Annotated in this window: 51 protein-coding genes, 1 pseudogene and 1 riboswitch (1 of these 53 cut by a window edge); of the genes and pseudogenes, 20 read left to right on the top strand and 32 right to left on the bottom strand. The window is 66.1% G+C overall.

From position 1 onward, the window contains the following. The 3 genes from BMW72_RS12940 to BMW72_RS12930 all read right to left on the bottom strand — a co-directional run. A protein-coding gene (locus tag BMW72_RS12940; RefSeq protein WP_092111201.1) for a thioredoxin domain-containing protein crosses the window boundary here: on the bottom strand, positions 1 to 1,431 show its 5' portion. The gene continues 558 nt to the left of window position 1, outside the view; the window shows 1,431 of its 1,989 coding nt (coding positions 1-1,431); it begins with the start codon at positions 1,429 to 1,431; its stop codon lies off the left edge, out of view. Between the two features lie 45 nt (positions 1,432 to 1,476). Further along, complete coding sequence (gene pnuC / locus BMW72_RS12935) at positions 1,477 to 2,142, bottom strand: nicotinamide riboside transporter PnuC (RefSeq protein ID WP_092111199.1); 666 nt, start codon at positions 2,140 to 2,142, stop codon at positions 1,477 to 1,479. A 136-nt stretch (positions 2,143 to 2,278) separates the two neighbouring features. Continuing rightward, complete coding sequence (locus BMW72_RS12930; RefSeq protein WP_092111197.1) at positions 2,279 to 3,112, bottom strand: aldo/keto reductase; 834 nt, start codon at positions 3,110 to 3,112, stop codon at positions 2,279 to 2,281. A gap of 100 nt (positions 3,113 to 3,212) precedes the next feature. On the opposite strand from BMW72_RS12930, the gene hrpA reads away from it, so the two are divergent. Beyond that, positions 3,213 to 7,313: an ATP-dependent RNA helicase HrpA gene (gene hrpA / locus BMW72_RS19315; RefSeq protein ID WP_092111195.1), complete on the top strand. Its 4,101-nt coding sequence runs from the start codon at positions 3,213 to 3,215 to the stop codon at positions 7,311 to 7,313. A 91-nt stretch (positions 7,314 to 7,404) separates the two neighbouring features. On the opposite strand, the gene BMW72_RS12920 is transcribed toward hrpA, so the two are convergent. From BMW72_RS12920 to BMW72_RS12885, 8 genes are all read right to left on the bottom strand, one after another. Next, the gene (locus tag BMW72_RS12920; RefSeq protein WP_092111193.1) at positions 7,405 to 8,172 is read right to left on the bottom strand and encodes an amino acid ABC transporter ATP-binding protein; all 768 of its coding nucleotides are present in this window, start codon (positions 8,170 to 8,172) and stop codon (positions 7,405 to 7,407) included. Continuing rightward, positions 8,172 to 9,179, bottom strand: a complete 1,008-nt coding sequence (locus BMW72_RS12915) for an amino acid ABC transporter permease (protein ID WP_092111191.1) — start codon at positions 9,177 to 9,179, stop codon at positions 8,172 to 8,174. The genes BMW72_RS12920 and BMW72_RS12915 overlap by 1 nt, the downstream gene beginning before the upstream one ends. 19 nt (positions 9,180 to 9,198) lie before the next feature. Continuing rightward, entirely contained in the window at positions 9,199 to 10,092 is an 894-nt protein-coding gene (locus BMW72_RS12910) for an ABC transporter substrate-binding protein (protein ID WP_092111189.1), read from the bottom strand. A gap of 157 nt (positions 10,093 to 10,249) precedes the next feature. Further along, on the bottom strand, positions 10,250 to 11,257 hold the full coding sequence (locus BMW72_RS12905) for an iron-siderophore ABC transporter substrate-binding protein (RefSeq protein WP_092111187.1): 1,008 nt from the start codon (positions 11,255 to 11,257) through the stop codon (positions 10,250 to 10,252). A gap of 64 nt (positions 11,258 to 11,321) precedes the next feature. Continuing rightward, entirely contained in the window at positions 11,322 to 12,167 is an 846-nt protein-coding gene (locus BMW72_RS12900) for an ABC transporter ATP-binding protein (protein WP_092111185.1), read from the bottom strand. Continuing rightward, positions 12,167 to 13,222 carry a FecCD family ABC transporter permease gene (locus tag BMW72_RS12895; RefSeq protein WP_092111183.1) on the bottom strand — a complete coding sequence of 352 codons (1,056 nt, stop codon included), beginning with the start codon at positions 13,220 to 13,222 and terminating at the stop codon, positions 12,167 to 12,169. The genes BMW72_RS12900 and BMW72_RS12895 overlap by 1 nt, the downstream gene beginning before the upstream one ends. Continuing rightward, complete coding sequence (locus tag BMW72_RS12890) at positions 13,222 to 14,268, bottom strand: FecCD family ABC transporter permease (protein WP_092111182.1); 1,047 nt, start codon at positions 14,266 to 14,268, stop codon at positions 13,222 to 13,224. The genes BMW72_RS12895 and BMW72_RS12890 overlap by 1 nt, the downstream gene beginning before the upstream one ends. Continuing rightward, a complete protein-coding gene (locus BMW72_RS12885) occupies positions 14,265 to 15,242 on the bottom strand; it encodes a siderophore-interacting protein (RefSeq protein ID WP_092111180.1) in 978 nt (325 codons plus the stop codon). Before BMW72_RS12885 ends, BMW72_RS12890 begins: the two co-directional genes overlap by 4 nt. A gap of 117 nt (positions 15,243 to 15,359) precedes the next feature. Here BMW72_RS12885 and BMW72_RS12880 point away from each other — a divergent pair, with 117 nt between their 5' ends. Together BMW72_RS12880 and BMW72_RS12875 are read left to right on the top strand one after the other, a co-directional pair. Then, positions 15,360 to 16,568: an MFS transporter gene (locus BMW72_RS12880; protein WP_092111178.1), complete on the top strand. Its 1,209-nt coding sequence runs from the start codon at positions 15,360 to 15,362 to the stop codon at positions 16,566 to 16,568. Positions 16,569 to 16,617: 49 nt separating this feature from the next. Beyond that, positions 16,618 to 17,433: an aldo/keto reductase gene (locus tag BMW72_RS12875; RefSeq protein ID WP_092111176.1), complete on the top strand. Its 816-nt coding sequence runs from the start codon at positions 16,618 to 16,620 to the stop codon at positions 17,431 to 17,433. A gap of 23 nt (positions 17,434 to 17,456) precedes the next feature. On the opposite strand, the gene BMW72_RS12870 is transcribed toward BMW72_RS12875, so the two are convergent. From BMW72_RS12870 to BMW72_RS12825, 10 genes are all read right to left on the bottom strand, one after another. Continuing rightward, positions 17,457 to 18,443 carry an aldo/keto reductase gene (locus tag BMW72_RS12870; RefSeq protein WP_092111174.1) on the bottom strand — a complete coding sequence of 329 codons (987 nt, stop codon included), beginning with the start codon at positions 18,441 to 18,443 and terminating at the stop codon, positions 17,457 to 17,459. A 48-nt stretch (positions 18,444 to 18,491) separates the two neighbouring features. After that, positions 18,492 to 19,394: a PDDEXK family nuclease gene (locus BMW72_RS12865; RefSeq protein ID WP_134360701.1), complete on the bottom strand. Its 903-nt coding sequence runs from the start codon at positions 19,392 to 19,394 to the stop codon at positions 18,492 to 18,494. 283 nt (positions 19,395 to 19,677) lie between these two features. Next, complete coding sequence (locus tag BMW72_RS12860) at positions 19,678 to 20,982, bottom strand: thymidine phosphorylase (RefSeq protein ID WP_092111169.1); 1,305 nt, start codon at positions 20,980 to 20,982, stop codon at positions 19,678 to 19,680. Beyond that, positions 20,979 to 21,404, bottom strand: a complete 426-nt coding sequence (locus BMW72_RS12855; protein ID WP_092111167.1) for a cytidine deaminase — start codon at positions 21,402 to 21,404, stop codon at positions 20,979 to 20,981. The genes BMW72_RS12860 and BMW72_RS12855 overlap by 4 nt, the downstream gene beginning before the upstream one ends. After that, the gene (locus BMW72_RS12850; protein WP_092111165.1) at positions 21,401 to 22,699 is read right to left on the bottom strand and encodes an ABC transporter permease; all 1,299 of its coding nucleotides are present in this window, start codon (positions 22,697 to 22,699) and stop codon (positions 21,401 to 21,403) included. The genes BMW72_RS12855 and BMW72_RS12850 overlap by 4 nt, the downstream gene beginning before the upstream one ends. After that, on the bottom strand, positions 22,696 to 23,967 hold the full coding sequence (locus tag BMW72_RS12845; protein WP_241983807.1) for an ABC transporter permease: 1,272 nt from the start codon (positions 23,965 to 23,967) through the stop codon (positions 22,696 to 22,698). The genes BMW72_RS12850 and BMW72_RS12845 overlap by 4 nt, the downstream gene beginning before the upstream one ends. Further along, on the bottom strand, positions 23,964 to 25,484 hold the full coding sequence (locus BMW72_RS12840; protein WP_092111163.1) for an ABC transporter ATP-binding protein: 1,521 nt from the start codon (positions 25,482 to 25,484) through the stop codon (positions 23,964 to 23,966). The genes BMW72_RS12845 and BMW72_RS12840 overlap by 4 nt, the downstream gene beginning before the upstream one ends. A 97-nt stretch (positions 25,485 to 25,581) precedes the next feature. Next, positions 25,582 to 26,688 carry a BMP family lipoprotein gene (locus tag BMW72_RS12835; protein ID WP_092111161.1) on the bottom strand — a complete coding sequence of 369 codons (1,107 nt, stop codon included), beginning with the start codon at positions 26,686 to 26,688 and terminating at the stop codon, positions 25,582 to 25,584. A gap of 142 nt (positions 26,689 to 26,830) precedes the next feature. Beyond that, on the bottom strand, positions 26,831 to 27,910 hold the full coding sequence (locus BMW72_RS12830; RefSeq protein ID WP_241983806.1) for a BMP family lipoprotein: 1,080 nt from the start codon (positions 27,908 to 27,910) through the stop codon (positions 26,831 to 26,833). A gap of 26 nt (positions 27,911 to 27,936) precedes the next feature. Then, complete coding sequence (locus BMW72_RS12825) at positions 27,937 to 29,058, bottom strand: mannose-1-phosphate guanylyltransferase (RefSeq protein WP_092111157.1); 1,122 nt, start codon at positions 29,056 to 29,058, stop codon at positions 27,937 to 27,939. An 83-nt stretch (positions 29,059 to 29,141) separates the two neighbouring features. On the opposite strand from BMW72_RS12825, the gene BMW72_RS12820 reads away from it, so the two are divergent. The 9 genes from BMW72_RS12820 to BMW72_RS12780 all read left to right on the top strand — a co-directional run bounded on the left by BMW72_RS12820 (position 29,142) and on the right by BMW72_RS12780 (position 37,862). Beyond that, positions 29,142 to 30,314, top strand: a complete 1,173-nt coding sequence (locus tag BMW72_RS12820; RefSeq protein ID WP_092111155.1) for a glycosyltransferase family 4 protein — start codon at positions 29,142 to 29,144, stop codon at positions 30,312 to 30,314. A gap of 110 nt (positions 30,315 to 30,424) precedes the next feature. Then, positions 30,425 to 30,838: a succinate dehydrogenase, cytochrome b556 subunit gene (gene sdhC, locus BMW72_RS12815; RefSeq protein WP_092111153.1), complete on the top strand. Its 414-nt coding sequence runs from the start codon at positions 30,425 to 30,427 to the stop codon at positions 30,836 to 30,838. 12 nt (positions 30,839 to 30,850) lie between these two features. Then, complete coding sequence (locus tag BMW72_RS12810) at positions 30,851 to 31,303, top strand: succinate dehydrogenase hydrophobic membrane anchor subunit (RefSeq protein ID WP_092111151.1); 453 nt, start codon at positions 30,851 to 30,853, stop codon at positions 31,301 to 31,303. Positions 31,304 to 31,321: 18 nt separating this feature from the next. Beyond that, positions 31,322 to 33,130: a succinate dehydrogenase flavoprotein subunit gene (gene sdhA / locus BMW72_RS12805; protein WP_092111149.1), complete on the top strand. Its 1,809-nt coding sequence runs from the start codon at positions 31,322 to 31,324 to the stop codon at positions 33,128 to 33,130. Between the two features lies 1 nt (position 33,131). After that, positions 33,132 to 33,893: a succinate dehydrogenase iron-sulfur subunit gene (locus tag BMW72_RS12800; protein ID WP_092111147.1), complete on the top strand. Its 762-nt coding sequence runs from the start codon at positions 33,132 to 33,134 to the stop codon at positions 33,891 to 33,893. Positions 33,894 to 34,017: 124 nt separating this feature from the next. Next, positions 34,018 to 35,088, top strand: a complete 1,071-nt coding sequence (locus tag BMW72_RS12795; protein WP_134360698.1) for a YihY/virulence factor BrkB family protein — start codon at positions 34,018 to 34,020, stop codon at positions 35,086 to 35,088. 13 nt (positions 35,089 to 35,101) lie between these two features. Continuing rightward, the gene (locus BMW72_RS12790) at positions 35,102 to 35,959 is read left to right on the top strand and encodes an exodeoxyribonuclease III (RefSeq protein WP_092111143.1); all 858 of its coding nucleotides are present in this window, start codon (positions 35,102 to 35,104) and stop codon (positions 35,957 to 35,959) included. After that, the gene (trpS, locus tag BMW72_RS12785; RefSeq protein ID WP_092111141.1) at positions 35,956 to 36,960 is read left to right on the top strand and encodes a tryptophan--tRNA ligase; all 1,005 of its coding nucleotides are present in this window, start codon (positions 35,956 to 35,958) and stop codon (positions 36,958 to 36,960) included. The genes BMW72_RS12790 and trpS overlap by 4 nt, the downstream gene beginning before the upstream one ends. Before the next feature lie 77 nt (positions 36,961 to 37,037). Then, positions 37,038 to 37,862 carry an HAD family hydrolase gene (locus BMW72_RS12780; protein WP_241983805.1) on the top strand — a complete coding sequence of 275 codons (825 nt, stop codon included), beginning with the start codon at positions 37,038 to 37,040 and terminating at the stop codon, positions 37,860 to 37,862. Positions 37,863 to 38,249: 387 nt separating this feature from the next. Here the strand turns inward: BMW72_RS12780 and BMW72_RS12775 are convergent, their stop codons facing one another. The 4 genes from BMW72_RS12775 to BMW72_RS12760 form a co-directional block, all read right to left on the bottom strand. Beyond that, on the bottom strand, positions 38,250 to 39,140 hold the full coding sequence (locus BMW72_RS12775) for a hypothetical protein (protein ID WP_134450315.1): 891 nt from the start codon (positions 39,138 to 39,140) through the stop codon (positions 38,250 to 38,252). Positions 39,141 to 39,660: 520 nt separating this feature from the next. After that, positions 39,661 to 41,175, bottom strand: coding sequence for a glycerol kinase GlpK (glpK, locus tag BMW72_RS12770; protein ID WP_092111135.1), 1,515 nt, complete (start codon positions 41,173 to 41,175; stop codon positions 39,661 to 39,663). Between the two features lie 70 nt (positions 41,176 to 41,245). Continuing rightward, positions 41,246 to 41,980 carry an MIP/aquaporin family protein gene (locus BMW72_RS12765; protein WP_092111276.1) on the bottom strand — a complete coding sequence of 245 codons (735 nt, stop codon included), beginning with the start codon at positions 41,978 to 41,980 and terminating at the stop codon, positions 41,246 to 41,248. A 175-nt stretch (positions 41,981 to 42,155) separates the two neighbouring features. Beyond that, on the bottom strand, positions 42,156 to 43,898 hold the full coding sequence (locus tag BMW72_RS12760) for a glycerol-3-phosphate dehydrogenase/oxidase (protein WP_092111133.1): 1,743 nt from the start codon (positions 43,896 to 43,898) through the stop codon (positions 42,156 to 42,158). A 122-nt stretch (positions 43,899 to 44,020) separates the two neighbouring features. Between BMW72_RS12760 and BMW72_RS12755 the strand changes: the two genes are divergently transcribed. The 7 genes from BMW72_RS12755 to BMW72_RS12725 all read left to right on the top strand — a co-directional run bounded on the left by BMW72_RS12755 (position 44,021) and on the right by BMW72_RS12725 (position 50,614). Continuing rightward, positions 44,021 to 44,995: a sugar-binding transcriptional regulator gene (locus tag BMW72_RS12755; protein WP_370448731.1), complete on the top strand. Its 975-nt coding sequence runs from the start codon at positions 44,021 to 44,023 to the stop codon at positions 44,993 to 44,995. A gap of 59 nt (positions 44,996 to 45,054) precedes the next feature. Then, a riboswitch (FMN riboswitch) is annotated at positions 45,055 to 45,198 on the top strand. 91 nt (positions 45,199 to 45,289) lie between these two features. After that, entirely contained in the window at positions 45,290 to 46,333 is a 1,044-nt protein-coding gene (gene ribD, locus BMW72_RS12750; RefSeq protein ID WP_241983804.1) for a bifunctional diaminohydroxyphosphoribosylaminopyrimidine deaminase/5-amino-6-(5-phosphoribosylamino)uracil reductase RibD, read from the top strand. 8 nt (positions 46,334 to 46,341) lie between these two features. Continuing rightward, on the top strand, positions 46,342 to 46,986 hold the full coding sequence (locus tag BMW72_RS12745; protein WP_092111131.1) for a riboflavin synthase: 645 nt from the start codon (positions 46,342 to 46,344) through the stop codon (positions 46,984 to 46,986). Next, the gene (gene ribA, locus BMW72_RS12740; protein WP_092111129.1) at positions 46,983 to 48,242 is read left to right on the top strand and encodes a GTP cyclohydrolase II; all 1,260 of its coding nucleotides are present in this window, start codon (positions 46,983 to 46,985) and stop codon (positions 48,240 to 48,242) included. Before BMW72_RS12745 ends, ribA begins: the two co-directional genes overlap by 4 nt. Further along, on the top strand, positions 48,242 to 48,718 hold the full coding sequence (ribH, locus tag BMW72_RS12735; protein WP_092111127.1) for a 6,7-dimethyl-8-ribityllumazine synthase: 477 nt from the start codon (positions 48,242 to 48,244) through the stop codon (positions 48,716 to 48,718). The genes ribA and ribH overlap by 1 nt, the downstream gene beginning before the upstream one ends. Before the next feature lie 33 nt (positions 48,719 to 48,751). Beyond that, positions 48,752 to 49,108 carry a hypothetical protein gene (locus BMW72_RS12730; protein ID WP_092111125.1) on the top strand — a complete coding sequence of 119 codons (357 nt, stop codon included), beginning with the start codon at positions 48,752 to 48,754 and terminating at the stop codon, positions 49,106 to 49,108. Between the two features lie 153 nt (positions 49,109 to 49,261). Further along, positions 49,262 to 50,614, top strand: a complete 1,353-nt coding sequence (locus BMW72_RS12725) for an MFS transporter (protein WP_198410960.1) — start codon at positions 49,262 to 49,264, stop codon at positions 50,612 to 50,614. A 69-nt stretch (positions 50,615 to 50,683) separates the two neighbouring features. Here the strand turns inward: BMW72_RS12725 and BMW72_RS12720 are convergent, their stop codons facing one another. Genes BMW72_RS12720 through BMW72_RS12710 form a run of 3 tightly spaced genes read right to left on the bottom strand, consistent with a single transcriptional unit; the run spans position 50,684 to position 53,309 of the window. Further along, positions 50,684 to 51,538, bottom strand: coding sequence for an ABC transporter permease (locus BMW72_RS12720; RefSeq protein ID WP_092111121.1), 855 nt, complete (start codon positions 51,536 to 51,538; stop codon positions 50,684 to 50,686). Continuing rightward, positions 51,535 to 52,386, bottom strand: a complete 852-nt coding sequence (locus tag BMW72_RS12715; protein ID WP_092111119.1) for an ABC transporter permease — start codon at positions 52,384 to 52,386, stop codon at positions 51,535 to 51,537. The genes BMW72_RS12720 and BMW72_RS12715 overlap by 4 nt, the downstream gene beginning before the upstream one ends. Next, the gene (locus tag BMW72_RS12710; protein WP_092111117.1) at positions 52,383 to 53,309 is read right to left on the bottom strand and encodes an ABC transporter ATP-binding protein; all 927 of its coding nucleotides are present in this window, start codon (positions 53,307 to 53,309) and stop codon (positions 52,383 to 52,385) included. Before BMW72_RS12710 ends, BMW72_RS12715 begins: the two co-directional genes overlap by 4 nt. Before the next feature lie 126 nt (positions 53,310 to 53,435). Here BMW72_RS12710 and BMW72_RS12705 point away from each other — a divergent pair, with 126 nt between their 5' ends. Next, complete coding sequence (locus tag BMW72_RS12705; protein WP_092111115.1) at positions 53,436 to 55,307, top strand: ABC transporter ATP-binding protein; 1,872 nt, start codon at positions 53,436 to 53,438, stop codon at positions 55,305 to 55,307. Between the two features lie 89 nt (positions 55,308 to 55,396). Here BMW72_RS12705 and BMW72_RS19605 read toward each other — a convergent pair whose 3' ends face one another. From BMW72_RS19605 to BMW72_RS12695, 4 genes and pseudogenes are all read right to left on the bottom strand, one after another. Next, complete coding sequence (locus BMW72_RS19605; RefSeq protein ID WP_241988513.1) at positions 55,397 to 55,729, bottom strand: glycosyl hydrolase-related protein; 333 nt, start codon at positions 55,727 to 55,729, stop codon at positions 55,397 to 55,399. Between the two features lie 4 nt (positions 55,730 to 55,733). Then, positions 55,734 to 56,191, bottom strand: a pseudogene (locus BMW72_RS19720) (glycoside hydrolase family 38 C-terminal domain-containing protein); the annotation flags it as partial. Beyond that, positions 56,155 to 56,610 carry a hypothetical protein gene (locus BMW72_RS19590; protein WP_338419435.1) on the bottom strand — a complete coding sequence of 152 codons (456 nt, stop codon included), beginning with the start codon at positions 56,608 to 56,610 and terminating at the stop codon, positions 56,155 to 56,157. The pseudogene BMW72_RS19720 and the gene BMW72_RS19590, both read right to left, overlap by 37 nt. Positions 56,611 to 56,950: 340 nt before the next feature. Beyond that, on the bottom strand, positions 56,951 to 57,259 hold a 309-nt coding region (locus tag BMW72_RS12695), incomplete at its 5' end, for an IS30 family transposase (protein WP_139175914.1).

Below are 57,259 nucleotides of genomic sequence, written 5' to 3'. Positions count from 1 at the left end.
GACCAGTCCCTGCCCGCTCAGCACCGGATCGGCACCGTACGGCGGACGGAAAACGGGAGTGTCTTCGGTGCCCGATAGTGTGCTGTCGAGCAGGTGACGGGCCCGGGTGGCGTAGGTTGCGTCACCGGTGACGAGTGCGAGTTCGAGGAGTCCCCGTGAGTACATGCCGTAGTCCTCCAGGGTGGCTTTAGCCGTGGACGTGCGCCCGTTGACCGAGGCTCGCACCAGAGTGCCGTCGGCACGCTCGTGCTGCTCGCGCAGGGAGTCGGCTGCCCGGCGGGCGGCGGCGATGAGCTCGGGCCGGTCGAAGGCAAAGCCGGCCCGAGCCAGAGCCTGGATGGCGAGACCGTTCCAGCCGGTGAGCACCTTCTCATCGAGGGCCGGCGGGGTCTGTCTCGCTCGCTCGCCTGGTTCGAGGGCGTAGTAGCCGCCCTCGACCCGTTGGCCGTCAACGGTGCTCTCGGAGTCCTGGGCGCTCGCGAACCCACCGCCGGGCAGCTGCAAAACCGTGCAGAGAAAACCGGCGATTTCCTCGGCGACGGTGCGTGCCCACGACTGGCCGGTGAGCATCCAGGCTCGGGTGTAGAGGCTGAGCAGTTGGGCGTTGTCGTAGAGCATGCGCTCATAGTGCGGGTCGCTCCAGTTTCGGTTGACCGCGTAGCGAAAGAAGCCGCCCTCAATCGCATCGCGCAACGGTGACGCCCCCATGACCTTCAGGGTGCGCAGGGCCAGGGCCGGCCCGTCACCGTGCCCCAGCTCACCGTGCCCGAGCAGAAAGGACAGCGCCGGTGCCACCGGAAACTTCGGGCTGCCGCCAAAACCGCCGAACCGGGCGTCTTCGTAGCCGACCAGTTCGGCCACGGCCTGGTCGAGTGCGGCGCTGCCGGGCTGCGCGGTACCCGCCGCACCTCCCCCGGCGGCCAGCTGCCGCGCCGAGTCAGCGAGCAGTTCCGCCACCCGGGAGGCACCGGCCGTGACCTCGGCGCGGCGGGTGAGCCAGGCATCCGTCACTGCGGTCAGCACCTCACGAAATGCCGGATGCCCCGCAACGGCCACCGGCGGAAAGTACGTTCCCGCGTGGAACGCCTGCCCGTCGGGGGTGACGAACACGTTCAGCGGCCAGCCGAGCCCCTCCACGAAGGCGCTCGCGGCGGCGAGGTAGCTCGCGTCGACGTCGGGATGCTCCTCCCGGTCGACCTTGATGCTCACGAAGTGGGCGTTGAGGTACTCGGCGACGGCCGGGTCGCTGAAGCTCTCCCTGGCCATGACGTGACACCAGTGGCAGGTGGAATAGCCGATCGACACGAGAACGGGCACATCTCGCCTGCGGGCTTCGGCGAACGCCTCCTCACCCCAGCCGAACCAGTGCACCGGGTTGTCGGCGTGGCTGCGCAGGTAGGGACTGATGGCGTCGGCGAGGTGGTTGGGCATGCTCCATTCTGCGCTCGCCGGCAACTGAGCGCGAGGGGACGGCAGCTAGACGACGCCGAGCAGGGCGTTCCGGCGGCGCTGCACCCGCACCCACACCACGAACCCCACGAGGGTGAAGGCGCCGTAAAACAGATAGAGCACCGCTGAGGCGTAGTAGCCGGCGCTGATCAGCAGGGGCACCCCGACGACGTCGACGGCCACCCAGATCAGCCAGAACTCGGTCCACCCCTTGGCCATGCCGTAGGTCGCGAGCAGCGAGCCGGTGAAGATCCAGGCATCCGCCCAGACCGGTTCGAACGAACCGAGCGCCCGAAAGATGGGAGTGAGCACGAGGGTGCCTGCGACCAGGCCGAGTCCCAGCACAATCCGGGTGCGATTGCCCGCCCAGTGCGGCGCCACCGCCACATGCACGGCCGAGTTGCGGCTGCGCTGCCACTGCACCCAGCCGAAGATCGACACGACGATGAACATGATCTGACGACCGGCCTGGCCGAGCAGGTTGACCGGGTTGGGCGTGCCGAACACGGCACCGAGAAAGACGGTGAACAGCAGGGCGTTGCCGATGATGCCGACCGGCCAGGCCCAGATTTTGCGACGCATACCGCCGACCGCGCTCGCGATGCCGAAGGCATTGCCGACGACCTCCCGCCAGAGGATGGTCTGGGTGCCGATCTGCAACTGGGCGTCGAACAGCCATTCAATGGGGTTCATGGGATCTTTCTGCCGGGCGGCGCGCTCTCTGAGACGCAGCGCATCCCAATGTACGCCGCTCGCGGAGCTCGCCGATACACCGGTGGCCCCGCCGACGAGGAGTCTGCGGGGCCACGTGACGAACGGATGCTGCGGGCTAGTTCACCTCGTTGGGGTGCGCCGAGACACGCCCGGCACGCTCGAGCGCGGAGATCATGGTGACCTCGGTGCGGGTGAGTTCGAAGTCGAACACGTCGAAGTTCTCGGCCATGCGTTCCACCCGGTTTGATTTCGGGAACAGGATGTTGCCCACCTGCAGGTGCCAGCGGATGACAACCTGCGCGGGCGACTTGCCGTGCGCGTCGGCAGCATCCGCTACTACCTGCTCGTCGAAGAGGGGGTACTTGCCCTGGCCGAGCGGGCCCCACGCCTCGATGTTGATACCGTTCTCGCGGGCGAACGCGGTGACCTCGGGCTGCTGGTGAGCCGGGTGCAGCTCGATCTGGTTGACGGCGGGCACGATGCTCGTCTCGTGAAGCAGGCGGTCGAGGTGCGGCACCAGAAAGTTGGATACGCCGATCGAGCGGGCACGACCCGACTCCTGGATCTTTTCGAGGGCCTTCCAGCTCTCGACGAACTTGTCGTTGGCGGGGGCTGGCCAGTGGATCAGGTAGAGGTCGACGTAGTCGAGGCCGAGCTTCTCCAGGCTCTCCTCGAACGCGTCGAAGGCCGACTGGGTGCCCTGGCGGTCGTTCCAGAGCTTGGTCGTGATGAACAACTCGGAGCGGTCGATCTTCGAGGCGGCGAGCGCCTTGCCGACGCCCTCTTCGTTGCCGTAGATGGCGGCGGTGTCGATGTGGCGGTAGCCGACCGACAGCGCGTCGGCGACGATGCGGGTGGTTTCGTCGGGTTCGACCTTGAATACGCCGAAACCGAGCTGCGGAATCGTGTGGCCGTCGTTGAGGGTGATGGTGGGTACAGATTTCGTCATCCCCCAACCCTATGGGCCGCGGTTCTTCTTCTACCCCCCGAACACCCAATGTTCACTGACCGCGAAAGCAATGACATGACCGAAGTAATATTGAGACTTCATGGAAACGCTGAAGATCACCTTCCCGCCCGAACTGCCGGTCAGCCAGCGTCGGGACGACATCGCCCGCGCAATTAGCGACCACCAGGTCGTGATCGTCGCCGGGTCGACCGGGTCGGGTAAGACCACCCAGCTGCCCAAGATCTGCCTGGAACTGGGCCGAAAGAACATCGGCCACACTCAGCCGCGCCGGCTCGCCGCGCGTACCATCGCCGAACGCATCGCCGAGGAGCTCGGCCAGGAGGTCGGGCAGCTGGTCGGCTATCAGGTGCGGTTCACCGACAAAGTCGGCTCCGACACTCGCATCAAGTTGATGACCGACGGCATCCTCCTGAATGAGATTCACCGCGATCGAATGTTGCAGAAGTACGACACGATCATCATCGACGAGGCGCACGAACGCAGCCTCAACATTGACTTTCTGCTCGGCTACCTGCGGCAGCTGCTGCCCAAGCGCCCCGACCTGAAGCTCATCATCACGTCGGCCACGATCGACCCGGCCAGTTTCGCGAAGCATTTCGCGGCCGCCGACGGCACCCCGGCACCGGTCGTCGAGGTCTCCGGCCGCACCTTCCCGGTGGAGATTCGCTACCGCCCGCTCGTGGTGGAGGCCGCCGATGACGATGACGACACGACGGATGCCGCTCCCCCGGTGGACCGCGACTACATCGAGGGCATCACCGCCGCCCTCGACGAACTCGAACGCGAATCGAACGGTGACGTGCTGGTCTTTCTCTCCGGTGAGACCGAGATTCGCGACGCCGCCGACGCCCTGCAGGGCAAGTACGCCTCCGCGGCCAGCCGCAATCCCACCGAGGTGCTGCCGCTCTACGGCCGGCTGTCGTCGGCCGACCAGCACCGGGTGTTCCAACCGTCCACGGTGGCCGGGGTGAAGCGGCGCATCGTGCTCGCGACGAACGTGGCCGAGACCAGCCTGACGGTGCCGGGCATCCGCTACGTCATCGACGCCGGTACCGCGCGCATCAGCCGGTACAGCGTGCGCTCCAAGGTGCAGCGCCTGCCGATCGAAGCCATCTCGCAGGCCTCCGGCAACCAGCGCAGCGGCCGCAGCGGCCGAACGAGCGACGGCATCGCGATTCGGCTCTATTCCGAAGAAGATTATCTGCGCCGCCCGGACTACACCGAGCCGGAGATCCTGCGCACCAACCTCGCCGCAGTCATTCTGCAGATGATCTCGCTCGGCCTCGGTGACATCGCCTCGTTCCCATTCTTGACCCCGCCGGACTCACGCAATATCAAGGACGGCCTCGACCTGCTCGCCGAACTCGGCGCCATCGAGGCTGAGGGCGCCGGCCACACCAAAAGCGGTCGCCGCCCTGCCCGTGCTGAAGCGGATGCCGCCACCCCACCTGCCGCCGCCGGCCCGGCCACCCCGCGCCTCACCCGCATCGGCCAACAGCTCGCGCAGCTGCCGATCGACCCGCGTTTTGGCCGCATGGTGATCGAGTCGAAGACGCAGGGCACCAGCCGGGAGGTCATGGCGATCGTCGCCGGCCTGACCATTCAGGACCCCCGCGAGCGCCCGCTCGAGCGGCGCGCCCAGGCCGACCAGTTCCATGCCCGCTTTATCGACCCCACGAGCGATTTTCTCAGCCTGCTCAACCTGTGGAACTACCTCGAGAAGCAGCAGTCCGAACTGGGTTCGAGCGCTTTTCGGCGGCTGTGCAAGAACGAATATCTCAACTATTTGCGGGTTCGGGAGTGGCAGGACGTGCTGCGCCAGTTGCGCCAGCTCGCCAAACCGCTCGGCCTGCACCTGGGCGAACCGAGCGCGAACCCCGACGGCGTGCACCGGTCGCTGCTGGCCGGGCTGCTCTCGCATATCGGGCTGAAGGATGTTGCCAAGAAGGACTATGTCGGCGCAAGACAGCAGCGCTTCGTGCTGTTTCCCGGCTCGGCCCTGGCCAAGAAACAGCCGAGCGCGGTGATGAGCGCCGAACTGGTCGAGACCAGCCGGCTGTTCGCCCGCATGAACGCGGTCGTCGACCCGGCCTGGGCCGAACCGCTCGCCGGTAACCTGTGCAAACGCAGTTACTCCGAACCACACTGGGAGATGAAGCAGGGCGCCGCCGTCGTCTACGAACGGGTCACCCTGTACGGAGTGCCGATCGTGGCCCGCCGCCGAGTGCAGTTCTCCAGGATCGATCCGGCCTACGCCCGGGAGTTGTTCATTCGGCACGCCCTGGTCGAGGGCGAGTGGGACCGCGCGTCGGGACCGGAGTCCGCTGCGGCGGAAAAAGAAGCCGATCGCGGTGGCCGCGGACCGTCCCGCAATGAGCGCGTGAGCATCTCGGTCGACGGCGGCGACGCCAGCGCTGGTCGAGGTACGGTCGGCCGCGGTTCCGGCCGCACGCCGGCCGTCGGCTCGAGCGCGAGCCGGGGCGGCCGCCCCGGCCAGACCGGCGACCCCGGAATGTGGGCGTTCGAACGCGCCAATGCCCGGCTGCGGGAGGAACTCGCCGAGCTGGAGGAGCGCACCCGGCGCCGGGACATCCTCTTTGACGACGAGGCCGTGTTCGACTTCTACCAGCGCCGCATCCCGGCCGAGGTGTCGTCGACCAAGAGCTTCGAGGGCTGGTGGCGCACGGCCCGCTTCGACACCCCCGACCTGCTCACCATGACCGCCGACGCCCTCGTCGCCGAGGACTCCCCCGAGATCGACGAACGGCTGTTTCCGCCGAGCTGGCAGCAGGGCGACCAGCGCCTGACCCTCGGCTACCGCTTCGAACCCGGCAAGGAAGACGACGGCGTGACCGTGCGCATTCCACTCGCGCTGCTGGCGCGACTGTCGCCGTACGGTTTTGACTGGCAGGTACCGGGCCTCCGCGCCGAACTGGTGACCGCCATGATCAAGTCGCTGCCGAAAAGCATCCGTCGTACTGTCGTTCCCGCCGCCGACTGGGCGGCCCGGCTTCTGGCTGAGCTGCCCGGCGAACCGGGAATCGTGGAGACCCTGCCGACGCCGGTGCCTGACGCCTCGTTTGCTGAGACGCTCGCCGCGCTGATTCAAAAACTCACCTACGTGCCGGTGACCGCGCGCGACTTCGAGCTCGGCCGTGTTCCCTCCCACCTGCGCATGACCTTCGTCGTGACCGACGAACGGGGGCGCACGGTCGCCGCCGACAAAGACCTCGCCGACCTGCAACGTCGGCTCGGCACCCGGGTGCGGGAGAGCGTCGCGAAGGCCACGAGTGCTGCCGCGCCGAGCAACGCGATCGAACGCAGCGGCCTCACGACCTGGGACCTCGGCGAGCTCCCCCGGTTTCTCGACGCGTTGCAGGGCGACAACACGATTCGCGGGTATCCGACGCTCGTCGATGACGGGGCATCCGTTTCTATTCGCATGATGAGCACCGAGCTGGAGCAGGCTCGGGCACTGCCCCGCGGGGTGCGCCGGCTGCTGCTGCTCGCCACGCCGTCACCGGCCGCGTATGTGCAGCAGCATTTGACCGCGGCTGAGAAGCTGTCGCTGGCGACCAGCCCGTACAAGAACACGCAGTCCCTGTTCGAGGATTGCCTCGCCGCAGCCGTCGACGACGTATTGTTTCGGGTGCGTCCCGACGGGCAGGTGTTCATGAAGGCGGAGTTCGACACCATTCGCGACCGGGTGTCGGGGGTGGTGATGGACTCCATGTTCGAGACCGTGGGGCTGGTCGCCCGCATTCTCACCGCTCATCGCCTGGCCGACAAGGCGCTCAAGGCCGCAACGAGCATGGCGCTGTTGCCCGGAATCAGCGACGCCCGCCAGCAGCTGACCGCCCTGGTCTATCCCGGATTCGTCAGTGAGACCGGCCTGGCCCGGTTGCGGCATCTGCCGCGCTACCTCGGCGGAATCAGCGCCCGCGTGCCGAAACTGGTCGACAACCCCAGCCGCGACCGAGTCTGGATGAACGAGACCCAGGCCGCTACCACTCGGTTCGAAACCGCCGGCGGCACCATGCCGCTGCCAGCGGATGCCGCGGCGCCGGTTCTCCGCGCCCGCTGGATGATCGAGGAGCTGCGCATCAGCCTGTTTGCGCAGGAGCTCAAGGCCGCCGAGTCGGTATCGCTGCAGCGGATTCAGAAGGTGCTCGCCGGTTAGAGGTGCTCCGTGGGGGTGTTTTCCCGCCCGGGCCCACCTTACGCAACCGGGACCATGATCTATCGTGGGCCCGGAAAGGAGAGAGCGGGGGCTAGAGCACCTTGGAGAGGAAGGCCTGGGTGCGGTGGTGCTGCGGGTTGGCGAGCACCTCGGTGGGCACACCGCTCTCCACCACGACGCCGCCGTCCATGAAGACGAGCGAGTCGGCGACCTCGCGGGCGAATCCCATTTCGTGGGTGACCACGATCATGGTCATGCCATCGCGGGCGAGGCCCTGCATGACGTCGAGCACCTCACCGACCAGCTCGGGGTCGAGCGCGCTCGTGGGCTCGTCGAACAGCATGAGCTTGGGTTCCATGGCGAGGGCGCGGGCAATAGCCACCCGCTGCTGCTGACCGCCGGACAGGTGCGCGGGATAGTAGTCGGCGCGTTCGGCGAGGCCGACCCTGGCTAGCAGGACGCGGGCGTTCGCTTCAACTCCGGCTTTGGAGAGGCCCTTGACCCGAATCGGCGCTTCCATCACGTTCTGCAGCGCGGTCATGTGCGGAAACAGGTTGAACCGCTGGAACACCATGCCGATGTCACGGCGCTGCCGTGCGGCCTCTTTGGGACGCATCTCATAGAGTCTGTGGTTGGCTTCGCGGTAGCCGATGAGTTCCCCGTCGACGCTCAGCCGCCCGGACGAGACGACCTCGAGGTGGTTGATGCAGCGCAGAAAGGTGGACTTGCCCGAGCCGCTGGGCCCGACCAGGCACATGACCTCGCCGCGTTTGACCTCAAGCGAGATGCTCTTGAGCACCTCATTGGAGCCGAAGCTCTTCGAGACGCGGTCGGCGACCACCATGGGGGTGTCGGGCATCAGCGTTCTCCCTTCGATGAGTCAGCACGCGGGTCGGTGGGCGGCAGCACGACGGTAGGTTGACCGCTGCCGACGACCGGGATGACGCCGGTCATGGCGCCAGCGACCGACGCGGTGGCGTCATCCGCTTTCTTGTCGGGTCTGCGGTCACCGATGCCGCGCGCGAAACGCTTCTCGAGAAAATACTGGCCGACCATGAGAATGGAGGTGAAGAACAGGTACCAGATCGACGCCACGATGAGCATCGGCACGGTGTCGAAGGTGACAGCAGCGATATCTCGGGAGCGCGTGTAGAGCTCAAGGGTGAACGGAATGGCCGTCACCAGCGAGGTGGTCTTCAGCATCGAGATGACCTCGTTGCCAGCCGGCGGAATGATCACCCGCATCGACTGCGGCACAATCACGCGCACCATGGTCTGGAACCAGCTCATGCCCAGGGCCGTTGCGGCTTCCTCCTGGCCGCTGTCGACCGAAAGCAGGCCGGCGCGCACGATTTCGGCCATGTAAGCCGCCTCGTTGAGGGCGAGCCCGACGATGGCGAGAACGAACGCACTCAGCGCCACCCGGGTCGGGAAGGACACCCACGGCTCGGTGAACGGCAGCCCGATGTCGATGGACTGGTAGATCGTGCCGATCAGGCCCCAGAACACCAACTGAACGTAGACCGGGGTACCGCGAAACACCCAGAGATAGACCCAGGCGATGCTGTTGACCACCGGGTTCGGCGACAGCCGCATAATCGCCAGGGTCACGCCGAGGATGATTGCGATGATCATCGAATAGACCGTGAGTTGCAGGGTGACGAACGCCGCTTGCGAGATGCGCTGGTCGAACAGGTATTTGCCGACCGCCGGCCAGTCGTAGGCCGGCCGCATCGCCGCATCGGCGACGAACAACGCAACGATGAGCAGTAACACGACCGCGAAGGTGTTGCGCCACGGGTGACGCAGGCGAATCGCCTTGATTCCGGGCTCCGTCTTTTCGCCGTTCACGGCCGTGTTCGTCATGATGCGGGTCGCTTATTCTCTAGCCGTTGGACGCGGCGTTGATGGTGATGGTGTCGATGCCGCCGTCGGTGACGCCCCAGGCATCGAGGATCTTGGCGTAGGAACCGTCATCGACCATGGACTGAAGCGCGGCCTGTACGGCCGCCGTCAGCTCGGATCCCTTGTCGACGGTGATGCCGTACGGCGCCGTGTCGAAGCTTTCGCCGGCCGGCTGCAGCTCGCCCTCCGCCTTGGAGATGGCGTACAGGGTGACGGGCGAGTCAGCGCTGAGGGCGTCGGCTTTGCCGAGAACGACCGCGTTGGTCGCTTCGTCCTGCGAGCCGTAGGGCAGAATCTCGATCTTTTCCTTACCGGCGGCGACGCAGGCATCGCTCTTGGCGGGGAGTTCATCGGTGTCTTCGACCGTGTTGTCCTGCACAGCGACGGTGAGGCCGCAGGCGTTGTCGGGGTCGACGGTGCTTCCAACCGGCGCGGCCCAGAGAATTCCGGCGTTGTAGTAGTTGACGAAGTCAACCTGCTGCTCGCGCTCGAGGTTGTCGGTGAACGAGGATTCGCCGATGTCGACGGTGCCGCCGGTGATGCTCGGAATGATGTTGTCGAAGGACGCGATCTGGTACTTGGTCGTGAGGCCGAGCTTGGCGGCGATGCCGCTGGCGAGTTCGATGCCCCAGCCGATCGGTGCGCCCGACTCGTCCTTGAACTCGTTCGGCGGGTACGCCGCGTCGGTTCCGATCACGAGCACACCGGCGCTTTTGATGTCGTCGGGCAGCAGCGCGACCGCAGCGGCATCCGCTTCGATCGTGCTGACCTCGCCCGGGGGCGTCGTGGCGGCCGGGGTGGAGTTGTCGACACAGCCGGTGAGCAGCAGAGCGGCTGCTGCGGCGAATGCCGGAACGATGTAGCGTGCGCGCATGGCACTTCCTTCTTTAGTGGGGCGAAAATGCGCGGATTCGCCGGTGAACCCACACGCAGGTAAGACCTAACGAGCCTAGTGCACCCTCGACCGCGAAGATTCGAGCAGACGGATGCCGCGCTGCCGGCCGGCAGCGCGGCATCCGTTCTCGAAAGCGCTACTTGACGGCGGCGGCGAGCAGGGCGACGTAGTCGTCGAGGCCCCAGCTCAGCGAGAGGCCGGTGGGCGGGGAGACCGAGGAGATGAAGGCAGCGCCGACCGGGGACGCGACCGTACCGGCCTGCACCTGCGGCATGGCCTGGGCGTAGCTCGCGGTGAGGAACGCGTCGGACTCTTCCTGGGTGGAGCCGAAATTCACCAGCAGGTCGCTGTCGAGCTGGTCGAGCTGCTCGTAGCTGAGCGTGTAGTAGAAGCTCGCCTCGTCGGTGGCGAGCTCATCGACGGCCGGCGCGCTGACGAAACCGAGGTCGAGGGTGAAGGCCACGCGCGGGTCTTCCTTTTTATAGACGTAGAAGGTTCCGGCGCTGTCGCTCGTGAGCGCGATGGACTTGCCGGCGAATTCGGGGTGCGCGGCAGCCTGGTCGGCGATTTCGGTGTCGATCGACGTGAGCAGGGCGTCGGCTTCGTCGGTCTTGCCGAGCGCGGTTCCGGTGATCTCGATGAGGTCGCGCCACGGGGTGGCCCAGGCGTCGCCGGGGTAGGCGACGACCGGCGCGATCTCGCTGAGCAGCTCGTATTCCTGCTCGGTGATGCCGGAATAGGCGGCGAGGATCACGTCGGGGGCGGCGGCGGCGATGTCTTCGTACGGGGGCTCCTGGGTGTCGGGCAGGATGACCGGCATCTCCTGGCCCACGAGCGCCTCGTCGATCCAGGGCAGCACGCCGTTCTCGTCGCCGGCGTAGCTTTGGAACGGCATCGCCACCGGAGTCACGCCGAGCGCGATCGCATCATCGGCGCTGCCCCAGCCCCAGGTCACGACGCGGGTCGGCTGCGTTTCGATCGTCGTTTCGCCGAAGGCGTGCTCGATCGTGACGGGAAAGCTGCCGGATGCCGCCGCGTCGTCAGCGGGGTCGGCCCCGTCGCTGACGGCGGCCGTGCAACCACTCAGGCCCAGGGCAAGGATGCTCGCTGCGGCAGCGAGCGTGCGGGTAAGGCGTCGGGACACAACGTTCTCCAGTTCGTCGGGCGCGGGGCGACATCGAGCACCCGGGCAATAAGGGTAGCCTACCCTAAATTACTACCGGTTCGTTGTGTCGCACGCCGGGCGTCGTCGTGGTCGACGCCACCCCGTGGAACCGGCCGATCGGCACGACCATGGGGGAACCGCAGACGGGATCCGGAACGATGCGCGCCTCGAGATCGAAGGCGTGCCGCACGATCTCGGCGGTGAGCGTCTCAGCGGGCGTGCCGTTGGCGACGATGCGCCCGGCGCACATGACGACGAGGTGGTCGGCGTAGCGAGCGGCGAGGTTGAGGTCGTGCAACACCATCACGACGGTTGTGCCGCGCTCGCGGTTGCGCTCGAGCAGCAGGTCGAGCACCTCGATCTGGTGGGTCACGTCGAGAAAGGTGGTCGGTTCATCGAGCAGCAGAATCTCGGGGTCCTGGGCGAGGGCCATGGCGATCCAGACCCGTTGGCGCTGGCCGCCGGAGAGGTCCTCGAGGCGACGCGCAGCGAGTTCGTGGGTGTTGGTAGCGGCCATGGCGGCGGCGACGATCTCGTCATCGCTGCTCGACCATTGCCGAAACCAGCCCTGGTGCGGGTAGCGACCACGCCCGACGAGGTCGGCCACGGTGATGCCGTCGGGAGCGACGGGCTGCTGCGGCAGCAGCCCCACGACCGTGGCCACCTTCTTTGCGGGCAGCGCCCTGATATTGCGGCCGCGCAGGGTGACCTGGCCGGCATCCGGTGTGATCAGCCTGGACAGCCCCTTGAGCAGGGTGGACTTGCCCGAGGCGTTGGCCCCGACGATGACGGTGATCGCGCCGGGCACGATGGTCAGGTCGAGGTTCTCGATGATGGGCGTCTGGCCGTAACCGAGGCTCACACCCTCGGCGCGCAGTATCGGGGTCATCAGGCACTTTTTCCGGTTTTGTTGCTGGTGGCGAGCAGCCAGAGCAGGTAGGGGGCGCCGATGGCGCCCGTGATGATTCCGGCGGGCAGTTCCAGCTGCCCGGGCAGCAGGTGCTGGGCCACGAAGTCGGCCACGGTCGTGATGAGCGCCCCGATCAGCGCTGCCGGAATGAGGGCGAGCCCTCCGGTACCGACCACGCGCCAGGCGATAGGCGCCGCGACGAAGGCCACGAAGGCGAGCGGGCCGACCGCCGCTGTCGCCGTCGCGGCGAGCGCCACGGCGATTACGAGCAGCACGAGCCGGGTGCGTTCGGCACCGACGCCGAGGCTCGTCGCGAGGTCGTCACCGAGCTGCAGGGCGCGCAGCCGACCGTCAGCCAAGCGAATGACGGGCAGCAGCAGGAGCAACAGCACCGCCACGACCGAAATGTTTTGCCAGCGGGCGCCGCTCACACTGCCGACCAGCCAGAGCAGGGCGCCCTGCGCGTCGTTGAGGTCGGCGCGAGAGAGCAGGTAGCCAAGCAGGCCCTGCACCATGAACGCGACTCCCACGCCGATCAGCACGAAGCGGTAGCCGACCACCCCACCGCGGCGCGCCAGCAGGTAGATGACGCCGGCGATGATGATGGCCCCGGCGAACGCGGCGAGCGAAGTGGCGAGGCTACCGAAGCCCAAAATGAGCATGCCGAAGACGGCGGCGGCGCTCGCTCCCCCGGTGACCCCGATGATGTCGGGGCTGGCCAGCGGATTGCGCAGCACGGTCTGGAACAGTGCTCCCGAGAGCGCGAAGGCCACACCGACGAGCACGGCGAGGGTCAGCCGCGGCAGCCGCAGCGACAGCACGATGAAGTTCTCGCTCTGGGTGCCCTGCCCGGCGAGGGTGCGCAGCAGGTCGGGCACGCTCAGCGAATAGGCGCCGACGGCGAGACTGAACGCGGCGACGATCAGGAGGGCGCCGACGAGCACGAGCACGACGCGTCGTTCGCGTCTGCTCCGCTGGGCGCGCGCGGCGGTCAGCGGGGCGGCATCCGCTTGGCGCTCTCTGAGCATGGTCATCACAGGCCCGCCAGTTTCACGCGGCGCACGAGTGCGATGAGTACCGGCGCCCCGAGGAACGAGACGACAAGGCCGGCCTCGATCTCGCCGGGCTGCCCGATGACGCGACCGAGCACATCAGCCGCGACGAGCAGGGTCGGACCGAACAACGCGGAGAAGGCGATGATGAGGCGGTAGTCGGGGCCGGTGATCCAGCGGGCCACGTGCGGCACGGCGAGGCCGACGAACACGATCGGGCCGGCCATAGCTGTCGCCGAGCCGCAGAGCAGCACGATCGCCACGGCGCAGACGACGCGGGCGAGCATGAGGTTCTGGCCGAGGCCGCGGGCGAGGTCGTCGCCGAGGGCGAGGGCGTTGAGCATGCGGGCAGCCACGATGGCGAGGATCGCGCCGATCAGGATGAACGGGGCCAACGGCAGGGCGGCGTCGAGGCCGCGGGCCACGAGCGAGCCGGCTGCCCAGAACCGGTAGCGGTCGAAGGCCGCGGTGTCGGCGAGCAGAACGATCGTGATGAGCGAGGTGAACGCCGCCGTCAGCGCGGTTCCGGCGAGGGCGAGCTTGACCGGCGTGGCGCCCTCGCGCCCGAGCGAACCGATCAGGTAGACGATCGTGGCGGCCGCGGCGGCGCCCGCGAACGCGAACCAGACGTAGCCGAGCGAACTGGTCACACCGAACCAGGCGACGCCGGCGACGACGAACAGCGAGGCGCCGGCGTTGACCCCGAGCAGGCCGGGGTCGGCGAGCGGGTTGCGGGTGACGCCCTGCATGAGCGCGCCGGCCAGGCCGAGGGCGAGGCCGGCGAGCAGGCCGACGACGGTGCGCGGCACCCGCAGGTCGAGGATGACGGTGCGGTCAGTCAGCGCAGTATCGGTCAGGCTGGTATCGGGGTTGACCAGGGCATCGATGACGGCGCCGAGACCGATCTCCCGGGTACCGACCAGGAGCGAGGCGGCAATGCTGAGGCCGAGAAGCACGAACGCGAACGTGAAGCCGATGACGACGCGACGTGGACGGGTGCGAGCGCGTCGTTCCAGAATCAGGGTCATTGAGCTTCGGACCGGCCCAGCCGCCAGTAGCCCATGAAGGCCACTCGCGACCGGTCGATGCCGGTCTCGCTCACCAGAAAACGTCGCAGCAGTTTGATCATGCAGGATTCGCCGGCGAGCCAGGCGTAGAAACCCGTTCCCGCCGCGGCATTGGGTGATTCCCAGAGCAGGTCGCAGTCCACGTCGACCTCGGCGAGCGGCTGCGGGGTGGTGGCGACCGCCGTATCAACCAGGGGGCGATTGGCGGCGACCCACTCACGCACCGCCTGGTCGAGGCGTTCTCCGTGCGGCGCTCTGTCGCGGGCCAGCCAGGTGATTTCGCACCCTGCAGGCAGGGCGAGGGGCAGGGCATCCGCTGGGCTGGGCACCTCGATGAAGGCGCGCGCGCGGCGACCCGCTGGCAGGCTCTCGAGGATGCTGCAGACGGCGGGGGCGGCGGTTTCATCACCGACCAACAACAGTTCGGTCGCCTGGGCCGGGTGCCAGTCGAGGCCGACGGCGCGGTCGGGGCTGCGCTCGTCGGGGCCGACGATGAGAACGTCGCTGCCGACGCTTGCGGTCTGCAACCAGCGCGCGGCGGGACCGAGTGGGCCGTGGCCGGCGTGGGTGACGAAGTCCACATCGATCTCGCGCTGCTCGGGGCGCACCGCGCGAATCGTGTAGGTGCGAAACGGGTTGCGATCGGCGTCGGGCAGCGCACGCCAGCGGGCATACCAGGTGCCGTCGGCGATGGTGCGTTCGTCGGTGGCGCCGATCTCGGCCAGGCCCCGGCCGGGCAGCGGCAGAACGATCTTGATGCGCTGGTCGAGGCCGGCGGTGCCGAAGGTGTCGAACTGGGTACCGAAGAAGGTCACCCGGGTGAAGTGCTCACTCAACGAACGGATGCCCACCACCATGGCCCGATAGGGGCGGTAGGCCGGACGGTCGACGACCATCGTGGCGGCGGAGCCGGTCTCAATCGGTAAGGTAAGCATCACCTTAGTATGGCATGCCTTACCTGACAATGACCACCCGGGCGGGCAGCGCGCAGACCGCACGGGTCACCGGTCTCCCCCAGTTTTCGACCCGCCCGACCCTAGACTGAAAGCATTGTGAAAAGTTACTGGACGCTCCTGCGTACGCCCGGCGTATCCCGTCTGATCGGCGCGCAGCTGACGGCGAGGTTTCCGTTCGGGATGCTCTCGCTCGCCTTCCTCATTCACATTGAGCAGATCTTTGATTCCTACGGCGCGGCCGGACTGGTGCTGGGCGCCATGAGCATCGGCCAGGCCATCGCCGGTCCGCTCACCAGCCGGTTGATGGGCCGGCTCGGCATGCGCCCGGTGATCATCGCGACCATGTTCATCTGCGCCGTGTCGATCATCGTCATGGCGCTGGTACCGCTGTCGGTGCTGAGCCTTATGCTCATCGGATTCGTCGCCGGCCTGTCCACCCCGCCGATCCAGCCGGCCGTGCGTACCATCTACCCCAAGATCGTCAACTCACGCCAGCTCACCCCGCTGTTCTCGCTCGACGCGTCGGCGCAGGAGATCATCTGGGTGCTCGGCCCGGTGATCGCAACCTTTGTGGCGCTGCAGGTGTCGACGACCGCGGGTATCCTGCTCGCCGCGATCTTTCTGGTCGGCGGGGGCATCTGGTTTGTCTCCCTGCCCGAGGTCGGCCGGGTGCGCATTCCGCGCAGTCGTCGCAAGCTCGGCGTCGTGCTCAAGAAGCCCGAGGTGCTGCTTAGCACCATCGTCGGGTTCACCCTCGTCGCCGCCTGCGCCGCCGTCGAGGCCGGGGTCGTTGCTGTCTTCGGCCATGGCAGCGCCGACGCCGGCTGGGTGCTCGGCATCTTCGCGATCGGCTCGCTGATCGGCGGGCTCGCGCTCGGCCATGCCCCGATCGGCCCGTGGGCGCTGGCCGCCCGCATGCTGATCGTCACGATCGGACTCGCCCTGGCCAGCCTGTGGCTCACCTTCTGGTGGTTGTCGCTGGCGCTGCTCTTGGCCGGGGTCGGTATCGCACCCGCTTTCGCGGTGTTGTTCGGCATCGTCTCGGCGAGCGTGAAGTTCAGCGATACCGCCGAAGCCTACGGCTGGGTCGGCACCGGCCAGCTGATCGGCGCCGCGATGGGCTCCGCCATAGCCGGCTTCTCGATCGACCACTCCGGGCCGGTCTCGGCGATCTACGTCGCCGCGGGCTTCGCCGCCCTCGGCTGCATCATCCCCGCCCTCGGCCGGCGCTGGCACCCGGACCTGCGCGGCCGCGACATCAGCCCCATACCCGACACCGAGCCGATCCAAGTTCAGGTCTCCTAGGCCAAGTTCAGGTCTCCTAGGCCAGATCCCGGTCTCGTAGCATGGAAGGATGACTTCCCTCACGCTGAACGACGGCCACACCATCCCCCAGCTCGGCCTCGGCGTCTACAAAATAGCGGATGCCCTCGCCGCCGATACCGTTGAGATCGCGCTTGACGCCGGATATCGTCATGTCGACACCGCAGCCCTCTACGAGAACGAGGTGGGTGTCGGGCAGGGACTGGCCCGCTCCCGTGTGGCGCGTGAGGACGTGTTTGTGACGACCAAGGTGTGGAATGACCGCCACGGCTATGACGAAACGTTGACGGCCTTCGACGAGAGCCTGGCCAAGCTCGGCCTCGACTACGTCGATCTGTACCTCATTCACTGGCCGGCACCGCAGCAGAACCGCTACGTGGAGACCTGGCGGGCCCTCGAGAAGCTGCGCTCAGATGGCCGTGCCCGCTCGATCGGCGTCTCCAACTTTCATCCGCACCACCTCGACCGGCTGCTTGCAGAGACCGACATCGTGCCGGTGCTCAACCAGGTGGAGTTGCACCCGTGGTTGCCGCAGGCCGGAGTGCGTGCGTACGACGCGGCCCACGGCATCCTGACCGAAGCGTGGTCGCCGCTGGCCCGGGGCCGTGCGATCGGCAACGAGACCCTCGACGCGATCGGCGCCAAGCACGGCAAGTCCGCCGCGCAGATCGTGATCGCCTGGCATTTGTCGCTCGGCAACGTGGTCATTCCCAAGTCGGTCACACCGGAACGTATTCGCGCCAATATCGATGTGTTCGACATCGTGCTCGACGCGAACGACCTCGCCGCGATCGCCCGGCTCGACAGCGGCCAGCGCACCGGCAAAGACCCCGACGACCTCGACTGAGCTCCCGAACTCCGTGCCAGGTGCTACCAGCGCGGGTGGATCTGCTCCCGCAGGAGCCGGTCGTAGATATCCTGCACGCCCTCGTTGAAGGCCAGGGAGAGGGGCTCGGCCACGCCCGCGGCAGCGTTGCCCTGCGCCTGCCCGACCGAGCGCGCACCGGGAATGACCGCGCTCACCCCGTCGATCTGGGCGACCCAGGCCAGTGCGGCCTGCGCCGGGGTCAGGCCGGCCGGAGCCAGGGCGGCGAATTCGGTCGCCGCTTGCAGTCCCACCTCGAAGTCGACACCGGAGAAGGTCTCGCCGACGTCGAAGTGGCTGCCGTCGCGGTTGAAGTTGCGGTGGTCGCTCTCGGCGAACACGGTCTCGCGAGAATACTTGCCGGTGAGCAGCCCACTGGCCAGCGGCACCCGCGCGATGATGCCAACCCCGGCAGCACGCGCGGCGGGCAGTACCTCGTCGAGCGGCTTGAGCCGAAACGCGTTCAGAATGATCTGCACCGTGGCCACACCCGGGTGGCTGATCGCGGCGAGGGCCTGGTCGCAGGTCTCCACGCTTACGCCGTAGTTGCTGATGGCTCCCTCGTCGACGAGGGTGTCCAGAGCGTCGTAAACCTCACCCGAGTCGAAGACCGCGCTCGGCGGGCAGTGCAACTGCACGAGGTCGAGGGTGTCCATTCCCAGATTCGTGCGTGAGCGGTCGGTCCACTCCCGAAAGTTGGCGAGCACGAAATTCTCGGGCAACTGCTCGGCCCGTCGTCCCATCTTGGTGGCGACGGTGATGGCAGCGCCCGGGTCGTCGTGCGCAAGGAAATGCCCGATCAGGCGTTCGCTGCGGCCGTCACCGTAGACATCCGCTGTGTCGAAGAAGGTGATGCCGGCGTCAGCGGATGCCGCCAGCACGGCGGCCCCGTCGGCGTCAGACACGGCGCCCCAATCGGCGCCCAACTGCCAGGTGCCCAGGCCGATCACTGAGACAGTACGGCCGGTTCGTCCGAGGGTGTGCTTGTGCATGGTCCCAGCTTAGGCAGCGTGTGGTTTCAGTGGCGGAACATTTTCCGGCTACGGGCGCCAACCCCGCGAGCGCAGCGCGCCGTCAACGGCAGCGCGGATCCATTCCTTCGACGACCCCTTGCGCACGGTGACGACCAGCCACCCGGCGCCCCGCAGGTCGTGCAGCCGTTCGGCATCGCGGTTGTACTGCCCGTCGTCGGTGCGGTGCTGCTCACCGTCATATTCAACGAGAACCTTGTAGCGAAAGTAGACCAGGTCGCCGCGCACCCGACGTTTGCCGGCGGGCAGGGGAATGTATACGTTCGTCTCGGGCTCGGGAAATCCGCTCAGCACCAGGAAGAGGCGCAGAAACGTCTCCCGCCTGGACTCGACCCGGGGCCGAATCAACGCCTCTGCCGCGCGCAGGCTGCGGGCACCGCGCTGCCCTGCATACTGCACGACCTGCGCTGAGATCTCGGGTGCGGTCGCGAGCCCGAGTTCCGGCCTGAGCAGATGGTCACCCGCCGCGACGAGGTCATTCAGGTCCAGAACGGATGCCAGTTGGCACCACGCCGAGACCGGCTCCAGCACCGGCAGCCCGGCCACACTACCCAGCCCCGGAGGAATCGCCACCCGGTGTCCGACAACCCCCACTGCTCGCAAGGCCCGATGCGGGTCGAGCACCGTCACATGAAGGAGCGGGTCGGCCTCGAGCTTGGCCGGCAGGGGCATGCCGAACAGGCGGGCAGCCGTGACGTGGCTGAAGAAGGCGCCAACGGGCATCCGTTGTCTAATTGCCCGGCACCGGTCATTCAGCTCTGCAATGCTGCCGGCCGCAACGCAGACACCCCAAAACGGATGCTCGATATCGCGCGACCGCAGGCGCTTGGCCGACGCGCCCGCGGCCCGGGCCTCGGCATAGGTGAACGCTCCGACGTCGAAGCCGCGAGGGAGTGGAGTCTGGAGATGCATGCTCCGAGAGTGCCACGATCAGCGACCCACCCGACGGTTATCCACAGGGGTGCAAGCAGTCGCGCGCTATTTCATGGAGCAATCACTGCCCCACCCACGCGAGGTGCCATCTTTGGCCCCATGAAACCTCGCCATGAGGCCAAAGATGGCACCTCGCGAAAACGATGGGGCAAAAGGTGGCACCTCGCGCCCGCGCCAATGCGCGACGGGCCGCTGGCGGCCGAACTCACCTTGCGCGAGCCTCACGTAGCCAGGGCGTCCCGCTCAGCGAATGCAGACGCTGCTAGCGACTCCCGATGCGCTCGGCGATCAGGGGGCCACCGTCCAGCACGGGCTCCCCCGGGTCGCCGATGCGCCAGGCACCCGCAACAGCTTCGAGTGCGCGCGCGAATCGCGCCGGCTCGTCAGCGCTCAGTGTGAACAGTGGCTGTCCCTGCACCACGGTGTCGCCGGGCTTGGCGTGCAGGTCGATGCCGGCGGCGTGCTGCACCGGATCCTGCTTGCGCGCCCGGCCAGCGCCGAGCCGCCAGGCGCCGATGCCGAACGGAAGCGCCTGCTGTTCGACCAGCACGCCGCTGCGTTCGGCGAGCACGACGTGGGTTTCTCGCGCCACCGGCAACGCGGCATCCGGGTCGCCGCCCTGTGCCCGTATCACGGCCCGCCACTTGTCCATCGCCCGGCCGTCGGTGAGCGCCGCGCCCACGTCGACGCCAGTGATTCCGGCGAGCGAGAGCATCTCCTCGGCCAGTGCTACGGTGAGCTCCACCACGTCGGCCGGCCCGCCGCCGGCGAGCACCTCGACCGATTCGCGCACCTCATTGGCGTTGCCGATGGCAAAGCCGAGCGGCACATTCATGTTGGTCAGCAGAGCGGATGTCGCCACCCCGGCGTCCTCGCCGAGCTCCACCATCGTGCGCGCCAGTTCCCGCGACCGCTCGATGTCTTTCAAAAAAGCGCCGGAGCCGAACTTCACGTCGAGCACGAGCGCGCTGGTGCCCTCAGCGATCTTCTTCGACATGATCGACGAGGCGATCAGCGGGATCGCCTCGACCGTACCGGTGATGTCGCGCAGGGCGTAGAGCTTGCCGTCGGCCGGTGCCAGGCCGCTGCCGGCCGCGCAGATCACGCCGCCGAGCTCCTGCAGCTGCTGGAGCATCTCCGCGTTGGTGAGGTTGGCGCGCCAGCCCGAAATCGACTCGAGCTTGTCGAGGGTGCCGCCGGTGTGGCCGAGGCCACGGCCGGAGAGCTGCGGAACGGCCGCGCCGAACACGGCGACGAGGGGCATGAGCGGCAGGGTGATCTTGTCGCCGACGCCGCCGGTGGAGTGCTTGTCGGTGGTCGGCTTGCCGAGGCCGGCAAAGCTCATGCGTTCGCCGCTGGCCAGCATCGCCATCGTCAGCGAGCGAATCTCAGCTCGGGTCATGCCGTTCAGAAAGATGGCCATGGTCATCGCGGCCATCTGCTCGTCCCCGACATACCCGCGCGTGTAGGCGTCGATCAGCCAGTTGATCTGCGGCTCGCTGAGCTCGCCCCGGTCGCGCTTGGTGTGGATGAGATCGACGGCGTCGAAGGCTTCGATGGCGGTCATGAAGTGGGTTCCTTTGCGGCGTGGTACTCGGCGAGTTGGCGCGGCCCGAACGCATCCGGCAGCACCTCGTCGATGGTTTTCACACCCGACACGGTTTCCAGCAGCATGCCAGGTGCGGAGTGTTCGTAGAGCAGCTGTCGGCACCGTCCGCACGGCATGAGCACGCCGCCGTTGCCGTCGACACAGGTGAACGCGACGAGGCGGCCGCCGCCACTCAAGTGCAGCGCCGAGACGAGGCCGCACTCCGCGCAGAGGGTGAGGCCGTAGGAGGCGTTCTCCACGTTGCATCCGCTGATCACGCGCCCGTCGTCGACGAGGGCCGCGACGCCCACCGGAAACTTCGAGTACGGCACGTAGGCCGTCTCCATGGCGGCGAGGGCCTGCGTACGCAGCGCCGCCCAGTCGATGGCGGGAGCGCTCACTTGATGTACGGCTTTCCGTCGGCGGCGGGCGCCCGCGAGCGGCCGACGAACCCGGCAACGGCGAAGATCGTCACGACGTAGGGCAGCATGAGCATGAACTCGCTCGGCACCGGCGAGCCGATGATGCCCAGCACGTTCTGCAGGTTGGTTGCGAAGCCGAACAATAGCGCCGCGAGGGTGGCCTTGATCGGATGCCACTGGCCGAAGATGACTGCGGCGAGGGCGATGAAGCCCATACCGTTGGTCATCTCCTTGTTGAAAGCACCGACCGCGCCGAGGGTGAAGTAGGCCCCGCCGAAGCCCGAGATGACGCCACCGAGGGTGACGGCAACGAAGCGGGTGCGGTTAACGTTGATGCCTACCGTGTCGGCGGCCTGCGGATGCTCACCCACGGCCCGAACGCGCAGGCCCCACTTGGTGCGAAACAGGCCGAAATACACCACGGCAACGGCCACGTACATGGCGTAGACGATGATGGTCTGGCGAAACAGCACGGGGCCGATGATGGGGATCTCGCTGAGCAACGGGATGTTCAGCCGTGAAAAGACATCCGGTGAGTTGAGCGTGGCGCTGGGAGCGAGCACCTGCGAGTAAAGAAAGCTGGTGAGCCCGATCACGAGCACGTTGAGCACGACACCGACGATGACCTGGTCGACAAGGTACTTGAGCGCGAACGCGGCCAGCACCATCGACACGAGCGCGCCGGCCACCATGGCGGCGAGCAGACCGAGGTACGGGTTGCCCGTGGCGGAGGCCACGACCGCCGAGCTGAAGGCACCGGCCAGTAACTGCGCTTCGATGGCTACGTTCACGACGCCAGCGCGTTCCGACAGCACACCGCCGAGGGCGCCGAAGATCAGCGGGGCGCTCAGGGTGACCGTTCCGATCAGCAGACCGGGCACCGGGATCGTTGAACCGGAGGCCGCCCAGGCCAAAAAACCGATTAGGAAGAGCAGGGCGAACAGAATGGTCAACACGATCGGAACCTTGCGATGGCGGTAGACGAGCGTGGCCGACGCCGCGGCCATGAGCACGAGCACGATGGCCACGAACACGCCGGTGGCGAAGGTCGGCAGGGCCACCTCGGGCAGCTGGATCAGGTCGCGCGCTTCGGACAGCCGAAAAGTGCTGAGGTCACCGCGCTGGCCGCGGCCGAGCACGACGAACAGCAAAAGGGACAGCACGGCAATTCCGCCGAAGGTGATCGGAATCTTCCAGCTGCGAATTTGCGCCGTCGGCTTCACGATCGGGGCCGAAGCCGGAACGGGAGCGGCGCTCTCGGTCAGTGTGCTCATTTCGCCACCACCTCGTTGGACGTGCGTACCTTGACGCTGTGAATTCTGGGTTTCCTGGTGGTGCCCGGCGTCGGCAGGTGGAACATGGCCCGTACCAGCGGCGGTGCCGCGATGAACAGAACGATGAGTGCCTGAACGACCACGACGATGTCGATGGGAACCCCTTCGGCCGCCTGCATGGCGAAGCCACCGGCTTTGAAGGCTCCGAACAGGATGCCGGCGGCGAAGATACCCCACGGCCGCGAACGACCGAGCAGGGCGACCGTGATGGCGTCGAAACCGATGCCGGCATCGATTCCCGAGCTGAAACCGCTGGTCAGGGTGCCGAGCACCTGGTTGACGCCGGCCAGGCCCACGAGCGCGCCCGAGATGGCCATGGCATACATGTAGACGTTCTTCACGTTGATGCCGGCGACGCGGGCCGCATTGGGGTTCTGCCCGACGGCACGAAACTGAAACCCGAGATTGGAACGGTCGAGCAACCACCAGACGAAGATGGTGGCCGCGATGACCGTGAGAAAACCGGCGTGCAGGTTGTACCGGGGGCCGAACAGGTCGGGGAACACCGCGGTGGGCAACATGGCCGGCGTCTTCGGGTTGTTGCTGCCCGGAGCCTGCAGGGCGCCCGGGGTGCGCAGCAGAAACTGAATGAGATACAGCGCCACGAAGTTCAGCATGATTGTGACGATCACCTCGTGGGCGCCGGTGCGAGCCTTGAGCAGGCCCACGATTCCGCCCCAGATGGCGCCGCCGAGCAGGCCGGCCAGAATGGCGACGATCAAGTGGATGCCGGCCGGCAGCTCGACCGCGAAGGCGACCCAGCCGGCGGCCCCCGCGGCGATGAGCATCTGCCCACGGCCACCGATGTTGAACATGCCCACGCGAAAGGCGAGTCCCACCCCGAGGCCGGCCGCGATCAGCGGCGTAGCGAAGGTGAGGGTCTCGGTCAACGGACGAATGGCGGTGAGAAAATTGTCGGCGCGAAAGTTATAGATAGCGCCCTGAAACAGGGCGGAATACGCGCCCGCGACGGCGTCCCAGACGGCCTGCAGCAGGTCAGTCGGCCGAGAGAAAAAATACCCCGCCGTTTCCTGCACGCCTTCGTTCGTGAACGCGATCAGAATGGCACCGACCACGAGGGCGACGAAGACGGCGAGGATGGAGATCATCGCGCTGCCGCCGGTGATGTCGCGCAGCGTCTGGTTCCAGCGCTCCGACCCGTCTTTGCTGGCGGGGCCCACTGGCGGGGTGTTCGTTTTGTCGCTCACAGTGCGGCCTCCGTTGCGGGAGCGTGTTCGCCGACCATCATGAGACCGAGCGTGGCTCGAGGGGTGTTGCCGGGCACGATTCCAACGATTTCTCCTCGATACATCACCGCTATGCGGTCGGCCAGAGCGACGACCTCGTCCAGCTCGGTGGAAACGACTATGACCGGAATGCCGGAGTCCCGGGTTTCGATGATGCGGGTGTGAACGAACTCGATCGAGCCGACGTCGAGCCCGCGGGTCGGCTGGGCCGCCACGAACAGGCGCAGGTCGCGGCTCAGTTCGCGCGCGAGCACAACCTTCTGCTGGTTACCGCCGGAGAGTCGGCCGGCTTCCATTTCGCTGCCCTGCGACCGAATGTCGAACTCGTGAATTTTCTCGGCGGCGAACTTGGCCCGGAACCCGAGCTGTAGGTTGCCGGCCTTCACGAAGGGTGCCCCGGAGCTGCGGTCGAGCATGAGATTCTCGGCGATGCTGAAATCGGCGATGAGGCCGTCTTCGGTGCGGTCCTCTGGCACGAAGCCGACACCGGAGTCGAGAATGTGTCGCACGCTGTAGCCTCGCAACGGTTTGCCGTCGAGCTCGATCGACCCGGTCACGTGCTGTTGTAGGCCGAGCAGGGCCTCGGTGAGTTCTGTCTGGCCGTTGCCCTGCACGCCCGCGATCGCGAGCACTTCACCGGCTTGCACGTCGAAGCTCACGTTGTTCACGACGATCTGGTTGCGGGAGTCGATCACTGAGAGGTTCTTCACCGCCAGCGCGGTTCCGCGCAACTCCGGGGCGTTCTTGTGTACGGTCAGTTCAACCGCGCGGCCGACCATGAGCGAGGCCAGCTCCGCGTTCGTCGCGGTCGGTGATGCTTCGCCGACGACGGTTCCCAAGCGGATGACGGTGATGCGGTCGGCCACGGCGCGCACCTCCCGCAGTTTGTGGGTGATGAACACGATGGAGGTACCGGATGCCGCGAGCTGGCGCATGATCGTCATAAGCTCGTCGGTCTCCTGCGGGGTGAGCACGGCGGTGGGTTCGTCGAACACCAGCACCTTCGCATCCTGCGACAGCGCCTTGATAATCTCCACACGCTGCTGCACACCGACCGGCAGGTCTTCAATGAGGGCGTCGGGGTCGATGTCGAAACCGAACCGGTCGGAGATCTCCCGCACCTTGGCGCGGGCAGCGCTGAGGTCGAGGCGACCGCCGAAGGTGGTCTGCTCGTGGCCGAGCACGACGTTCTCCGCGACGGTGAACACCGGAACGAGCATGAAGTGCTGGTGCACCATGCCGATACCCGCATTCATGGCGTCGCCGGGGCCGGCGAACTTCTGCACCACGTCGTCGAGCAGGATTTCACCCTCTTCAGCGATATACAGGCCGTAGAGCACGTTCATGAGCGTGGATTTGCCGGCGCCGTTCTCGCCCAGGAGGGCGTGAATCTCACCGGACTCGACGGTGAGGGAGATGTTGTTGTTGGCGACCAGTGCGCCGAAGCGCTTGGTGATGCCGCGAAGTTCGAGCTTCATTGATCCTGGATTCCTGGGTCGAGCACGACGGGGGAAAAGCGTGGGGAAATGAAATGGGGAGGCCGACAATCCGGCCTCCCCAGGTCACTACAGCGTATTACTGCTTCGGCGAAGAAGGCGATTCGACCGTGATTGAACCGTCGATGATGCCGGCCTTGATGGCGTCGAGTTCGTCGCTCAGGGTCGAGGGGACCTTGGATTCGAAATCGTGGAACGACGCAATGCCCACGCCGTCGTTGTCCAGGGTGCCGACATACGGGGTGGCGTCGAAAGAGTCTTCACCAGCGCCGGTGACGACGTCGGACACGCTGACCTTGATGCCCTTGAGAATGCTCGTGAGGAACAGGCTCTTGTTGGTCGCGTCGGTCTCATACAGGTCAGCGTCAACGCCCACCATGGCAATGTCCTTGCCCGAGCTCTTGATCGCTTCGATCGCGCTCAGGAAGATCGGTCCACCAACGGGCAGCAGCACGTCGGCATTCTGGTCGATGAGGCCCTGAGCGTTGGCGAGCGATTCGACGCCGGCGGCGAAGCCACCGGTGAACGACCCGGTCTGTGATGCGACGTCCCAGCCGAGCGACTTGACGTCCGTGCCGTTCTGCTCGTTGTAATACGCGACGCCGTCAGCGAAGCCATCCATGAAGATGGTGACGGTCGGGAACTGCATTCCGCCATAGGTTCCAACGACGCCGGTCTTGCTGTAGCCGGCTGCCGCGTAGCCGGCCATGAATGCGGCCGGGGCGGTGTCGAAGATGATGGGCTTGATGTTCGGGGCGTCGACCTTGCCGTCGAAGTTGAGGTCGGCATCGTTGTCGATGATGGCGAAGTTGACTTCGGGGTTCGCCAGGGCGGACTCGACGGTCGCTGCGGCGAGGTTGAACCCGACGGTCACGATGAGGCTGCAGCCCTGGACGACGAGGTTCTGCACGTTGGACTGGTAGTCGGTTTCGGAGGTTGACTCCACCGTGATCGGCTTAACGCTGAGAGCGTCAGCAGCTTCACTGAGGCCCTCGAAGCCGAGCTGGTTGAAGGACTTGTCGTCGAATCCGCCGGCATCAGACACCATGCAGGGCAGAAAGTCGCTGGCGGCGGCGGAGTTGGTGTCGTCGGTCGTGGCGGGCGCCTGAGCACAGGCGGCGAGCATCGCCACGGTGCCGAACATTGCAAGACCGGAAAGTACGGTCTTACGGGTCGAAATTGTCAAGATGACCTCCAGGATGCTGCCCAGCGAGATCGCACGGGCGTGGTGCGATCCACGTTACCGAATGTGACGCCGCGCAGATGAGCAATGTGCGTGCGCGACCGAGTCGTTACCAAGCCGCGACATTGTCGAAACAATTCTCCCCTTACTGGGGTGAACTGGGACCGTCCACGGAGATGATCCCGGCTATAATCGCGGCCCGAATCTGGTCAAGTTCATCAGTGAGCTCCGCGGTCACCCGAGCTGCCTGGTCGTGGAAGTCGGCGATCTCGACGCCGCCGTTCTTCAGCGTGCCCACGAAAGCCGTGTTGTCGAAGGTGCCGTCGAGGTCAGCCCCAATGGTTTCGACGACCGCGGCAGAGGTGTTCTTGAGCACGCTCGTGAGCACGACAGACCGAAACTGCTCCGGCAGGGTGACATAGCCGTCGTTGTCGACCCAGATGATGGACACGTCCGGTGTCTCGATCGCGGCAGCAGCAGCGCCCTGGCCGACCTGACCGGCTACCGGCAGAATGACGTCGGCGCCCTGGTCGATGAACGACTGCGCCAGGGCCTTGCCTTTGTTGACATCCTCGAAGTCGCCGGTGAAGCTGCCGTCCTGGGCGTCCTTGTTCCAGCCGAGCACCTTCACCGCTGTGTCGTGCTTGTCGTTGTACATTGCGACACCGTCGACGAAGCCGTCCATGAACAGCGTGACGGGCGGCTGGTTGCCGCCACCGAAGGTGGCCACCGTGCCGGTCTTGCTCACGCCGGCGGCCAGGTAGCCGGCCAGAAACGAGGCCTGGGCGGTGTCGAAGACGATCGGTTTCACGTTCGGCGCCTCGACGACCTCATCGACGATCGCGAAGTGCACATCGGGGTTGGCAGTCGCCTCGGCGAGGGTGGCGTCAGCGAGTTCAAACCCGACGGTGAGCACGAACTGGCACCCGGTAGCGACGGCCTCACTCACGTTGGGGGCCAGATCGGTCTCCGACGTCGACACGATCGCGTCGGTGTCGATGCTGTACTTCGTCGCCGCCTCCTGCAGCCCCTCCCAACTGGACTGGTTGAAGGAGCGGTCGTCGAGACCGCCCGAGTTCGTGACCATCCGGGCGCAGTATTCCGGCTTCGTCGCATCCGTTGTGGCGGTGGGTGTCGGCGGTTGCGCGCAAGCGGCCAGCAGTAGAGCGGATGCCGCGAGGGCAGAAACAGCGATCACACGACGCATGGACACTCCCTTAAGCATGAATTGGAATTCTAGTCAGGTCGGGCCTACAACACGTCGCTCGACCCCGAGAGTTTCAAGGCGTCGACGACGGCTTTGACCTTCTGGGCGTTCGCGCTCGTGGTGACCAGGAGTGCGTCGGGGGTGTCGATCACGACGATGTCTTCGACGCCGATGAGCGCGATCATACGACCGGTGTGACTGACCACGATGCCGCTCGACGAGTCGGCGAGCACCCGGGCACCGTCGCCGAGGATGGCGAGGTTGGATTTGCGACCCCCGGAGTGCAGCTTGGCGATCGAGGCGAAGTCCCCCACGTCGTCCCATTCGAACTGGCCGGGAATCACGACGAGTTTGCCGGCCGCCGCGGCGGGTTCGGCGACCGAGTAGTCGATGGCGATCTTCTTCAGGCGCGGCCAGACCTGATCGACCACGGCGCCGCGGGCCGGGGTGTCCCAGGCCTCGGCGAGTTTCATCAGCCCGGCGTGCAGCTCGGGTTCGGCCGCTTCGATCTCGGCCAGCAAACGATCGGCGCGCGCGATGAAGATGCCCGCGTTCCACAGGTAGTTGCCCTCGGCGACGTACTGTTCAGCAACCTCGGGGCTCGGCTTCTCCACAAAGGAATCCACGGCGAGCGCGGTTGGGGCGCCGTCGATCGCGAGCGCGGCCGCGCTCTTGATATAGCCGAAGCCGATCGCCGGCTCGGTCGGCTGGATTCCGATCGTGACGATGTAGCCGGCATCCGCTGCGGCAACAGCTTCGGTCACCGCCGACCGAAACAGCCCGTCACCCTTGATGACCTGATCGGCCGGGAACGATCCGATGATCACGCCCGGTTCCCGCAGCTGCAAAATGGCGGCGGCTAGGCCGATCGCGGCGGTCGAATCGCGCGGTTCGCTCTCAAGCACCACGTTCGGATCGGCCAGTTCGGGCAACTGCTGCTCGACCGCGGCGCGGTGGGCGCGCCCGGTGACGACCATGATGCGCTGCTCGCCCGACAGCGGAACGAGGCGGTCCCACGTGTCGCGCAGCAGGGTCTGACCCGAACCGGTGAGGTCGTGCAGAAATTTGGGGGCATCCGCTCGCGACAGCGGCCACAAGCGGGAGCCGATACCGCCGGCGGGAATCACGCTGTACAGGCGGGCGAGGGGCTCACTGGACGTAATCATTCGCCCAGACTATCGGGCAGCCCCAACACCACTGTTCATGCGCGCGTCACCCGACGGCAATGGCCGCTGCCTAACCTCGAATTATGCGGATCGCAGTCATCAGCGAAAGTTTTCTCCCCACCATCAGCGGGGTGACCACGAGCGTCTGCAAGGTGCTCGAGCACCTCGCTGCCAACGGACACGAGGCCATGGTCATCGCGCCATCCGGCGCCCCGTCGCACTATGCCGGATTTCCGGTGCACACCGTCTCCGCCGTCAACTACCGTGAGTTTCCGGTCGGCATACCGAGCCCGCAGGTGCAGAAGCTGCTCGCCGACTTTCGGCCCGACGTATTGCACGCGGCGTCGCCGTTTTTGCTCGGCGCCCAGGGCATCAGCGCGGCCAATCGGCTCGATATCCCCTCGGTCGCGATCTTTCAAACGGATGTCGCCGGCTACGCTCACCGAAACCACCTCGGCCCCGCCACGGCTCTGGCCTGGCGATTCGTGAAGTGGGTGCACGAAGGAGCCACCCGCACCCTGGTTCCGTCGTCGTCGTCGATGGCTGCCCTGTTGCGCCTCGGCGTGCCCCGGCTCGCCCTGTGGACCCGCGGCGTCGACCTCACCGGCTTTCACCCGAACCTGAAGAACGACCCGGCGGTCTGGAATCTTCGGGAACGCATCGCGCCTACGCCCCAGGGCGGTGCAGCCCGCGACGTCATCGTCGGCTACGTCGGCCGCATGGCTCCGGAGAAGCAGGTGGAGCGGCTGCGTGCGCTGCGCGGGGTTCCGGGCATCCGTTTGGCGCTGGTCGGTGACGGGCCGAGCGTTCCTTCTATACGACGTGCGCTCGCCGGCATGCCGGTCACCTGGCTGGGCCGGCTCTCAGGTGCCGAGCTCGCCGTCGCCTACGCGAGTTTCGACGTGTTCGTGCACGCCGGCACCGAGGAAACGTTTGGGCAGACCATTCAGGAGGCGCATGCCGCCGGACTGCCCGTGGTGGCTCCCCACGCGGGCGGGCCGATCGACCTCGTGGCGCACGGTGAGAACGGCTACCTGTTTCGGCCGGACGACGACCGTGACCTCAAGCACTGGGTGGGTCAGCTCGTGCGTGACCCGATGCTGCGGGCGCGGATGGGTGAAGCGGGGCGTCGTGCGGTGCTCGGTCGCTCCTGGCCGACGGTGTGCACCGAGCTGGTCGACTACTACGAGCAGGCCATCGACGAGTGTCTCGCGGTGCGCGCCAACACCCACGTCCCGCGCTCAATGCAACGTTAGGTTACCCTAACCGGCACGAGTGGGGGGAGCACTTGTAGAATACAGAAATGTGCTTACAGCGCATTCTCGGTCTCACTAAAGAGCCATAATTCAGCCAGGGAGGGTTGTTCATGCCACAGACGGCAGGAACCCTAGATTCTCAGCAGAAGACGACATCACGTCGCCCCGCCGGCACCCTCTATCGGGGTAACACGGGCATGTGGTCGTGGGTGTTGCACCGCATCACCGGCGTCGCGATTTTCTTCTTTCTGCTCGTTCACATTCTCGACACGGCCCTCGTACGCCTCAGCCCCGAGGCCTACAACGCGGTCATCTCGCAGTACCAGACGCCGATCATGGGACTCGGTGAGGTCGCACTCGTCGGCGCCATCGTGTTCCACGCCTTCAACGGACTGCGCATCATCCTGATCGACTTCTGGAACGCCAAGTACCAGCGGGTGCTGTTCTACGTGGTCATCGGCCTGTGGGTCGTCACCATGCTCGGCTTCGCGCCGCGCCACCTCATCAACGTGTTCAGCCACTAGGGGGCGACAGACATGACTTCAACAATCGAAGCTCCCCGCAGCCCGTACACGCGCTCGGCGAAAAAACGCGGTCTCAACTGGGAAAAATGGGGCTGGATCTACATGCGCGTCTCCGGCGTCGTGCTGATCGTGCTTATTTTCGGCCACCTGTTCGTCAACCTCATGGTCGGCGAGGGCGTCAGCGCCCTGAACTTCGCGTTCGTCGCCGGCAAGCTGGCGAGCCCGTTCTGGCAGACCTGGGACGTACTCATGCTCTGGCTCGCCCTCATCCACGGCGGCAACGGCATGCGCACCCTGGTCAACGACTACGCCACGTCGCGCATCAGCCGCGGCATCCTGAAGGTTGCGATCCTGCTCAGCGTTGTCTCGTTGATCGTTCTCGGCACCCTCGTGGTCTACACGTTCGACGCCTGCCCGGCCGGTTCGCCCGCCGACCTTCTTCCCGCTCTCTGCTCGAACCTATAGGAGCTGCACACACTCATCATGACGACACCTGCACCCGCACCCACCTCCACCCTTGTGGACGGCGTTCACTACCACCAGTTCGACATCGTGATCGTGGGAGCGGGTGGAGCCGGCATGCGTGCCGCCATCGAAGCCGGCCCCCACGCCAGCACGGCGGTCATCTCCAAGCTCTACCCGACGCGTTCGCACACCGGTGCGGCGCAGGGCGGGATGGCTGCGGCCCTCGCCAACGTCGAAGAAGACAACTGGGAATGGCACACCTTCGACACGATCAAGGGTGGCGACTACCTGGTCGACCAGGACGCCGCCGAGATCCTGGCCAAGGAAGCAATCGACGCGGTCATCGACCTCGAGAACATGGGCCTGCCGTTCAACCGCACGCCCGAGGGCAAGATCGACCAGCGTCGCTTCGGCGGCCACACCCGCGATCACGGTAAGAGCCCGGTGCGTCGCGCCTGCTACGCCGCCGACCGCACGGGCCACATGATCCTGCAGACGCTGTATCAGAACTGCGTCAAGCGCGGCATCAATTTCTTCAACGAGTACTACGTGCTCGACCTCGTCATGACCAACGTCGACGGCGTCGACCAGCCGTCCGCCGTGGTCGCCCTCGACCTGTCGAGCGGTGAACTTCACGTGTTCCAGGGCAAGGCCTTCATCTTCGCTACCGGTGGCTTCGGCAAGATCTTCAAGACCACCTCCAACGCCCACACCCTCACCGGTGACGGCGTCGGCATCGTCTGGCGCAAGGGGCTGCCGCTCGAGGACATGGAATTCTTCCAGTTCCACCCGACCGGCCTGGCCGGGCTGGGCATCCTCTTGACCGAGGGCGCACGCGGCGAGGGAGCCATCCTGCGTAACGCGAGTGGTGAGCGCTTCATGGAACGCTACGCGCCGACCATCAAGGACCTCGCCCCGCGTGACATCGTGTCGCGCTGCATGCTCAAGGAGGTCGCAGAAGGTCGCGGCGCCGGCCCCGAGAAGGACTACCTGTACCTGGACTGCACCCACCTCGGCAAGGAACTGCTCGAGACCAAGCTGCCCGACATCACCGAATTCGCCCGTACCTACCTCGGCGTCGACCCGGTCACCGAGCCGGTGCCGGTCATGCCGACCGCGCACTACGCGATGGGCGGCATCCCGACCAACGTGAAGGCCGAGGTCTGGCGCAACAACGAGCAGGTCGTTCCCGGACTGTACGCCGCCGGCGAATGCGCCTGCGTCTCGGTGCACGGCTCCAACCGCCTGGGCACCAACTCGCTGCTCGACATCAACGTGTTTGGCAAGCGCGCCGGCAACAACGCGGTCGAGTACGTCAAGACGGCCTCGTTCACCCCGCTGCCGGAAGACCCGGCCAAGGAGGTGCGCGAACTGCTCGAAGGCATCCGCTCGTCGACCGGAACCGAACGCATCTCGGTGCTGCGCAAGATTCTGCAGGAAGAAATGGACAAGAAGGCTCAGGTGTTCCGCACCGACGAGTCCCTCGCCTCGGTCACCGAGACCATCCACCTGCTGCGTCAGCGGTACAAGAACATCGCCGTGCAGGACAAGGGTCGTCGCTTCAACACCGACCTGCTCGAAGCCGTTGAACTGGGCTTCCTGCTCGACCTGGCCGAGGTCGTCGTCTACTCCGCCCGCAACCGCAAGGAAAGCCGCGGCGGACACCAACGTGAGGACTACCTCGTGCGTGACGACGAGAACTACCTCAAGCACACGATGGCATACCTCACGGGTGACGCGATGAGCGCGGACGCCGCCGACCACATCAAGCTCGACTGGAAACCGGTGGTCATCACCCGCTACCAGCCGATGGAGAGGAAGTACTGAGTTGAGTACCGCCACGATTGCCAACCAGCCCGTTGTACCCGAAGAGATCCAGTCCTTCACGGTCACGCTCATCATTCGTCGGTTTAACCCGGAGGTCGATGACGAGCCGCACTGGCAGGACTTCGATGTGCAGCTGTACCCGACCGACCGCGTGCTCGACGCCCTGCACAAGATCAAATGGGAGCAGGACGGTTCGCTGACCTTCCGTCGTTCCTGCGCGCACGGCATCTGCGGCTCGGATGCCATGCGCATCAACGGCCGCAACCGCCTGGCCTGCAAGACGCTCATGAAGGACCTCGACGTCACGAAGCCCATCTACGTGGAGGCCATCAAGGGCCTGCCGCTCGAGAAGGACCTCATCGTCGACATGGAGCCGTTCTTCGACTCCTTCAAGGCGGTGCAGCCCTTTCTCGTTGCCAAGAGCAAGCCGGTCGACGGCAAGGAACGCCAGCAGACCGTTGCCCAGCGCGCCCGCTTCGACGACACGACGAAATGTATCCTTTGCGCCGCCTGCACGTCGAGCTGCCCGGTGTTCTGGACCGACGGCCAGTACTTCGGTCCGGCCGCGATCGTCAACGCGCACCGTTTCATCTTCGACTCCCGCGATGAGAATGCGGCCGTGCGCCTCGACATCCTCAACGACCAGGAGGGCGTGTGGCGTTGCCGCACGACCTTCAACTGCACGGATGCCTGCCCCCGCGGCATCCAGGTGACCCAGGCCATCGCCGAGGTCAAGCAGGCCATCATGCGTGGCAAGGCGTAACTGACTGACTGAACGACAAACACCCCCGTCATTGTGACGGGGGTGTTTTTGTCTGGTCGCCTAGGCTGACACAGCAAATAAGCTGACACAGCAGTTAAACTCACACAGCAGTTACACTCACACAGTGAAAGAGCTTGTGGAGCGCATTCTTGGGTGGCGACCCGTGCGGGTGGTGACGCACTTCAACAACGTGGGCGGCAGCATCCTCGCCGGGGGAATGTCTTACCAGGCGATCTTTGCCATCTTCGCGGCCGTCTGGGTGGGGTTCTCCATTGCCGGCCTGTTCCTCACCGCGAATCAGGGACTGCTGAACGCCCTGTACGCCATCATCAACCAGTCCATTCCGGGCCTGATCGGTTCCGACGGCATCATCGACCCCGATCTGCTCGCCACGGCGGGGATCTTCACCTGGACCGGTGCCATCGCCCTGGCCGGACTGCTGCTGACCGCGCTCGGCTGGCTTTCGACCACCGCCCAGGCGGTGCGCACCGTTTTCGGCATGCCCCCACAGACCACGTTCTTCATCTGGGTCAAGCTGCGCGAGCTCGGCCTCGGGTTGGTGTTCGGGCTCGCCCTGGTCGTGTCGGCGCTGGTTTCCCTCGCCAGCACCGCGCTGCTGGGCGCCCTGTTCGGTCTCTTTCAGATTCCTCAGGACTCGTTCTTCTACGAGGCGTCCGCCCGCGGCATCGGCCTCGCGGTGGTGCTCATCATTGATACGCTCACCCTCGCCGGCCTGTTCCGGGTGCTGTCGCGGGTGCGCATCCCGGTGCGGCGCCTGTTCGCGGGGGCGCTGCTCGGCGGTGTCGCCCTCGGCGTGCTGAAGATTCTCGGCGGGGCGCTGCTCGGCGGCGCCAGCCGCAATCCGTTGCTCGCGACCTTCGCGGTCATCATCGGGCTGCTCATCTGGTTCAACCTCGTGAGTACCGTGACCCTGATCGCCGCCGCCTGGATCGCCGTCGGCATGAACGATGCGGGCATTCCGCCGCAATCGCTCAGCGCCGACGAAGCAGCCGAGAACCAGGAAAAGCGGATGCAGGACGCCCTGCGGCTGACCGCCCAGGCCGAGCTCACGGCGGCTCGGGCCGACCGCGACGCGGCGCCCTGGTATGCCCGGTGGGCGGCCAGACGGCGGCTCAGGGCGGCCGAGGCGCGGGTGGCCGAGTATGCTGCGGCGGATGACGCCCACGCCCCCTAACTAGACTTGACCCATGTCTTCCGCCAAACCCCTTCGCATTGCCAGCATCAACACGAACGGGGTACGAGCCGCGTACCGCAAGGGGATGGGCGACTGGCTGGCTGCCCGCGACGTCGACATCCTGGCCATCCAGGAGGTGCGCGCCTCCACCGAGGACCTCGAGGGGCTGCTCGGGCCGGACTGGAACATTCTGCACGACGCTGCCACCGCTAAGGGTCGGGCCGGAGTGGCCCTCGCCAGCCGCGCCGGGGCATCCATTCACCGGGTCGCCCTCGGCGCCGAGGATTTCGACAGCGCCGGCCGCTGGCTGGAAGCCGACTACGAGGTCGACGGGCAGATCATCACCGTCGTGAGCACCTATGTGCACTCCGGCGAGACAGACACCCCCAAGCAGGTGGAAAAGTACAAGTTTCTGGACGCCATGGTTGCCCGGCTGCCCGAGCTCACCGCGCACAGTCCGCTCGCACTGGTGCTCGGCGACCTGAACGTGGGACACCGCACGCTCGACATCAAGAACTGGCGCGGCAACAAGAAACACGCCGGCTTTCTGCCGGAGGAGCGGGAGTATTTCGACCGCATCCTCGGAGCGGAAGGCGACCCGCGGTACAACGCGGGTGCCGGACTCGGCTGGGTGGATGTCGGACGTAAGTGGGCCGGCGAGGTCGAGGGGCCGTACACCTGGTGGTCCCAGCGCGGCAAGGCCTTCGACACCGACACCGGGTGGCGACTGGACTACCATCTGGCCAGCCCACTTTTGGCGGCATCCGTTCTGAATTATGCGGTCGACCGGGCCGCGGCGTACGACCAGCGCTGGAGCGACCACTCCCCCGTGGTCGTCGACTATGACCTTTCGAAAGCAGCACACTCATGACCCTCACCCGCCTCTATTCGGGTATGCAGCCCTCAGCGGAATCGCTTCAGATCGGCAACTACATCGGCGCGCTGCTGAACTGGAAGACCCTGCAACAAACGCACGACGCGTTCTTTTCCATCGTCGACCTGCACGCGATCACCGTGGCCCAGGATCCGGCGAAGCTGCGCTTGAACACGCGCCGCACGGCGGCGCAGTACATTGCGGCCGGAATCGACCCGTCGGCATCGACGCTGTACGTGCAGTCACACGTGCCGGCGCACGCCCAGCTGGCCTGGGTGCTCAACACCATCACCGGTTTCGGTGAGGCGAGCCGCATGACGCAGTTCAAAGACAAGTCTGCGCGGCACGGCGCCGACGCCACGACGGTGGGCCTGTTCGCCTACCCGACCCTCATGGCCGCCGATATTCTGCTGTATCAGACGTCCGTGGTGCCGGTTGGCGAAGACCAGCGCCAGCACGTGGAACTCACCCGTGACCTCGCGTTGCGCTTCAACTCGCGGTTCGGCGAGACCTTCACGATTCCCGAGGTGGCGATCGTGAAGGAGACCGCGAAGATCTACGACCTGCAGAACCCCACGTCGAAGATGAGCAAATCGGCAGAGTCACACGCCGGGGTCATCTGGCTGCTGGACGAGCCGGGGGTCACCAAGAAGAAGATCATGCGAGCCGTGACGGATGCCGACGGCGGTGTGGTATTCGACCGGGAGAACAAGCCCGGTGTGGCCAACCTGCTCACGATTTACTCGGTGCTGGCTTCTCAGTCGATCGAGTCGCTCGAGAACGAGTATGCCGGTCGCGGCTACGGCGACCTGAAGAAGGGGCTGGTCGAGGTGGTCCTCGGCACCTTCGACCCGATTCGTGAGCGCGTCGCCGAGCTGATCGGCGACCCCGCCGAACTCGACCGGGTGCTCGCGTCGAACGCCGCGAAAGCCTCCGACGTGGCGAACGAGACCCTCGCCACCGTCTACGACCGCGTCGGCTTCCTGCCGCTGCGCTGATGCCGGTTTCTGTGCCTGGTCCGGTGCTTGTACCGGTTTCGGTGGCGGCCGGTCAGGAGACCGCAGGTTCTGCCGGATTGGATCCGTCAGTCCGGCACGCTGTGCGGCATCACCAACCGGCGGTGGTGCTGTTCGACCTCGACGACACCCTGTTCGCCCATCGGGGTGCGGTTGCGGCGGGTATTCTGCTGCACCTCGACCGGGTTGGTGGCGCGTTCGCGACCGGCGACCGGGTCGCGGCGACCGGGCTTTGGGATGCGCTCGAAGAGGAGCATTACCACTCCTACCTCGCCGGATCGTTGGACTTCGCCGGCCAACGCCGCGCCCGGGCACAGGATTTCGCGGCGTCGTTCGACATCATGCTGACCGACGCCGAGGCCGATACCTGGTTCGACGAGTACTTCGAAAGCTACCGGGCCAGCTGGCGCCTGCACGACGACGCTCTCCCCTGCCTGGACGCGCTGGCGCAGCTTCTGCCCGAGGTACGCTTCGGCCTCATCACGAACGGCGACCCGGTCTTTCAGGGCGAGAAGATTCGGCGGGTCGGCCTGACCGACCGGTTCGAGCACGTCGTCACCTCGGGTGCTCTCGGCTTCGCCAAGCCCGACCCCCGCATCTTCGAGCACGCCTGCGCCGTGTTCGGCGTGCCGGTTTCGGAGGCGGTCTATGTCGGGGACCGGCTGCGCACGGACGCTGTGGGCGCTGCCGCTGCGGGGCTGACGGGGGTCTGGCTGGACCGCGCCGGCGCATCCGCTGCCCCAACTGGGTCTGCCATCCCCTCGCCGCGCGCAGCCACGGGTCTCCCTCCGACCACCGGCGCCGACTCAATCGAGGCGGCCCACCTGGGAGTGCTGCGAATAGGGACCCTCGCCGACTTGCCGTTCGCCCTGACCAGCCAATAGCCCGGTCATCACCCCTCGGGTGTCCCCCCTCGCACGTCTCCGGGTCAGAAGCGTCGTTTCGTTGCTAATTCAGGAAATCGACGCGCTGGCCGCTCGAAGCCCCCGGAACTTGGGGAGATGTGGACCACGCCTGCTCCTGACTTCCTGAATTAGCCACCGCGCACCGGGGCGATTCGTCGTCTGCGGTGACACGCGACAGCCGAACACTGCGGGCACACACCACCGAGCACGAAGCAGGCCGACCATCGAGCCGCCGCGTGGCTAATTCAGGAGAGTAGCGTGAGCGAATGCAACCACCACTGCAAACACGGGGCTGGCCGTGCGCGGAACTGACGGGTTTCCTGAATTGGCCACGCGGCGGGGGTCTGCTGGGCGATTCGCCGCTCGCTACAGCACGTATGTACGGAAGTGATTGCGCACGGCCAAGAGTCCAGTTATCGCCGCCACGACGCGCTCCGGGTGGTAGAAAATGTCCCGGTGGATGGCGCGGTAACTCATATAGGTCATGCCGGCGAGGTCACAATCACGGGTGCGGTCGCGCAGATGCGCGTCCCAGCCGTCATGGAACTGTCGGCTGTCGGCTTCGACGACGAGGCATCCTTCTATGACCATGTCCACGCGCCCCACGCCGCTGATCGACACCTGAATTTCGAACTGAAACCCCGCAAGGTGCACGATGAACCGCAGCACCGTCTCCTGGCCCGATTCACTCCGCGCATCGACCCACGCACGGAGATACTGTAAATCCTCGGGAAGGGCCGCGAAAATCAACACGACGGCCTCGCTCGGCAGCAGACGCAAATGCAGGGCGTTGTCGAGGGAGGCTAATGCAAATCGTGGTTGTTGGCATCGGAAGATCTGGATTAGGGAATCCGTTAGGCCGATGCTGTATTCGGTGCCGTCCTCGGATGCCAGAAGTTGATCCCAATGCAACTCAATACCGTTGCGGTTCGCCACAGTGAGCCGCTGAAAGCGATCCTGTGGTGCGCGCAGTCTCGAAGCATTCGGGTCAAGATGAACATGCGTGGAGCTGCTGTCGAGGGCAAAGACTCCCATATCGGCAGCTGCGGATATGCAGCCGAGCCGGCCACCGACGCGCACGGCTTCAAGAATGTGACGGTTGGTGGAGGGGAGCGCGTAGCGCCCACGGCGACAGCGCACCAGGAAACCGTTGTCGACGGCCGCCTTCAGTGACCTCCACGTCGCGCCGGCGGCCCGCAGTTCACCGGTCTCGATGACGGACCGGTCGGATTCGTGAAAGAGCACTTCCCATGTCATAGGACCCAGCATGGTAATCAACGGGCCTATTGAAACCGCGACTGGATGTTTCAGTGGACAGACGCGCGAATCAGTGCCTGTGGAGAACTTAAGAACCCACTGTTGCACCCGAAAAGCGTGGCGAATTCAGGAAATTCTCGATTTCACAGGTACGTCCGCTGCACTGGCTCGGCGGTGTGCAGGAGGATTTCCTGAATTGGCCCCCGTCAGGTTCGTGCAGACCGGTCTTGGCCGTCCGGCCCACGCGGGAGGCCCGATCCTGGCACTTGCCAGGGTGAACGGATGCGGCGCTCGGCACGTCCCCCGAGGTTCCCCGCCCGTGCCGTGGCCAATTCAGGAAATTCTCGGGGTCGAAGGGAACTGGCCGCGCAGATCCGCGGCCCACCGGCCGCCATACCAACGGATTTCCTGAATTAGCCACGGAGAGAGTGCGCACGAGGAGAGGAACACGGACGATGCCGAAAGCCCGGCCGCGCAGAGGCGCGGGCCGGGCCGTAACGCCGGATCGGTCTGGTGCGGGTTACCGCACGTCTTCGTCTACCCAGTCGAGGGTCTTCGTGACGGCTTTCTTCCAGTTGCGCAGCAGGCGGGCGGCCTCCTCCTTGTCCATGGCGGGCTCCCAGCGGGCATCTTCCTGCCAGTTGGAGCGCAGGTCGTCGAGGCCGCTCCAGAAGCCGACGGCCAGGCCGGCGGCGTAGGCGGCGCCGAGGGCGGTGGTCTCGGCAACGACCGGGCGCACGACCGGCACGCCGATGATGTCGGCCTGGAACTGCATGAGCAGGTCGTTGGCCGTGGCTCCGCCGTCGACCTTGAGCTCGGTCAGCGGCACACCGGAGTCGGCGTTGACCGCGTCGAGCACCTCGCGGGTCTGGTAAGCGATGGCCTCGAGGGCCGCACGGGCAATGTGGCCCTTGTTGACGTACCGGGTGAGGCCGACCAGGGCGCCGCGGGCGTCGGAGCGCCAGTACGGCGCGAACAGGCCGGAGAAGGCCGGCACGAAGTAGGCGCCGCCGTTGTCGGTGACCGTCTTGGCGAGGTCTTCGATCTCGGAGGCGTTCCTGATGATGCCGAGCTGGTCGCGCATCCACTGCACGAGTGAGCCGGTCACCGCGATCGAGCCTTCGAGCGCGTAGTGCACCGGAGCATCGCCGAGCTTGTAACCCACGGTGGTGAGCAGGCCGTTCTTGGAGTGGATGATCTCGGTGCCGGTGTTGAAGATCAAAAAGTTTCCGGTGCCGTAGGTGTTCTTCGCCTCGCCCTGGTCGAAGGCGGCCTGGCCGAAGGTCGCCGCCTGCTGGTCGCCGAGGATGCCGGATATCGGCACCTCGCGCAGCAGGCTGTGCCCGCTCGCAATGCCGTAGACCTCGGATGACGATTTGATCTCGGGCAGCATCGACCTGGGCACGTCGAAGACGGCGAGGATCTCGTCGTCCCACTGCAGGGTTTCCAGGTCCATGAACATGGTGCGGCTCGCGTTGGTGACGTCGGTCGCATGCACGCCGCCCTCGGTGCCGCCGGTCAGGTTCCACAACACCCAGGAATCGGTGGTGCCGAACAGGAGGTCGCCGGCATCCGCTTTCTCGCGTGCCCCCTCGACGTTTTCGAGAATCCAGACGATCTTGGTGCCGGAGAAGTAGGTGGCCAGCGGCAGGCCGACCTTGTTCTTGAACCGTTCGACGCCGCCGTCAGCCGCGAGGCGGTCGACGATCGACTGGGTGCGGGTATCCTGCCAGACGATGGCGTTGTAAACGGGCACGCCGGTGTTCTTGTCCCAGACGACAGCGGTTTCGCGCTGGTTGGTGATGCCGACGGCTTCAATGTCGTGGCGGGTGATGTTGGCCTTCGACAACGCCTGCCCGATGGCCTCACGGGTGTTGTCCCAGATCTCCTTGGGGTCGTGCTCGACCCAGCCGGCCTGCGGCAGAATCTGTTCGTGCTCGAGCTGCCCGGTCGAGATGATCGACCCGGCCTTGTCGAAGATGATGGCGCGGGAGCTCGTGGTTCCCTGGTCGATGGCGAGAACATACTTGGCCATGTGTAACTCCTTTGTTGTTCCAGGTGGGAATTAAGTATAGAAACGGATGCTGCGGCCTGCGTCGGCCGGCTCAGCCCAGGATGGGCATGAGCACGCCGGAAGACGCGCCGGCGACGACGCCGCCGATGATGGGACCGACGACCGGAACCCAGGAGTAGGACCAATCGCTGGACCCCTTGCCCTTGATCGGCAGCAGGAAGTGCGCGATGCGGGGGCCCAGGTCACGAGCCGGGTTGATCGCGTAACCGGTCGGTCCACCGAGCGATGCGCCGATCGCGATCACGAGCAGAGCCACCGGCAGCGCACCGAGAGCGGCGAGGCCGCCGGCGTCGCCGTTGCGGCCGAAGCCGATGACAACGAAGACGAGCACAAAGGTGCCGATGATCTCGGTGACGAGGTTCCAGCCGTAGGACCGGATGGCCGGCCCGGTCGAGAAGACACCGAGCTTATTGGCCGGTTCCGGTTCCTGATCGAAGTGCTGCTTGTAGGCCAGCCAGACCACCACGGCACCGAGAATACCGCCGATCAGCTGCGCGCCGATGTAGACGAGCGTTGACGCGACGTTGACCGGCACCCCGGACCCGAAGGTGTCGGTTCCGCTCGCGACGAGGCCGAGGGTGACGGCCGGGTTCAGGTGGGCGCCTGAGTTGTATGAGGCGATGACTCCGGCGTAGACCGCGAGGCCCCACCCGATGGTGACCATGAGAAAGCCGCCGCCGAAGCCTTTGTTCCTGGCGAGTGCGACGTTGGCGACCACGCCGCAGCCGAGCAAGACGAGGATGGCCGTTCCCACGACCTCTGACATAAAGACGACACCGAGATTGTCCACATTGACCTTTCAGATGGGTGTTGCGTGCGCCGACCGACCTTGTTGTCGAGTGCGGCGATCGTTCTGGCGTGCTTAAAAACGTATCGGCGCCCGGGCAGGCACCGGCCGGTTTTCGCTGCACGTTCGTGCAGATTGCCGGCCGGTGCGGGTACTACGAGGTGAGGACCGAGCCGGAACTGACCGGGGCGAGGTCGACCCCGTGCACGTCGATCAGGATGCCGCGGGTCAGCTCGATCTCCTCGGCTCGGCGCCCGGCGTCCCAGCCGAGAACGGGAGCGACGACGAGTGCGAGTTCTTCGATCAACGGGGTGGTGACGGCACCGACGAAGGCCATGCTGGTGCGACGCAGGAGCAGGTCGATCAGGCGCACGACGCTCTCGGTCCCGGCGAGAAATTCGATCTCGCGTCGGGTGTAGGCGGCGTTGTGGCGGAGCGGGGCATCCGGTTCACTCGATGGGTCGGTCAGAAAGTCGATGACCTCGCTCGCGCGCGTGCCGTAGCGGGAGAGCAGGGCGGCCGCACGGTCGGCACCGACCTCATCGCCGTGCGCGGTGACCCAAACCAGGTGGGCGGCTTCGGTGGCCGGAAAATCGCGGCCGCCGCCAATGGCGAGCCCCTCGGTCGAGACGGTGCGCGGCAGTCCGAGCAACGTCAGGATGTCGGTGCTCAGGTTTTCGGCCAGAGCGCGGAAGGTGGTCCACTTGCCGCCGACCAGGCTGAGCAGGGTGCCGTCGGCGGCTCCGGTGCGGGGCAGCGGACGCGACTCGATGCGGTAGTCGCGGGAGACGAAACCGGGGGCTTCCTCGTCGTGGCGAGGCAGCGGGCGCACACCGGCGAAGCGGAACACGATGTGTGACCGGTCGACCGGAACGGTTGGGAAAACGTGCGCGACCAGGTCGAAGAAGTAGTCGATCTCGTCTTCGGTGCAACGAATCGGCTTGGTCATGTCGTGCTCGAGGTCGGTGGTGCCGACCAGAACACGTCCCTTGAGCGGGTAGATCAGCACGATACGGCCGTCTTCATGCTCGAAGAAGATCTCGCGACCACCCGTCGCCGCGAGCAGCTCAGGGTTGTCCAGCACAATGTGCGAACCTTTGGTGCCGCCCATGAAGGTGCTCGGCTGGCCGAGAGCCGTGTTGGTCAGGTCGGTCCACGGCCCGCTCGTGTTGACGACGACATCCGCTTGGAAGGTGAACTCTTCACCGGTGATCGAGTTGCGCAGGAGCACACCGTTCTCGGTCATGCCGGCAGCTTCAACGTAATTGGCGGCGCGGGCGTGCAAGCCGGCGTCGAGGCCGTCGCGCAGCACGTCGAGGGCGAGGCGCTCCGGGTCGTGCATGGCGGCGTCGTAGTAGGTGGCCGTGTACTTGAGGCCCGGGTTCAGCAGCGGCAGGGCAGCGAGCGCCTTGGTGCGGCCCTTGAATTCGTGGCGCGGCACCGTTCCGCCGTCGCGCGAGAAGGCGTCGTAGATCATCATGCCGATTTTGATCAGCATGGCACCGCGCTCGACGTGCTTGGCGCCCTGCTTGTGGGTGACGAAGCGCAGCGGCGCGGCCATCACTCCGGAGAAGGTGGAGAAGATGGGAATGGTCGTCTGCAGCGGCTTGACGTAGTGCGGTGCGATCTTGAGCAGGCCGTTGCGTTCCTCGACCGATTCCTTCACCAAGCGAAACTCACCGTTTTCAAGGTACCGCACGCCGCCGTGGATCATGTGCGAGCTGGCCGAGGAGGCTCCGGAGACGAAGTCATTCTTCTCGACGATGACCACGTCAACGCCCTGCAGGGCCAGGTCACGGAAGGTCGCGATGCCGTTGATGCCGGCGCCGATGATGAGCACCTGGGCGCGGGGGCGGTCGGAGATCGCGGTTGACGTCTGTGAGTTTAAGAACGACATTGTTGTCACCTCTGTCTCGGGGCCGGCCCGTGATTTGCGCGGGGCAGGCCGTATGAATAGATTCAGTCTGACAGTCCGACACAATTTCTCAATCGGATTGAACATACGTGCAAGGAGCCGCCGTGACCTACGCTACCGATCCAGTGCAGTCCGATCGCAGCCGCGATGCCCTCACCGCGGCGCACCTGTATTACCTGCAGGACCTCACGATGGAGGCCATAGCGCAGGAGTTGCATACCTCCCGTTCCTCGGTCTCCCGCCTGCTCAGTCACGCCCGGGAGACCGGTCTGGTGAACATTCAGATCAAGTCGCCATTGGATGCCCCGAGTCACCTCGAGCAGCAGATCGAAGCCCGATTCCAGGTCACCGCACACGTGGTTCCGGTTCCGGACAGCGCGAGCGACGTCGACCGGCTGGAGCGCGTGGCGCTCTCGGTTGCACGGATTCTCGGCCAATACTTTGACTCCAACATGACCATGGGCATCGCGTGGGGTTCGACCATGAACGCGATCAGCCGGCACGTGACCCCGAAACAGACCCACAACTCGCAGGTCGTGCAGCTCAACGGCGCCGGAAACATGCGCACGACCGGTCTCGGCTACGCGAGTGAGATTCTCGGCCGCTTCGGTACGGCCTTCGGCGCTCACGTTCAGCAGTTTCCGGTACCCGCCTTCTTCGACGACCCGGCAACGAAACAGGCATTGTGGCGCGAACGCAGCATCAGCCGCCTGATCGACATGCAGGCCACCATGGACATCGCCCTGTTCGGCCTCGGCTCCCCCTTCTCCGGTGTGATCAGTCGCGTCTACGCCGGCGGCTACCTCGAACAGGCCGAATTCGATGCGCTCAGCACGGCCGGCGTGGTCGGTGATGTGGCGACGGTGTTCTACCGCGCCGACGGTTCGACCGACGGCATCACCCTGAACGAACGCTCGACCGGCCCCGACTTCACCGTGCTGCGTCGCACCCCACGCCGCATCTGCGTTGTGGCCGGCCGCTCCAAACTCGCGAGCCTGCGCGGAGCCCTGGCCGCGCGGCTCATCACCGACCTGTTCGTCGATGAGAGCACGGCCCGCGCCCTGGTCGAGGCACCCTGATCGGATATTGAACGGAATACGCCGGAGCGTACGGTGTTGCACTATAAATAGAAGTACAACACGTGCTCCGGGGTCGGTGTAAATCCGAACCGGCGGTTAGAGTCCGCGACCCGTTAGTTCCTTGAGAAGGTTTGAGGGGCGAAACGGTTGAGCTGGTGAAATTCCAGCACCGACGGTTAAAGTCCGGACGGGAGGCGCACGAGTTGGTTGGCTCCTACGGTCGACCGACGGGTTTGTGCGCGTCTGCGTACCCCCATACCCCCCGGAGCTCGTCCGACACAGGATGAGGGCGGGATGACCAACAAAGCGGCAGTCGGCCTGGATCGGTCGGTGCTGCACGGCGCCATGCTCCGTGCCCTCGAACTGGCCACCCACGGCCCCGCCACCGGGGTGAACCCGCGGGTCGGCTGCGTCATTCTGAACGCGCACGGCGACGTGCTCGCCGAAGGCTGGCACCGCGGCGCCGGCAGCCGCCACGCCGAGGTCGACGCCCTGTCGAAGCTCGCTCCTGGCGGCGCTCGCGGCAGCACCGTCGTCGTCACGCTCGAACCGTGTAACCACGTCGGCCGCACCGGTCCGTGCGCGCTGGCCCTGATCGAGGCCGGTGTTGCCCGCGTCGTCTACTCGGTGACCGACCCCGGCGAGCACTCCTGCGGCGGCGCGGAACGGCTGCGTGCCGCCGGCATTGGGGTGCAGGGCGGCCTGCTCGCCGAGAACGGTGAGGCGTTCCTCGGCGACTGGCTCGTGGCCGCTCGCCTCGGCCGCCCGTTCGTCACACTTAAATGGGCGTCGAGCCTCGACGGGCGCGCCGCCGCCGCCGACGGTTCCAGCCGCTGGATCACCGGGCCGGATGCCCGCCTCGACGTGCACCGGCGCCGCGCGGCCTGCGACACGATTCTGGTCGGCACCGGCACCGTGCTCGCCGACGACCCGGCCCTGACCGCGCGGGGCGCTGACGGCGGGCTGCTCCCCCGGCAGCCGGTGCCCGTTGTGGTCGGCCGCCGTGAGGTGCCGGCATCCGCTGCCCTGCTGCACCACCCACAGCAGCCACTGTTTTTCGACGGGCTCGACTTACCGGGACTGCTGACCAACCTGCACCAGCGGGGCCTGCGCAGCGTGTTCATCGAGGGCGGACCGACCGTAGCGAGCGCCTTCGTCGCCGCCGGGCTGGTCGACGAATACCTCATCTACCTCGCACCGACCCTGATCGGCGGGCCGCGGCTCGCCATCACCGATCTGGGCGTGTCCACCATCGGCGAGCAGCGCCGCCTCTCCATCTATTCCCTCGACCGGCTCGGCGACGATATTCGCCTCGTCGCCCGGCCTCGCACCAACTAAGGAACCCCATGTTCACCGGAATCATCGAGGAGCTCGGTCAGATCGAGCGCATCGAGACCACAGCGGATGCCGCCCGCCTCACCATTCGCGGCCCGCTCGTCGTCGAGGGCGTGGGCCACGGTGATTCCATCGCCGTGCAGGGCGTCTGCCTCACCGTGGTCGAACGCACCGCCGACACGTTCACCGCCGACGTGATGGCGCAGACCCTGTCGATGTCAACGCTGTCCGACGCCCGCGTCGGCGCGCCGGTCAACCTGGAACGCGCAGCCCTCGTCGGCGACCGTCTCGGCGGTCACATCGTGCAGGGCCACATCGACGGCACGAGCACCGTACTCGCCGTCACGCCGGGTGACGCCTGGCGAGTGCTGCGGTTCAGCCTGAACACCGAACTCGCGCCACTCGTCGTCGGCAAGGGCTCGATCGCCATCGACGGCGTCTCCCTCACCGTGAGCAATATCAGCCCGGCCGCCGAGGCCAGCCAATGGTTCGAGGTGTCGCTCATTCCCGAGACCCTCGCCGCCACCACCCTCGGCGAACGCCAGGTCGGCGACAGCGTCAACCTCGAAACCGACATTCTGGCCCGACACGTTGAGCGGATGCTGGACCTTCGCGCGACCCACAATTCCCACCCCGAAACAAGGAGCGCATCATGAGCCTCGCCGATATTCCCTCCGCACTCGACGCCCTGCGCCTCGGCCGACCGGTCATCGTCGCCGACGACGAGGGCCGCGAAAACGAGGGCGACGTGATCATCTCCGCCCAGCTCGCCACCCAGGAATGGATCGCCTGGACGGTGCGCTACTCCTCCGGGTTCATCTGCGCCCCGATGACCAACGAAATCGCCGACCAGCTCGACCTGCCGGTGATGGTGCTGAACAACGAAGACCCGCTCGGCACCAACTACACAGTGAGCGTCGACGCCGCCGACCGGCTGTCGACCGGCATCAGCGCCGCCGACCGAGCCCACACCCTTCGCGTGCTGGCCGATCCCCAGTCGGCCCCGGCGAGCCTGCACCGCCCCGGCCACATCCTGCCGCTGCGAGCCCGCGACGGCGGCGTACGCGAGCGCGGCGGACACACCGAAGCCGGCGTCGACCTGATGAAACTCGCCGGCCTGTTTCCGGTCGCGGCGATCGCCGAGATCGTCGCCGAGGACGGCGAGATGATGCGTCTGCCCGGCCTGCTCGAACTCGGTGAGCGCGAAGGACTGCTCGTCATCACGATCAAAGACCTGATCAGCTACCTCAACGAGGTTCATCCCAACGAAGCCCTGCCGACCATCGCCCCGCTCACCGAAGCGCCGCGGGTCGACTTCGAGGTGGAAACCACCGTCCCCACCCGCCACGGCGCCTTCCGGGTGCGCGCATACCGTGATCGCTCCACCGGCGCCGACCACGTGGCGTTCGTCGCCGGCACCCCGGTCGACGGCGCCATCGTGCGGGTGCATTCCGAATGCCTCACCGGCGAAGCCTTCGGCTCGCTCAAGTGCGAGTGCGGGCCGCAGCTCGACGCCTCCCTCGACATCATCCAGGAGGAGGGCGGGGTGGTCGTCTACCTGCGCGGTCAGGAAGGCCGCGGCATCGGCCTCATCAACAAGCTGCGCGCCTACGAACTGCAGGAAGACGGCCTCGACACCCTCGATGCGAACGTGGCGCTCGGTCTGCCCATCGACAGCCGCGATTACGGCGCGGCCAGCAGCATCCTGCACGATCTGGGCTTGAACTCGGTGCGACTGCTCACCAACAACCCCGAGAAGGTGCGACAGCTCGAGCTGCACGGTGTCGCCGTGAGCGAGCGGGTGCCGCTCGTCGTCGGCATCGGCGAATACAACGAGGAATACCTCGCCACCAAGCGAGACCGCATGGGTCACCACATCACGAACGCCGAAATCATGAACGGAATCGCCTAATGGCTGGAACAGGACCCACAATCACGGTTGACGCACGGGGCCTGCGCGTCGTCATCGTGGCCGGGCAGTGGCACGATGTCATCACCGACGGCCTCATCGCCGGCGCCACCCGGGTACTCGAAGCCAGCCAGGCGGAGTTCTCCCTCGTGCGCGTTCCCGGCAGCTTCGAACTGCCCGTCGCCTGCAAGGTCGCGCTCGAAAGTGGGGCCGACGCGGTCGTCGCCCTCGGCGTGATCATTCGCGGCGGCACCCCCCACTTCGAGTTCGTCTCAAATGCGGCAACGGATGGCCTCACCCGCGTCGCCCTCGACACCGGCAAGCCCGTGGGTTTCGGCGTGTTGACCCTCGACGACGAGCAGCAGGGCCTCGACCGGGCCGGGCTACCCGGATCCAGGGAGGACAAGGGCGAGGAGGCGGCATCCGCTGCGCTGGCTACCGCGCTCGTGCTGCGGGAGCTGCGCGACCACATCGGGTAACTCGCGGTGCGTCTGAGTGCCTAGGCTGAACGCATGGACCTTCTACGCAACATTCTGCTCATTCTGCACTTCGTCGGCCTTGCCTCGCTGCTCGGCGGCTTTCTCGTGCAGATCAAGCCGATCATTGCCGGCAAGGGAACGATCGTCGCCGCGATGTTCCACGGTGCGCTGACCCAGCTGGTCACCGGCCTGCTGCTCGTGGGCATCATCCAAATGGGCTCGCTCGGCCACATCGACAATGCCAAGATCGGCGTCAAGCTGCTCGTGCTCATTGTGATCACCGTGCTCGTGATCGTAAATCGCAAGAAGCCGAGCGTGTCGTCGCTCGTGCTCTGGGCCATCGGCGCCCTGACCCTCGCGAACGTTGTCATCGCGGTGCTCTGGAAGTAACTGGTTCAGCGGGCAACAGTCCCGGCGGTAAGGTATTTTGTGACCTCTACAGGCGGCCACACTACTATTCGTGCGTACACGCTGCTGCGGGAAGTCTGATCGACTTGCGGGTTTCGTCGGCGCTCAGCCATCCCACCGGAGTGTTCCACCCTCATGTCAGCAACGACCGCGTCAGTTTCGACGCCGACCACACCTCTTAATCCGAAGAGTCGGGTCATCATGGCCAGCCTCATCGGCACGACCATTGAGTTCTACGACTTCTACGTCTACGCGACCGCCGCGGTACTTGTCTTCCCGCACCTGTTCTTTCCCACCGGCAATGAGACCACGGCGCTGCTCGCCTCCTTCGCGGTCTTCGGTGCCGCCATGGTCGCCCGCCCGATCGGCGCTCTGTTCTTCGGTCACTTCGGCGACCGCAAGGGCCGAAAGGCCACCCTGGTCGGCGCGCTGCTCACGATGGGAATCGCGACCTTCCTGATCGGTCTGCTTCCGACCTACGCCATGATCGGCTGGTGGGCACCGTTGATGCTCGTCATCCTGCGCCTCACCCAGGGCTTCGCCCTCGGCGGCGAATGGAGCGGCGCCGCCCTCGTCGCGACGGAGAACGCCCCGGTCGGCAAACGTGCCTGGTACGGCACCTTCCCGCAGGTCGGCGCCCCGCTCGGCTTCATCATCGCCAACGGACTGTTCCTCGGCCTCGCCCTGGCCCTGCCGTCGACCGACCCGACCCGCCCGTCCGAGGCGTTCCTCGAATGGGCCTGGCGTATCCCGTTCCTGTTCTCGGCGGTCATGGTGATCATCGGACTGTGGGTGCGTCTGCGCCTGGTCGAAAGCGACGTCTTCACCAAGGTCGTCAAGGCCGACCGGGTCGAGAAGCTGCCGCTCGCGGCGGTGTTCAAGTCCAACTGGCGCGAACTGATCCTCGGCACGTTCATCATGCTCGCCACCTACGTGCTGTTCTACCTGATGACTACGTTCACGCTCAGCTACGGTCGCGCCGCAACGGATGCCGCGGTTCCGGGTCTCGGATTCACCTACAACAGTTTCATCCTCATGATGATCGCCGGCGTGGTGTTCTTCGGAATCTTCACCCTCGCCTCCGGCCCGTGGGCCGACCGGCACGGACGTCGTAAGACGCTCATCATCGTGACCCTGTTCATCGTCGTGTTCGGTTTTCTCTTCGTGCCGCTGCTCGGGGCCGGGTTCCCCGGCGTGATGCTGTTCCTCATCGTGGGTTTCTCGCTCATGGGCATGACCTTCGGTCCGATGGGCGCCCTGTTGCCCGAGTTGTTCCCGACCAACGTGCGCTACACCGGTTCGGCGTTCGCCTACAACGTCAGCTCGATCCTCGGCGCTGCCGTGGCACCGTTCATCGCCGTCTGGCTGTGGACCCTCGGTGAGGGCAGCCCCTTCTGGGTCGGCATCTACCTCTCGATCATGGCCGTCATCACCCTGATCGCGCTGGTTTTGAGCCGCGAAACGAAGGATCTCGACCTGCACCGCTAAGCACGACCCGAGAGCGGGAAAATTGTTGCTTCGAAGGACTCGAGGCAGCAATTTTCCCGCTCTCGCGCGTTAATCGAGGAAGAGGGCGCGCAGTCGGCGGGTCGTCAGGAACAGGCCGACCGCGATCATCACGGCGTAGTAGAGCACATGCCAGAGCAGCCCGGCATTCACCTGGCCGGTGGTCAGGGCGCGCACCAGTTCAACGCCGTGCCAGAGGGGCAACGCCTGGATCACGTACTGGATGCCCTGCGGGTAGACGCTGAGCGGATAGAACGTGGCGGAGAACAGGAACATCGGCAGCAGCACGAAGTTGATCCAGTCCATCTGCTGGAACGTCTTCAGATAACTCGTGACCGCCATGCCCACGCTGGCGAAGCCGAACGCAATGAGCAGCACCGCCGGCAGGGCGAGCAGCGCCCACCAGGACAGGTTGAGCCCGAGCGCCTGCATCACCAGCATGAATCCGGTTGCGTAAAGCAGCCCACGCGCCAGCGCGAGCGAAATCTCGCCGAGCGCCACGTCGAGCGGGCCGAGCGAGGTCGCCAGCATGCCCTCATAGAGCTTGGCGAACTGCATTTTGAAGAACACATTCCAGGTCGAGTCGTAGATGGCGCCGTTCATCGCTGCCACCGCGAGCAGGGCCGGCGCGATGAAGGCAGCGTAAGGCACACGCTGGCCGTCTTCGGTCTGCACCTGGCCGATCAGCGCCCCGAGGCCGAGGCCCATCGACAGCAGGTAGAAGATGGGCTCGACGATACCGCTCATCACGACGAGGGAGTTGGTGCTGCGGGTCGCCCGCCACCCGCGCGCCATCACGCTGCGCGCGTTGCCGGAGTAGTACTTTCCGACAGGGAATCTGCCGAAGAGGAGCGCGGTGCCAGTGGCGGCCGCGAGCGTCGATGGCGACAGGTTGGGGCGGGTCATTTGTTGAGCCGCCGCACCGTGAGGCGGCGGGCCCAGACCCAGCCGACGGCCAACAGTACGGCGAGATACAGCACGTGCACGAGGCTCAGCCAGATCGGTTCGGGCATGCCGTAGGCGAAGACACGAGACAGTTCGGTGCCGTGCCAGAGCGGAGAGATCCAGCCGATCCACTGCAGGTACCGCGGCAGCACGTCGAGGGGAAAGAACGTGCCGGAGAAGAGGGTCATCGGCAAAATCACGAATCGCTGCACCATGGCGAGTTGGCCGGTGTCGTCTTTGAGAGTGGCCGTGTAGGCCATCACGAGCGCGCCGAAAGCCAGGCCGGTGAGCAACGCCACCGGCACCGCGACGAACCCGAGCGGGCCGGGCGCCGCACCGAAGACCAGCATGAAAACGTAGAAGATGGTGCAGGTCAGCACCATGCGGGCGGCGACCGAGATGACGATGCCGTTGATGATCTGGCCCGGTTGTATCGAGCTCGCGTTCATGGCGAAGAAGGTGGGATTCCATTTGAAGCCGAGCATGATCGGGTAGGTGAACTCTTCGGAGGCCACCGCGATAGCGCTGCTCGCGAGCAGCGCCGGCGCCAGGAACGCGAGGTAGCTCACCCCGTTGACGGCGTTGTCGCCCAGATTGCCGTCGACGAGGCTGGCCAGGCCGACGCCCATCGCGTAGAGGTAGACCAGCGGGCTGCCGACAGCGGTGAACAGCACGGTCTGGGCGTACGACCGCATCACCCGAAACCGGTGCTCGGCCACATACCAGGAGCCGTAGCGCCGGGTACGCGCCGCGCCCGCGACCGCAGCAGCGAGCGCAGCAGAGCGGATGCCGTCACTCACCTGCCTCATTCGATCAGGTTTCTGCCGGTGAGCCGCAAAAACACGTCTTCGAGGCTGGAGCGACGCACGAGGCTGGTGAGCGGGCGGAGGCCGGCCGCGGTCATCCGCTCTAATTCTTTCTCACCGCTGTCGCTGTAGACCAATATGCGGTCGGGCAGCACCTCGACCCGTTCGCCAGACCCCTGAATGCGTTCGGCGACCTCGGCATTCTGGGTGGAACCGAACCGCACCTCGAGCACTTCGCGGGAAGAGTAGCGGCGAATGAGGTCGGCCGGGGAACCCTCGGCCATGATGCGGCCCTGGTCGACGACGACGAGGCGGTCGCAGAGTTGTTCGGCTTCGTCCATGTAGTGGGTGGTGACCAGCAGGGTCGTGCCCTGTTCCTTCAGGCGAAACAGGCGGTCCCACAGAATATGGCGCGCTTGCGGGTCGAGGCCCGTGGTGGGCTCGTCGAGCAGCAGCAGGCGCGGGTCGTTGATGAGGGCCCTGGCGATGGTGAGACGCCGTTTCATGCCGCCGGAGAGGTCGTCGACCTTATGCGTGGCCTTGTCGGCGAGCTGGGCGAACTCGAGCAGTTCGTCGGCGCGGCGAGCCACCCGGGCGCGCGGCAGCCCAAAGTAGCGACCGTAGACCAGCAGATTCTCTCGCACCTTCAATTCCAGGTCGAGGTTGTTCTCCTGCGGCACGACGCCGAGCTGCGAACGGATCTCGGGACCGTACTCGTTGGGGTCGAGACCGAGCACGCGCAGTTCACCGCCGGTTCGGGTGGAGACGGCACCGATCATGCGCATCGTCGTAGATTTTCCCGCACCGTTGGGGCCGAGCAGCCCGAAGGACTCCCCCGGCGCAACCTCAAAGCTGATGCCGTCAACGGCGACGAAATCCTGGTAGCGCTTGACGAGATTCTGACTGACGATGACAGGGTCTGGCACAGTTCCCCACTGTAGACCGCACGCCGGACATTGGGGATTGTTCGCAGCGATGGCGGTTAAGATTTATAAGTGACTACCGCTACTCGTGTGCCTGGAACTCCTGCTTCATCCGTTTCCCCGACCGCTGTGAAGCCTCCCCGCGGCCGACGCGGCCGCCCAGCTCCCACCGGGCCGCGCGCCAAGTTCAGCCAGCTGCTGCCCTACCTGTTCGAGCACAAGAAGGTGCTCAGCGTCGTCATCGTTTTGAGCGTGCTCGGCGCCGCCGCCAGTCTCGCTCAGCCGCTGCTCGTGAGCCAGGTCATCACGATCGTGCAGGCCAATGATCCGCTCGGGTCCCTCGTCGGTGCACTCATCGCGCTCGTCGTGATCTCGGGGCTGATCAGCGGATACCAGCACTATCTGCTGCAGCGCACCGGCGAGGGTGTCGTGCTCTCCAGCCGCCGCAAACTGGTCAGTCGCCTGCTGCGCCTGCCGATCAGCGAGTTCGACGCGCGCCGCACCGGCGACCTCGTCTCCCGCGTCGGCAGCGACACCACCCTGCTGCGTGCGGTACTCACCCAGGGGCTGGTCGAAGCGATCGGCGGGTCGCTCACTTTCATCGGCGCGCTCATTGCGATGCTCATCATCGACCCGGTATTGCTCGGCCTCACCGTGCTCGTCATCGCGGTGTCGGTCGTCACCGTCACACTGTTGTCGCAGCGCATTCGCACCGCCAGCACCGCCGCCCAGGTGAAGGTCGGCGACCTCGCCGCGAGCGTCGAGCGTGCCATCAGCGCCATTCGCACCGTGCGTGCCTCCAACGCGACCGAACGTGAGGTTGCCGTCATTGAGGAGGACGCCCGCGGCGCCTGGCGCATGGGAATCAAGGTCGCCAAGATCAGTGCCCTCGTCGTTCCGATCGCCGGCATCGCCATGCAGGTGTCATTTCTCGTGGTGCTCGGCGTCGGCGGATTTCGGGTCGCAAGCGACGCCATCACGATCGCCGATCTGGTGGCGTTCATCCTGTTTCTGTTCCTCATGATCATGCCGCTCGGCCAGTTCTTCGGCGCGATTACCTCGGTCAATTCGGCGCTCGGTGCGCTCGGTCGCATCCAGGAGATCATCGACCTGCCCGCCGAGGACCAGTTCGACCGCGAGATCGCCCCTCTCGCCATGACCGTCGGCGCCGCCAACGAGAAGGTGCGCCCGGAGGCCGCCGCGATCAGCTTTGAGAACGTGCACTTCGGCTACGCGGTCGCGCCGGTGGAGATCGACGCTGCAACGGATGCCGCCAGCCCGGTCGACGACACGGCAGACTCGGCGGCGGCCACCGGCCCGCGCCCGGTGCTCACGGATGTGTCGTTCAGCGCACCGCGCGGCCTGCGCACGGCGTTGGTCGGCCCCAGCGGCGCCGGCAAGAGCACAATCCTCGCCCTGATCGAACGGTTCTACGACGTCTCCGATGGCACCGTGCGGCTGGGTGGGCTGGACATCCGCTCGTTGGATCGCACCGCCCTGCGCGCGCAGATCGGCTACGTCGAGCAGGACGCCCCGGTGCTCGCCGGATCACTGCGCGACAACCTCACCCTGGCCACCCCCGACGCCACCGACGAGGACTGCATCAAGGTGCTGCACGCCGTCAACCTCGGCGAGGTGCTCGACCGAGACCCGGCCGGACTGGGCGCCGCGGTCGGCGAGTCGGGAGTGAAACTCTCCGGCGGCGAACGCCAGCGGCTCGCGATCGCGCGGGCGCTGCTCGCGGCACCGCCCATTCTGTTGCTCGACGAATCGACGTCGAGCCTCGACGGTAAGAACGAGCAGATGATGCGGGAAGCCATCGACGCCGTCGCGGCCGACCGCACCCTCATCGTGATCGCGCACCGCCTGTCGACCGTCGTCGACAGCGACCAGATCGTGGTACTCGACCACGGCCAGGTCGTGGGAGTGGGCACCCACTCCGAACTCGTGGTCTCCACTCCCCTCTATCGCGACCTGGCCAAGCACCAGCTGTTGGTCTAACCCGCCAAGCTGGTACGTTCTGCCGGTAAATATGCGACACGCCGTGTCGGTTGAGGGGTGTTAACGGCGTGTCGTAACTTTTACCGGGGTTACGTGCGCTGATAGCGCAGGGTCAGCAGCTGGAACGGGCGCAGCTCCAGCGTCCGGGCAGCGTCATCGCTCGCTCGGATGGCGTTCGGGGCGACGCGGCGCTCGAGCAGGTCGGTCTCGAAGGCCCCGGTCGCATCGAACGAGCGGATGACCCGCGCTCCAGCCCGGGTTCCGTGCGCCTCGTAGACCCGCAGGATGACATCGCCACTGTCGTCTTCGGCAGGCTTCACGGCCTCGATCACCACCGCCGGATGGATGCGCACGCCCGCTCGGCCGATAGGCAACCCGTCGAGTTTCTCGACCGATTCGGCGTCAGTGAGAGCCTCGAACATTCGGGCGTGCGGGGGTGTCGAGGTCCCAGGCGTCCCCTTGGGTGGGAGTATCCCGGTGCAGGGTGAGCAGGTTGGCCCGCGCGCCGATCGGGACCACTTCGCGATTGGCGTGGCGGTCGTAGATCGAGCTGAACACACCGTCGGGATCGATTGTCACCCGCACGTGCCGGTTCGTCAGCACCCAGCCGTCGAGGGTGGGCGCGACCCGCGCATACTCGCGCTCCGCCTCCTGGTGCACCCAGGTGATCGATGACCCCGGCAGAATGTCATGAAACTGGTGCAGCAACACCGTCCGCCACGCGTTCTCGAGGGCCGCGCGTGGACCCTCCGCCCCGCCCGAACAACAGCCGTGGTGGCCCACAATTCTGCCTCCCGCAGCAGGTGTTCGCTGCGCCGGTTGCCGCGCTTGGTGCGGGCCTGCGAGGTCAGCGTGCCGCGGTGAAGCTCGAGGCCCGACCGGCCAGGGCCGTGCCGGCCACGTCGTCGGGGTCGAGCAGGTCAAGGCAGTGTTCCAGGGCCCGCAGAATGTCGGCCCGGCGCGGTTGGGCCGACGGCAGCTCGCGGCGCAAGCCGTCGAGGGTGACTATGTCCTGGGTGAGGTCCCAGACCTGTGTGTCGCGCAGGGCGACATCCGCTTGCCGCAGCCGGTAAAGCGGCGCGGTACCGGCGGTGGCGAGGTCGCCGAGCGCGGTGGGGGTGAAGCTGAAATCGACGGCGATATTAGGGTTGGCGGCGGCTTCGATGTAGAGGTCGATCCGAGTATCGGTCGCCGTGACCGTGCGGTTTAGCGACTCAATGACCTTGAGCAGGCGACCATCGGGGCTGTACGCGATTCCCTCGGCTTGCAACCCGGGCACGGCGGTGGTGAAGCCGAGGTCCACGACGACCTCGATGCGGCTGGGCCAGGCCGCCCCATTTGGGCGGTACCAGCCCGGTCAGGTGGAACCGGACGGTTCCCCACGGGCGCCCCCACGCGTCACCCGCAGCGAATGGCGCAAACGGATGCGAAACCGGTTCCCCGGGCGCCACCCAGGCGGTGACCGTGAGCGGGGCGGTGGCCCGGTAGATCGCCGGCTGCAGCCGTTCACGAACGAACCGGTTCAGCCGAGCCTCAACGAGTGCGCTGTCGTCATGCATGCTGGCATTTTACGACGGGGCCCACCTCGCGACACCGGGCCCACGATAGGGCGGTTTCTGGGGGTCGTTGCAACACCGGGTGGTCTATTCAGTAGTCAGCAGTTTAGCGAAGCGCTCGGCGGGGGTGTCCCAGTCGAGCGTCTTCCGTGGGCGTTCGTTGAGCTCGTGTGCTGCCGCGAGTAAGTCGTCGGCGGTGTAGGTGGAGAGGTTGGTGCCCTTGGGGAAGTACTGGCGTAGTAGGCCGTTGGTGTTCTCGTTGGATCCGCGTTGCCAGGGGCTGGCTGCGTCGCAGAAGTAGACGTCCATGTTTGTGCCAAGGCGGATGGCAGTGTGATGCGCCATCTCGACACCTTGGTCCCAGGTCAGAGAGCCGCGTAGATGTGCGGGGAGGAT

It is taken from the genome of Cryobacterium luteum (assembly GCF_900110125.1).
Taxonomy (GTDB): Bacteria; Actinomycetota; Actinomycetes; order Actinomycetales; family Microbacteriaceae; genus Cryobacterium; species Cryobacterium luteum.
This window is presented reverse-complemented; position numbering and strand designations above follow the sequence as displayed.

Excerpts from the sequence above, each read along its gene's own strand:
- BMW72_RS12875 (WP_092111176.1), top strand. The coding sequence starts at position 16,618 with ATGACTTCCCTCACGCTGAACGACGGCCACACCATCCCCCAGCTCGGC.
- sdhA (WP_092111149.1), top strand. The coding sequence starts at position 31,322 with ATGACGACACCTGCACCCGCACCCACCTCCACCCTTGTGGACGGCGTT.
- BMW72_RS12810 (WP_092111151.1), top strand. The coding sequence starts at position 30,851 with ATGACTTCAACAATCGAAGCTCCCCGCAGCCCGTACACGCGCTCGGCG.
- sdhC (WP_092111153.1), top strand. The coding sequence starts at position 30,425 with ATGCCACAGACGGCAGGAACCCTAGATTCTCAGCAGAAGACGACATCA.
- BMW72_RS12820 (WP_092111155.1), top strand. The coding sequence starts at position 29,142 with ATGCGGATCGCAGTCATCAGCGAAAGTTTTCTCCCCACCATCAGCGGG.
- BMW72_RS12745 (WP_092111131.1), top strand. The coding sequence starts at position 46,342 with ATGTTCACCGGAATCATCGAGGAGCTCGGTCAGATCGAGCGCATCGAG.
- BMW72_RS12840 (WP_092111163.1), bottom strand. The coding sequence starts at position 25,484 with ATGAAGCTCGAACTTCGCGGCATCACCAAGCGCTTCGGCGCACTGGTC.
- ribD (WP_241983804.1), top strand. The coding sequence starts at position 45,290 with ATGACCAACAAAGCGGCAGTCGGCCTGGATCGGTCGGTGCTGCACGGC.
- BMW72_RS12760 (WP_092111133.1), bottom strand. The coding sequence starts at position 43,898 with ATGTCGTTCTTAAACTCACAGACGTCAACCGCGATCTCCGACCGCCCC.
- BMW72_RS12900 (WP_092111185.1), bottom strand. The coding sequence starts at position 12,167 with ATGACCCCGATACTGCGCGCCGAGGGTGTGAGCCTCGGTTACGGCCAG.
- hrpA (WP_092111195.1), top strand. The coding sequence starts at position 3,213 with ATGGAAACGCTGAAGATCACCTTCCCGCCCGAACTGCCGGTCAGCCAG.
- BMW72_RS12765 (WP_092111276.1), bottom strand. The coding sequence starts at position 41,980 with ATGTCAGAGGTCGTGGGAACGGCCATCCTCGTCTTGCTCGGCTGCGGC.
- ribH (WP_092111127.1), top strand. The coding sequence starts at position 48,242 with ATGGCTGGAACAGGACCCACAATCACGGTTGACGCACGGGGCCTGCGC.
- BMW72_RS12730 (WP_092111125.1), top strand. The coding sequence starts at position 48,752 with ATGGACCTTCTACGCAACATTCTGCTCATTCTGCACTTCGTCGGCCTT.
- BMW72_RS12870 (WP_092111174.1), bottom strand. The coding sequence starts at position 18,443 with ATGCACAAGCACACCCTCGGACGAACCGGCCGTACTGTCTCAGTGATC.
- BMW72_RS12775 (WP_134450315.1), bottom strand. The coding sequence starts at position 39,140 with ATGACATGGGAAGTGCTCTTTCACGAATCCGACCGGTCCGTCATCGAG.
- ribA (WP_092111129.1), top strand. The coding sequence starts at position 46,983 with ATGAGCCTCGCCGATATTCCCTCCGCACTCGACGCCCTGCGCCTCGGC.
- BMW72_RS12720 (WP_092111121.1), bottom strand. The coding sequence starts at position 51,538 with ATGACCCGCCCCAACCTGTCGCCATCGACGCTCGCGGCCGCCACTGGC.
- BMW72_RS19605 (WP_241988513.1), bottom strand. The coding sequence starts at position 55,729 with ATGTTCGAGGCTCTCACTGACGCCGAATCGGTCGAGAAACTCGACGGG.
- BMW72_RS12885 (WP_092111180.1), bottom strand. The coding sequence starts at position 15,242 with ATGCTTACCTTACCGATTGAGACCGGCTCCGCCGCCACGATGGTCGTC.
- BMW72_RS12865 (WP_134360701.1), bottom strand. The coding sequence starts at position 19,394 with ATGCATCTCCAGACTCCACTCCCTCGCGGCTTCGACGTCGGAGCGTTC.
- BMW72_RS12725 (WP_198410960.1), top strand. The coding sequence starts at position 49,262 with ATGTCAGCAACGACCGCGTCAGTTTCGACGCCGACCACACCTCTTAAT.
- BMW72_RS12790 (WP_092111143.1), top strand. The coding sequence starts at position 35,102 with ATGTCTTCCGCCAAACCCCTTCGCATTGCCAGCATCAACACGAACGGG.
- BMW72_RS12895 (WP_092111183.1), bottom strand. The coding sequence starts at position 13,222 with ATGACCATGCTCAGAGAGCGCCAAGCGGATGCCGCCCCGCTGACCGCC.
- pnuC (WP_092111199.1), bottom strand. The coding sequence starts at position 2,142 with ATGAACCCCATTGAATGGCTGTTCGACGCCCAGTTGCAGATCGGCACC.
- BMW72_RS12715 (WP_092111119.1), bottom strand. The coding sequence starts at position 52,386 with ATGAGGCAGGTGAGTGACGGCATCCGCTCTGCTGCGCTCGCTGCTGCG.
- BMW72_RS12915 (WP_092111191.1), bottom strand. The coding sequence starts at position 9,179 with ATGACGAACACGGCCGTGAACGGCGAAAAGACGGAGCCCGGAATCAAG.
- BMW72_RS12825 (WP_092111157.1), bottom strand. The coding sequence starts at position 29,058 with ATGATTACGTCCAGTGAGCCCCTCGCCCGCCTGTACAGCGTGATTCCC.
- BMW72_RS12830 (WP_241983806.1), bottom strand. The coding sequence starts at position 27,910 with ATGCTTAAGGGAGTGTCCATGCGTCGTGTGATCGCTGTTTCTGCCCTC.
- BMW72_RS12890 (WP_092111182.1), bottom strand. The coding sequence starts at position 14,268 with ATGACCCTGATTCTGGAACGACGCGCTCGCACCCGTCCACGTCGCGTC.
- BMW72_RS12930 (WP_092111197.1), bottom strand. The coding sequence starts at position 3,112 with ATGACGAAATCTGTACCCACCATCACCCTCAACGACGGCCACACGATT.
- BMW72_RS12860 (WP_092111169.1), bottom strand. The coding sequence starts at position 20,982 with ATGACCGCCATCGAAGCCTTCGACGCCGTCGATCTCATCCACACCAAG.
- BMW72_RS12910 (WP_092111189.1), bottom strand. The coding sequence starts at position 10,092 with ATGCGCGCACGCTACATCGTTCCGGCATTCGCCGCAGCAGCCGCTCTG.
- glpK (WP_092111135.1), bottom strand. The coding sequence starts at position 41,175 with ATGGCCAAGTATGTTCTCGCCATCGACCAGGGAACCACGAGCTCCCGC.
- trpS (WP_092111141.1), top strand. The coding sequence starts at position 35,956 with ATGACCCTCACCCGCCTCTATTCGGGTATGCAGCCCTCAGCGGAATCG.
- BMW72_RS12850 (WP_092111165.1), bottom strand. The coding sequence starts at position 22,699 with ATGAGCACACTGACCGAGAGCGCCGCTCCCGTTCCGGCTTCGGCCCCG.
- BMW72_RS12920 (WP_092111193.1), bottom strand. The coding sequence starts at position 8,172 with ATGCCCGACACCCCCATGGTGGTCGCCGACCGCGTCTCGAAGAGCTTC.